This is a genomic window from Streptomyces longwoodensis (assembly GCF_001514125.1).
In the GTDB taxonomy this organism is placed as follows: Bacteria; Actinomycetota; Actinomycetes; order Streptomycetales; family Streptomycetaceae; genus Streptomyces; species Streptomyces longwoodensis.
Window position 1 is genome coordinate 115,344 of sequence record NZ_KQ948550.1, and the last position, 57,671, is coordinate 173,014.

Sequence of the window (57,671 nt, forward strand, 5' to 3'; positions counted from 1 at the left end):
GAACTCGACCCAGCCGGTGGCCGTGAACGTCAGCCACTTGGTGCTCGCCTCGCCGTCGAGGAGGTTCTCCTTCACCTCGCCGCCGCCGGTGTTCTCGTCGTTCGCCCGTACCGCGGTGACCCGGTCGGTGACGTCACCGGGCAGGCCGCCGCCGTAGCCGCCGTCCACGCCCGAGGCGCGCTTGCCGCCGCCGGGGGCCGTCTCGGGCGTGCTGACCCAGTCGGGCGCGGGCTGTCCCGCCTCGAAGGACGAGGCGAACTGCTGGGCGGGCAGGGCCGGCGGTGCCGGCAGGGCGGCCGCCGCACCGGGGGCCCCCACGGACATCACGAGGGCGGCCGTGATCACGGCCGCCCGGGAACCACGGAACCGTCTTCCGTGTCGCTGCATGCGCGAGCACCCTCCTGCGCGGGTCCGACAACGTTGTCTCACTCCGTTCGCAGGACTCAGTAGGGGGTCAAGTGGCGAGTGATGTCAAGGACGTTGGCGGGGGAAAGCACTGCCCATGTCGCGAATTCTCCCGGCCCGGCCGCCGCGGGCCGGACATATTTCCACGAGGTCTCACTTCGGAAAAGACCACTGACCAACCTTGCATTCGATCTTGCTCCGCTGGCGGGAAGTGGACTATACCTGTCGGCGTTTCCTGCACGACCCAGCTTGGCCCGACCGCGGTGCCGGGAGGATCCGGTTCACCGCCTGAGTCCTGGAGAAGGCGAGGACTTGAGCATGGGATCCACGTCCGCAGAGAACCACGGCCGTCCCGGCACCGGCCGCCGCGATCTGATCAAACGGTCCGCCGCACTCGGTCTGATCTCCGCCCCCGCCATGGGTTTCCTCTCCGCCTGCGCCAGCAGTGGCGGCGGCGGTGACGAGGACAAGGCGAAAGCGGGCAAGAAGACCGCGAAGAACCCCCTCGCGGTGAACGACACCGCGCAGATGGAGTTCGTCCTGTTCGACGGCGGTTTCGGCAAGGAGTACGCCGAGGACGCGGTCAAGATCTACGAGAAGAACTTCCCCGGGACGAAGGTGAAGTTCGCCGCCACCCAGAAGATCCAGTCCACCCTCCAGCCCCGCTTCAACCAGGGCACCCCGCCGGACCTCATCGACAACTCCGGCGCCGAGCAGATGGACATGGGCGTCCTGGTCGGCAAGAACCAGCTCGCCGACCTCACCCCGCTGCTGGACGCCCCGTCCTACGACGACCCGGACAAGAAGGTCCGCGACACCCTGCGGCCCGGGATCGTCGAGATGGGCCAGTTCGACGGCAACCCGGTGTGGATCCTGTACTACGCCTACACCGTGTACGGCGTCTGGTACTCGCAGAAGGCGCTGGACTCGCTCGACGAGCAGTACCCGGAGACCTGGGACCAGATGCTCGCGGTGTGCGCCAAGGCCAAGAAGAAGGGCATGGCGGGCTGGACGTACGCGGGCAAGTACCCGTACTACATCCCGTTCTCGCTCTACCCGATGATCGGCAAGGTCGGCGGGCGCGAAGTCCTCGACGCCATCGACAACCTGGAGCCGAACGCCTGGAAGCACCCCGCGGTCAAGGCGTGTTTCGAGGCCTACTACGAGCTCTACAAGAAGGGCTACGTCCTCAAGGGCACCCCCGGTCTGGACCACATCCAGTCGCAGACCGCGTGGGCCAAGGGGCAGGCGCTGTTCATCCCCAACGGCTCCTGGGTGGAGAACGAGTCGGCGAACGTCATCCCCGCCGACTTCGACCTCGCCGTCTCCGCGCCCACCGGCCTCGACAGCTCCGACAAGATGCCGTTCGGCACCATCTGGGCCTCCGGCGGTGAGCCGTTCATCGTCCCCGCCAAGGCCAAGAACGCCCCGGGCGGCATGGAGCAGCTGCGCATCATGCTCAGCGAGGCGTCGTCCAAGAACTTCACGGCCAAGGTCAAGTCGCTCACCGCGTACAACGGCGGCACCCAGGGCATCACCCTGACACCGGGTCTGAAGTCGGGCGTGGCCGCGCTGGAGAAGGCCGGCGACAACGTGGTGAACCCCCGCATCCAGGACTGGTACGTCCAGTTGCAGAAGGAGCAGATCGGAGTAGCGGGACTCGGCGAGATGATGGCCGGACGCCTCACCCCCGCCGAGGCCATCAGCAAGATCCAGGGATTCGCCGACGCGGCGGCCAAGGACTCCTCCATCAAGCACTACAAGCACCAGTAGCGCACCGGGAAAACTCGATTCCACAACGGCACCGGAGTGGCGATGCAGCACGGCAAGTACCGGTTCATCGTGGGGTTCCTGGCGCTCCCCCTGGGACTGTACGCGCTCTTCGTGGTCTGGCCCTTCATCCAGTCCATCTACTACTCGTTCACGGACTGGACGGGCCTGAGCCCCGAATTCAAGATGGTCGGCCTGGACAATTACCGCAGGATGCTCGACGACGACATCTTCTGGAAGTCCTTGCAGCACAGCTTGATGTTCGCGGTCGTGCTGCCGGTGGTGACGATCAGCCTGGCGCTGTTCTTCGCCTTCATGATCAATGCGGGCGGGCGCGGAAGGAGGGGCGGGCCGGTCATCTCCGGGGTGCGCGGCTCCTCCTTCTACAAGATCGTCTATTTCTTCCCGCAGGTGCTGTCGATCGCCATCGTCGCGCTGCTGTTCGCCTTCGCGTACAACCCGGACAGCGGCGCGATCAACTCGGTCCTGCGGGGCGTCGGCCTGGACGGCGTCCAGCCCCTGTGGCTGGGCGACCCCGACCTCGCCCTGTGGTGCGTGATGGCGGTGCTCGTGTGGTCGACGGTCGGCTTCTTCGTCGTGCTGTTCTCGGCGGGCATGGCGTCCATCCCGTCGGACCTGTACGAGGCCGCGCTGCTGGACGGGGCCGGCCGGGCGGCCACGTTCTTCCGCATCACCCTGCCGCTGCTGTGGGACACCGTGCAGTCGGGCTGGGTCTACATGGGCATCCTCGCGCTCGGCGCCGAGTCCTTCGCGGTCGTCCAGATCATGACGACCGGACCGGGCGGGCCCGACTACTCGACCACCGTCATGGTCCTGTACGTGTACCAGAAGGCGTTCCGGGACGGTCAGGCCGCCTACGCCACCACCATCGGCGTCGCCCTGCTCGTCGTCACGCTGGCCTTCGCCGCCGTCGTGATGCGGCTGGGCCGTCGCGAGCGGCTGGAGTACTGAGCATGAAGACGACCGAGAGCCCCGCCCCGCTGCCGGCGCAGTCCGGTGCGCCGGTGACGAAGGCGGACGCGCCCGTGGACCGGCCGCCGCGGGCGCGCCGCGAGGGCCGCGTGCTGAACGTCTTCTCGCACGGCGTGCTGGTCCTGTGGGCGGTGATGGTGGTGCTGCCGCTGGTGTGGGCCGTGATGACGTCGTTCAAGGACGACGCCTCCATCTTCGGCTCGCCCTGGGCGCTGCCCGACCGGCTGCACTTCGACAACTGGGCGCGGGCCTGGACCGACGCCAACATGAGCGACTACTTCGTCAACACCGTCCTGGTGGTGGGGGGTTCGCTCATCGGCACGCTGGTGCTCGGCTCGATGGCCGCCTACGTGCTGGCCCGCTTCGACTTCCCCGGGAACCGGTTCATCTACTACCTGTTCGTCGGCGGCATGAGCTTCCCGATCATGCTCGCGCTGGTCCCGCTGTTCTACGTCGTCAACAACATGGGCCTGCTGAACACCATCCACGGGCTGATCCTGGTCTACATCGCCTACTCGCTGCCGTTCACCGTCTTCTTCCTGACGGCGTTCTTCCGCACCCTGCCGACGTCGGTCGCGGAGGCGGCGTTCGTGGACGGCGCGTCCCACACCCGCACCTTCTTCCAGATCATGCTGCCGATGGCCAAGCCGGGCCTGATCAGCGTCGGGATCTTCAACTTCCTCGGGCAGTGGAACCAGTACATGCTGCCGACGGTGCTGAACACCGACCCCGACAAGAAGGTCCTGACCCAGGGCCTGGTCCAGCTGGCGGTCAGCCAGGGGTACAAGGGAGACTGGTCGGGGCTGTTCGCGGGCCTGGTGATGGCGATGCTGCCGGTCCTCGGCGCCTACATCGTCTTCCAGCGGCAGGTGGTGCAGGGTCTGACCGCCGGGGCGCTCAAGTAACGCCCGCCACTCCGCTTGCGCCCGAGGCCGTTCCGCACGGGACGGGCCCCTTGTCTTCAACCTCCGTCGTCCGCGCCCCCGCACCCCCGTCAAACCCACCCACACCCCCGCACACCGCCCCCGTCGACCGTCTCCGGAAGGGTCGGTTCCGCCACACCGTGAAACCGCTCCCACACGCACCGCGACCCTCGCGGGCGCGGGCGTTCGCGTGCGCGGAAACTGTTCAACCTCTTGACGGGAGGTGCCCCGGACGGCTCAGCTTAGAGTTCACTAGTTGGACATAGACGGGGTCTCATCGAAGCGGCCCCGCGCGCAGGAGGTCGTCGTGGAGACTCCGGGGTCGCAGTCGTCGCTGCACCGAGCCAACCTGGAGCGGGTCGTACGAGCCGTCCGGCTGGCGGGATCCCTCACCCAGGCGGAGATCGCGAGGACCACCGGCCTGTCCGCGGCGACCGTCTCCAACATCGTCCGTGAACTCAAGGACGGCGGAACGGTCGAGGTCACACCGACCTCGGCGGGTGGCAGGCGGGCGCGCAGCGTCTCGCTCAGCGGAGACGCCGGCATCGTCATCGGCATCGATTTCGGCCACACCCACCTACGGGTCGCCGTCGGCAACCTCGCCCACCAGGTGCTCGCCGAGGAGTCCGAGCCGCTCGACGTGGACGCGTCCTCCGCGCAGGGCTTCGACCGGGCCGAACGGCTGGTCAGCCGGCTGATCGAGGCCACGGGCGTGGACCGGGGCAAGATCGCCGGCGTGGGGCTCGGCGTGCCCGGCCCGATCGACGTGGAGTCCGGCACGCTGGGCTCCTCCGCGATCCTGCCCGGATGGATCGGCACCCGGCCCGCCGAGGAGCTGCGCGAGCGGCTCGGCGTGACCGTGCACGTGGACAACGACGCCAACCTCGGCGCCCTGGGCGAGATGGTCTGGGGCAGCGGCAAGGGCGTGCGCGACCTCGCCTACATCAAGGTCGCCAGCGGTGTCGGCGCCGGCCTGGTCATCGACGGGAAGATCTACCGCGGGCCAGGCGGTACTGCGGGAGAAATAGGACATATTACACTCGATGAATCCGGCCCCGTCTGCCGCTGCGGTAACCGGGGCTGCCTGGAGACCTTCGCGGCCGCGCGCTACGTGCTGCCGCTGCTCCAGTCCAGCCACGGCACCGATCTCACCATGGAGGGCGTCGTGCGGCTGGCCAGGGACGGAGACCCGGGCTGCCGTCGGGTGATCGCCGACGTCGGCCGCCACATCGGCAGTGGAGTCGCCAATCTCTGCAACCTGCTGAACCCGAGCCGGGTGGTCCTCGGCGGTGATCTCGCGGAGGCCGGTGAGCTGGTGCTCGGGCCGATCAGGGAGTCCGTCGGCCGCTACGCGATCCCCAGTGCGGCGCGGCAACTGTCCGTTCTCCCAGGTGCACTTGGGGGCCGTGCGGAGGTGCTCGGAGCGCTCGCCCTCGCGCTCAGCGAGATGGGCGATTCGACGCTTTTGGACGGCTCTCTCCCGGCGGCCGCACCCGCCTTCACTTAGAGAACGAATGACGCCGTTGCCATCTCGTTAAGTATTTACTTCTTGACGTCGCACCTGTGGCCGAGTTGACTTCCAGCCACCTCGGCCGCAGCGTTGCGGCCCTGTCAGGGAGGCACAACCCAATGAACGCAACGATGCGTAGAGTCGTGATCGGCGCGACCGCCGTCTCCATGGCCCTGTCGATTGCCGCGTGCGGCAAGGCGGGCGACGACAACGACGACTCCGGCAGCAGCAGCTCCGGCGGTGGCAGCAAGTCCATCGGCCTGCTGCTCCCCGACAGCGTCACCGCCCGGTACGAGAAGTTCGACAAGCCGTACTTCGAGGCCAAGGTCAAGGAGCTCTGCTCCGACTGCAACGTCGAGTACGCCAACGCCGCGGCCGACGCCAACAAGCAGGCGCAGCAGGTCAGCACCATGGTGACCAAGGGCGTGAAGGTCATCGTGATCTCCGCCCAGGACTCCGCCGCGATCAAGTCCTCGATCAAGGCCGCGGTCGACAAGGGCGTCAAGGTCGTCGCGTACGACCGTCTGGCCCAGGGCCCGGTCTCCGCGTACGTCTCCTTCGACAACGTCAAGGTCGGCGAGCTGCAGGGCCAGGCGCTGCTGCAGGCGATGGGCGCCAAGGCCAGCCCGTCGGCGAACGTCGTCATGATCAACGGTGACGACGCCGACCCGAACGCCGCCCAGTTCAAGGAAGGCGCCCACAAGGCGCTCGACGGCAAGGTCAAGATCGCCTACGAGCAGTCCGGCCTCTGGAAGGACACCGTCGCCGCCGAGAAGATGTCGGCCGCGATCACCCAGCTCGGCGCCAAGAAGATCGCCGGCGTCTACTCCGCCAACGACGGCATGGCCGGTGGCATCGCCAACACCCTGAAGGGCGCGGGCATCAGCACCATCCCGCTGACCGGCCAGGACGCCGAGCTCGCCGCCATCCAGCGGATCGTCGCCGGCACCCAGTCCTCCACGGTCTACAAGGCCTACAAGCCGGAGGCCGACACCGCCGCCGAGCTCGCGGTCAGCCTCCTGCAGGGCAAGGACATCAAGGGAACCGCCTCCACCGAGGTCACCAGCGGCTCCGGCGACAAGGTGCCCGCCAAGCTGCTGACCCCGGTGTCGGTCACCAAGGCCAACATCAAGGACACGGTCGTCAAGGACGGTCTCTACACCGTCGCGCAGATCTGCACCGCCCAGTACGCCGCCGCCTGCAAGGCCGCCGGCCTCCAGTAAGGGCACCCCACGCCGGCCGGCGGTCCCCGTGACCGCCGGCGGCCCCGCGAGACCCCTCCGACGCCCGCCCCACCTTCAACCCCGCTGCGGGGCGGGCGTCGGAAGGAACCCGTTGCCAAGTGCGACGGAATCGCGCATGTTCATCCTGTAAACCTCGTGCGTCACGGCCGCCCGCCCCGCGGGCGGCGCGTCGCGCACATCCCTCCGCGCATGTCCCACGCGCGGCATCCCCGCCGGTCAGGCGGCGAAGGAGATGGTTCACGTGTCCGCTACGCCCGTGCTGGCGTTGCGCGGAGTCTCCAAGCGATTCGGTGCAGTGCAGGCACTCACCGACGTCGATCTGGAGGTTCACGCCGGAGAAGTCGTCGCCCTGGTCGGCGACAACGGCGCAGGAAAGTCGACCCTGGTCAAGACGATCGCGGGTGTGCACCCCATCGACGACGGCGTCATCGAGTGGGAGGGCAGCGCGGTCAGCATCAACCGGCCGCACGACGCCCAGGGACTCGGCGTCGCCACCGTCTACCAGGACCTCGCGCTCTGCGACAACCTCGACGTCGTCGGCAACCTCTACCTCGGTCGTGAGCTGCTCCACCGCGGCGTCATCGACGAGGTGACGATGGAGAAGAACGCCCGCGAGCTGCTGTCCACGCTCTCCATCCGCATCCCGAGCGTGCGCATCCCGATCGCGAGCCTGTCCGGTGGCCAGCGCCAGGTCGTCGCCATCGCGCGCGCCCTGATCGGCGAGCCGAAGCTGGTCATCCTCGACGAGCCCACCGCCGCCCTCGGCGTCGAGCAGACCGCGCAGGTCCTCGACCTGGTGGAGCGGCTGCGCGAGCGCAACCTCGCCGTCATCCTCATCAGCCACAACATGGCGGACGTCAAGGCGGTCGCGGACACCGTCGCCGTCCTGCGCCTGGGCAAGAACAACGGCTCCTTCCCCGTGAAGGACACCAGCCACGAAGAGATCATCGCCGCGATCACGGGTGCCACGGACAACGCCGTGACCCGTCGTGCGGGGCGTCGCACCACGGAGGCGGCAAAGTGAGCGACACGTCCAGGACCGTGAAGAGCGACTCCGGCCCCGACAAGGGCGTCGGCGTCGACAAGACCGCGGCCACCACCGCTCCCGCCGACGACCCCACCGCCGCCGGCGTGGCCGTCGTCGACCCGCGCCTGCTGGTCCGCGAAGAGGGCCTCAAGGGCTACGTCACGGAGTTCAAGCGCAAGATCAAGGGCGGCGAGCTCGGCTCGCTGCCGGTCGTCATCGGCCTCATCATCATCTGGGCCATCTTCCAGGCGAAGAACGACCGCTTCCTGAGCGCCGACAACCTCTCCGACATCAGCTTCTTCATGTCGGCCACCGGCATGCTGGCCATCGGCCTGGTGTTCGTGCTGCTGCTCGGCGAGATCGACCTGTCGGTCGGCTCGGTCAGCGGCCTGGCGTCCACCGTGTTCGCCGTGTGGGTGGTCGAACACGGCATGAACGCCTGGCTGGCGCTGGTCCTCGCGATCGCCACCGGCATCGCCATCGGCGCGCTGCAGGGCTGGTTCTTCGCCAAGATCGGCGTCCCGGCGTTCGTCGTCACCCTGGCCGGCTTCCTCGGCTGGAACGGCCTGATGCTGTGGCTGCTCGGCTCCAGCGGCACCATCAACATCCCGTCCGACGACGGCCCCGTGAAGCTGTTCGGCCAGAGCTCCTTCTTCATGGACCAGGCCATCATCGGCGCCTACCTGCTGGCCGCCCTCGGTGTCGTGCTGTCCCTGGTCGGCAACTTCGGCGAGCAGCGCCGGCGCCGAGCCGCCGGTGTGCCCTTCCGCCCCACCGGTGAGATCCTCTTCCGCGTCGGTCTGCTGGCGATCGCGTCCTTCATCGCGGCCGCCGTGCTGAACAACGCCCAAGGCGTCTCCAACGCGCTGGTGATCTTCCTCGCCGCGCTGGTCATCGTCGACTTCGTGCTGCGTCGTACGACGTACGGCCGCAAGGTGTTCGCCGTCGGCGGCGGCATCGAGGCCGCCCGCCGTGCCGGTATCAGCGTGCCCATGGTCCGCATCAGCGTGTTCGCCATCTCCGGCGGCTTCGCCGCGGTGGGCGGCATGTTCTTCGCCGGCCAGACCGCGTCGGCGACGCTGAGCGCCGGTGGCGGCAACACCCTGATGCTGGCGATCGCCGCCGCGGTCATCGGCGGTACCAGCCTCTTCGGCGGCCGCGGTTCCGTGTGGTCAGCGCTGCTCGGCATGCTGGTGATCCAGTCGATCACCACCGGCCTGAACCTGCTGAACATGAACACCTCGATCCAGTACATGATCACCGGTGGCGTGCTGCTCGGCGCCGTGGTCATCGACTCGGTCTCCCGCCGCAGCCAGAAGGCCGCCGGCCGCGCGTAGGCCGTGTCCGCAAAGTCCCGCCTGCCCCGCGACGCCCGGCACGCACTCTCGCCGCACCGGGCGAACACCCGAGTACGGCCAGTACGCGGGTGTCCGCCCGGCACGCCGAGAGCACGCACCGGACGCCGCAGGGCCCGCCCTCCGGGCGGACGACAGGACTTTGCGGACACGACCTAGCGGCCCACGCCCCGCTCGTCGGTCCCACCCCAGCCGTGCCCGGTGCTTCCACGCGCCGGGCACGGCTGTGTTGCGGGTGGCCCCATCCTGGGTACGGCCGATCGCGTGACCTATGACCCATGGGCCGGGGGCCGACCAGCGGGACGGAACATTAGACTCGACAAGCCCGGCAACAGCTCGATCAGCTCTACTGCAAGGAGGCACGGGTGCCGCTGCTGACCCGCATCACGGGACCGCGCGATCTGGACCGGCTCAGCCTGGAGGAGCTGGACCAGCTGGCAGGCGAGATCCGGACCTTCCTCGTCGACGCCGTCTCCAAGACCGGCGGCCACCTCGGCCCCAACCTCGGCGTGGTGGAGCTGACCATCGCCCTGCACCGCGTGTTCGAGTCGCCGAAGGACAAGGTGCTCTGGGACACCGGCCACCAGTCCTACGTGCACAAGCTGCTCACCGGCCGGCAGGACTTCTCCCGCCTGAAGATGAAGGGCGGCCTGTCCGGCTACCCCTCGCAGGCCGAGTCCGAGCACGACGTCATCGAGAACAGCCACGCCTCCACCGTGCTCGGCTGGGCCGACGGCATCGCCAAGGCCAACCAGCTGCTCAAGCGCGACAGCCACGTCGTCGCCGTCATCGGCGACGGCGCGCTCACCGGCGGCATGGCCTGGGAGGCGCTCAACAACATCGCCGAGGCCAAGGACCGCCCGCTCGTCATCGTCGTCAACGACAACGAGCGCTCCTACGCGCCCACCATCGGCGGCCTCGCCAACCACCTCGCCACGCTGCGCACCACCGACGGCTACGAGCGCTTCCTCGCCCGCACCAAGGACATCCTCGACCGCACCCCGGTCGTCGGGAAGCCGCTGTTCGACACCCTGCACGGCGCCAAGAAGGGCCTGAAGGACTTCATCGCCCCGCAGGGCATGTTCGAGGACCTGGGCCTGAAGTACGTCGGCCCCATCGACGGCCACGACATCGAGGCCCTGGAGTCCGCGCTGGCCCGCGCCAAGCGCTTCGGCGGCCCGGTGATCGTGCACTGCCTCACCGAGAAGGGCCGCGGCTACCAGCCCGCCCTCCAGGACGAGGCCGACCGCTTCCACGCCGTCGGCAAGATCCACCCCGACACCGGCCTGCCGATCGCCACCTCCGGCGCCGACTGGACCTCCGTCTTCGGCGAGGAGATGGTCCGGCTCGGCGAGGAGCGCGAGGACGTCGTCGCCATCACCGCCGCCATGCTCCAGCCGGTCGGCCTCGACAAGTTTGCCAAGCGCTTCCCCGACCGGGTCTACGACGTCGGCATCGCCGAGCAGCACGGCGCCGTCTCCGCGGCGGGCCTCGCCCACGCGGGCGTGCACCCCGTCTTCGCCGTCTACGCCACCTTCCTCAACCGCGCCTTCGACCAGGTGCTGATGGACGTGGCCCTGCACAAGTGCGGCGTGACCTTCGTCCTCGACCGGGCCGGCGTCACCGGCACCGACGGCGCGTCCCACAACGGCATGTGGGACATGTCGATCCTCCAGGTCGTCCCGGGCCTCAGGCTCGCCGCCCCGCGCGACGCCGACCAGGTCCGCGCCCAGCTCCGCGAGGCCGTGGCGGTGGAGGACGCCCCGACCGTGGTGCGCTTCTCCAAGGGCGCCGTCGGGCCCGCCGTACCCGCCGTGGGACGCGTCGGCGGCATGGACGTGCTGCGCGAGCCGGGCACCGACCGGCCGGACGTGCTGCTGGTCTCCGTGGGCGCCCTGGCCCCCATGTGCCTGGAGGTCGCCTCCCTGCTCGACCGGCAGGGCATCTCCACCACCGTGGTCGACCCCCGCTGGGTCAAGCCCGTCGACGAGGCCATGGCGCCCCTCGCCGAGCGCCACCGGGTGGTCGTCACCGTCGAGGACAACTCCCGGGTCGGCGGCGTCGGCTCCGCGATCGCCCAGGCCCTGCGCGACGCCGGGGTGGACGTGCCGCTGCGCGACTTCGGCATCCCGCCGCGCTTCCTGGACCACGCCTCGCGCGCCGAGGTGCTGGCCGAGATCGGGCTGACCGCGCCGGACATCGCGCGCCAGGTCACCGGCCTGGTCTCCCAGCTCGACGGCCTCACCCACTCCCGGCTCCGCACGGACGGGGCCGCCCGGGCGGAGCCCGCCCGGGACTGACGGACGGCCGTCCGCCCACCGTAGGGCCGCTTGCACCACCGCCAAGGGTGGTGCGGGCGGCCCTTCCGCGTGAGGGGGCGCGCGCCGGGGCATACGGAATACCACCCTCTCGATCATGTCGAGGACGACACAGCGTGGGAGGTAAGCCCGTGAGCAACACCCTCTTCCGGACCAAGAACATCGAACAGTCCATCAAGGACACCGAGGAGCCCGAGCACGCCCTCAAGAAATCCCTCTCCGCGCTGGACCTGACCGTCTTCGGCGTCGGTGTCATCATCGGCACCGGCATCTTCGTCCTCACCGGCACGGCCGCCAAGGACACCGCGGGACCCGCCGTCTCGCTGTCCTTCGTGGTCGCCGGCGTGGTCTGCGCGCTCGCCGCCCTGTGCTACGCCGAGTTCGCCTCGTCGGTCCCGGTCGCCGGCTCCGCGTACACCTTCTCCTACGCCTCGCTGGGCGAGTTCCCGGCCTGGATCATCGGCTGGGACCTCGTCCTGGAGCTGGCCCTCGGGACGGCGGTCGTCGCCGTCGGCTGGTCGGGCTACATCGCCTCGCTGCTGGACAACGCCGGCTGGCACCTGCCCGCCGCGCTCACCGGCCGGGAGGGTGCCTCCGGCTTCGGCTTCGACATCCTCGCGGCCGCGCTGGTGCTGGTGCTCACCGCGATCCTCGTCATCGGCATGAAGCTCTCCGCGCGCGTCACCTCGGTGGTGGTCGCCATCAAGGTGGCCGTCGTCCTGGTCGTCATCATCGCGGGCGCGTTCTTCATCAAGGGCGGCAACTACGACCCGTTCATCCCGAAGGCGCAGGCCGTGGAGGCGGGCGGCAACCTCAAGGCGCCGCTGATCCAGCTGATCTTCGGGTGGGCCCCGTCGAACTTCGGCGTCATGGGCATCTTCACCGCCGCGTCCGTGGTGTTCTTCGCCTTCATCGGCTTCGACGTGGTCGCCACCGCCGCCGAGGAGACCCGCAACCCGCAGCGCGACGTGCCGCGCGGCATCATCGGCTCGCTGATCATCTGCACCACGCTGTACGTGGCCGTGTCCATCGTGGTGACCGGCATGCAGAAGTACAGCAAGCTGTCGGTGGACGCCCCGCTCGCGGACGCGTTCAAGGCCACCGGGCACCCGTGGTTCGCCGGTCTGATCAGCTTCGGCGCGGCGGTGGGCCTGACCACGGTGTGCATGATCCTGTTGCTCGGCCAGTCCCGGGTGTTCTTCGCGATGAGCCGCGACGGGCTGCTGCCACGGTTCTTCTCGCACACCCACCCGAAGTTCCGCACGCCGTACCGGTCGACCATCCTGCTGGGCGTCGTCATCGCGATCGTCGCGGGCTTCACCAGCCTCAGCGAACTCGCCGAGCTGGTGAACATCGGCACGCTGTTCGCGTTCATCGTCGTGGCGATCAGCGTGATCCTGCTGCGCAAGTCCCGCCCCGACCTGGAGCGGTCCTTCCGCACCCCGTGGGTGCCGGTCGTGCCGATCCTGTCGGTGCTGGCGTCCCTGTGGCTGATGCTGAACCTGCCGGCCGAGACGTGGCTCCGGTTCGCGATCTGGATGGTGATCGGCTTCGTGGTCTACTTCCTGTACGGCCGCAGCCACAGCCGCTTGGCCCTGCGCGAGAAGGCCGACCAGGGCGTCTGAGGACCCTGGACCAAGGCGTCCGAGGACCCTAGGGACGTACGGCCCTGGGCCCCGTCACCTCCGCGCCCAGCTCGGTCACCCGTCGGCGCAGTTCCCGGTCCGCCGTCACCACCAGGCGGCGGCGGCCGGGGGAGCGGGCGACGAGGCCGACCATGTGGTCGTCGCCGCTGCCCGGTGCCGACTCCACCCGCACCCCCGGCACCGACGCCACCCCGCGCGCGGCGCCCTCCACCACGAGCACGACCTCCACCGGCCCGTCGTGCCCCGGCAGCCCCCGCGCCGCCAGGTGGTCCCGCAGCCGCTCCGCGGCGCCCCGCCGGTCCCGCCACCACCCGTCCGGCACCGAACCGACCACGTTCGCGCCGTCGACGATCACCAGCAGGGCCGCGTTGTCCTCCATGCCCACAGCGTCCCATGCCCCCGCCCCTGGCCGGCCCCCAAGGGCGTGACGGTCCGCCGGGCGCACGCAGAGGGCCCCCGCCGGTCGCGGGGGCCCTCGGGTACTGCCGGTGTGCGGAAGGTCGTTACGCCGGGACGGACGCCACGCCCGGGGCCAGGAACCGCTTCCCGGTCACCCGCTCGGAGACGCCCTCACGGTCCAGGTACGGCGTGATGCCGCCCAGGTGGAACGGCCAGCCGGCGCCCGTGATCAGGCACAGGTCGATATCCTGGGCCTCGGCCACGACGCCCTCGTCCAGCATGAGCCCGATCTCCTGGGCCACCGCCTCCAGGACGCGGGCGCGCACCTGCTCCTCGGTGAGGACCACGTCGCCCTGCTTCAGCAGCGCGGAGACCTCCGGGTCCAGCTCGGGCTTCCCCGAGTCATAGACGTAGAAGCCGCGCTTGCCGGCCTCCACGACCGCCTTGAGGTTCGGGGACACCGTGAAGCGGTCCGGGAACGCCCGGTTCAGCGTCTCCGACACGTGCAGGCCGATCGCCGGACCCACCAGCTCCAGCAGGACCAGCGGCGACATCGGCAGGCCCAGCGGCTCGACGGCCTTCTCGGCGACCTCGACCGGGGTGCCCTCGTCGATGACGTTCTGCACCTCGCCCATGAAGCGGGTCAGGATGCGGTTCACGACGAACGCCGGGGCGTCCTTGACCAGCACCGCGGTCTTCTTCAGCTTCTTGGCGACGGCGAACGCCGTGGCCAGCGAGGCGTCGTCGGTCTGCTCGCCGCGCACGATCTCCAGCAGCGGCAGCACGGCGACCGGGTTGAAGAAGTGGAAGCCGACGACCCGCTCCGGGTGCTGGAGCTTCGACGCCATCTCCGACACCGACAGGGAGGAGGTGTTGGTCGCGAGGACCGCGTGCGCCGGGGCGACCGCCTCGACCTCCGCGAACACCTTCTGCTTGACGCCCATCTCCTCGAAGACGGCCTCGATGATGAAGTCGGCGTCCGCGAAGCCCTCGGCCTTGTCCAGGACACCGGTCACCAGCGCCTTGAGGCGGTTGGCCTTGTCCTGGTTGACGCGGCCCTTGCCGAGCAGCTTGTCGATCTCGGCGTGCACGTAGCCCACGCCCTTGTCGATGCGCTCCTGGTCGATGTCGGTCAGCACGACCGGCACCTCCAGGCGGCGCAGGAAGAGCAGGGCGAGCTGCGAGGCCATCAGACCGGCGCCGACGACACCGACCTTGGTGACCGGACGCGCGAGGTTCTTGTCCGGGGCGCCCGCGGGACGCTTGCCGCGCTTCTGCACCAGGTTGAAGGCGTAGATGCCGGCGCGCAGTTCACCGCCCATGATCAGGTCGGCGAGCGCCTGGTCCTCGGCGTCGTAGCCCTTCTGCAGGTCACCGTCCTTGGCGGCGGCGATGATGTCCAGCGCGCGGTAGGCGGCCGGGGCCGCGCCGTGCACCTTGGAGTCGGCGACGAACCGGCCCTTGGCGACGGCCTGGTCCCAGCCCTCACCGCGGTCGACGGCCGGACGCTCGACGACGATCTCGCCCTTGAGGACGGCCGCCGTCCAGATCAGCGACTGCTCCAGGAAGTCCGCGCCCTCGAACAGGGCGTCGGCGATACCCAGTTCGTAGACCTGCCGGCCCTTGAGCTGCCGGTTCTGGTTGAGGCTGTTCTCGATGATGACCGTGACGGCCTTCTCGGCGCCGATCAGGTTCGGCAGCAGCGTGCAGCCGCCCCAGCCGGGCACCAGGCCGAGGAAGACCTCGGGCAGGGAGAACGCGGGCAGCGCCGCGGACACCGTGCGGTAGGTGCAGTGCAGACCGACCTCGACGCCGCCGCCCATGGCCGCGCCGTTGTAGTACGCGAAGGTCGGCACCGCGAGGCCCGCGAGGCGCTTGAAGACCTCGTGGCCGCCCTTGCCGATGGCCAGCGCGTCCTCGTGCCGCTTCAGCAGCTCGACGCCCTTGAGGTCGGCGCCGACGGCGAAGATGAACGGCTTGCCGGTGACCCCGACGCCGACGATCGTGCCCTCGGACGCCTCCCGCTCGACCTGGTCGATGGCGGCGTTCAGGTTCGCCAGCGACTGCGGGCCGAAGGTGGTCGGCTTGGTGTGGTCGTGGCCGTTGTCCAGGGTGATCAGGGCGAAGCGCCCCGCACCCAGCGGCAGGTCGAAGTGGCGTACGTGCGCCTGGGTGACGACCTCGTCGGGGAACAGCTCGGCCGCACCCTTCAACAGCTCAGCGGTGGTGCTCACTTGTCCCCCTCGAAGTGCGGGTTCTCCCAGATGACCGTCGCGCCCATGCCGAAGCCGACGCACATGGTGGTCAGGCCGTAACGGACCTGCGGCTGCTCCTCGAACTGGCGGGCCAGCTGCGTCATCAGGCGGACGCCGGAGGAGGCGAGCGGGTGGCCGAAGGCGATGGCGCCGCCGTACTGGTTGACGCGCTCGTCGTCGTCGGCGATGCCGTAGTGGTCGAGGAAGGCCAGCACCTGGACGGCGAAGGCCTCGTTGATCTCGAAGAGGCCGATGTCGGAGATGGACAGGCCCGCCTGCGCGAGCGCCTTCTCGGTGGCCGGGATCGGGCCGTAGCCCATGACCTCCGGCTCCACGCCCGCGAAGGAGTAGGAGACCAGGCGCATCTTGACCGGCAGGCCGTTCTCGCGGGCGAATTCCTCGCTCGCGATGAGGGAGGCGGTCGCGCCGTCGTTGAGACCGGCCGCGTTGCCCGCGGTGACCCGGCCGTGCACGCGGAACGGCGTCTTGAGGCCGGCCAGGTTCTCCAGCGTGGTGCCCGGGCGCATCGGCTCGTCGGCGGTGACCAGGCCCCAGCCCGTCTCACCGGCCTCCGGGGAGGTGCGGCGCACCGAGATCGGCACCAGGTCGGCCTGGATCTTGCCGTTGGCGTAGGCCTTGGCGGCCTTCTCCTGCGAGCGCACGGCGTACTCGTCGGCGCGCAGCTTGGTGATGTGCGGGTAGCGGTCGTGCAGGTTCTCCGCGGTCATGCCCATGAACAGGGCGGACTCGTCGACCAGCTTCTCGCTCACGAAGCGGGGGTTGGGGTCGACGCCCTCGCCCATCGGGTGGCGGCCCATGTGCTCGACACCGCCCGCGATGGCCACGTCGTACGCGCCGAAGGCGACGGAGCCGGCGACCGTGGTGACGGCCGTCAGGGCGCCCGCGCACATGCGGTCGATGGAGTAGCCGGGCACCGACTGCGGCAGGCCGGCCAGGATGCCGGCGGTGCGGCCGATGGTCAGGCCCTGGTCGCCGATCTGCGTGGTCGCGGCGATGGCGACCTCGTCGATCTGCTTCGGGTCGAGCCCGGGGTTGCGGCGCAGCAGCTCCCGGATCGCCTTCACGACGAGGTCGTCGGCGCGGGTCTCGTGGTAGATGCCCTTCGGGCCCGCCTTGCCGAACGGGGTGCGGACGCCGTCGACGAAGACGACGTCCCTGACGGTACGAGGCACGATGGCTCTCCTCCAGGGTGCGGGGTGGCACTGCTGCGGCGCGCCAGCGCTGAGCGCGCGCTCAGGCCCATGCTACTTGTGGGTAACGTGGCTGCACAGCCCTACCCGGCACAGCGGCGAAGGTCACATCCGGTTCACGCCTTCGGCCCAGCCACCCGCCCCGTTGCTCGTCCGCCGCCCCCCGATCTTGGCGCGATCCCGCCGTCGCGCTGCGCCGCCCGGGTGACCCGCCCGGGCGGGCGGGCCCGGGACGGCTGCTCGCACCCGGCTTCAGACGGCCTGCGCCGACAGGGCCGTCACCAGGACCGGTGTCACCAGCTCCACCTGCCAGGGCCGCGCGCCGTGGGACACCAGGGCCTCGGCCACCGAGTCGGCGGTCACGCCCTGCGGCGGCTCCCAGCACACCCGGCGCACGGTGTCCGGGGTGATCAGGTTCTCCTGCGGCATGGACAGCTCCTCGGCCAGCGCCGAGACCGCGGTCCGCGCCGCCGACAGCCGGGCCGCCGCGGCCGGGTCCTTGTCCGCCCAGGCCCGCGGCGGCGGGGGCCCGGCCACCGACTGGCCCTGCTGCGGCAGCTGGGCCTCGGGGAGCGCCTTGGCCCGGTCGACGGCCGCCTGCCACTGCTCCAGCTGCCGCCGGCCCATCCGGTGCCCGAAGCCGCTCAGCGCGGCCAGCGCGTGGACGTTCGCCGGGAGCGCGAGGGCCGCCTCGACGATCGCCGCGTCGGACAGCACCTTGCCGGGGGACACGTCGCGCCGCTGCGCGATCCGGTCGCGCGCCTCCCACAGCTCCCGCACCACCGCGAGCTGCCGGCGCCGGCGCACCTTGTGCATGCCGGACGTGCGCCGCCAGGGGTCCTTGCGGGGCTCGGCCGGCGGGGCGGCGGCGATCGCCGCGAACTCCTGGTGGGCCCACTCCAGCTTGCCCTGCCGGTCCAGCTCCTTCTCCAGCGCGTCGCGCAGGTCGACCAGGAGCTCCACGTCCAGCGCGGCGTAGCGCAGCCAGGGCTCGGGCAGCGGCCGGGTGGACCAGTCGACGGCCGAGTGGCCCTTCTCCAGGACGTAGCCGAGCACGCCTTCGACCATGGCGCCGAGGCCGACCCGCGGGAAACCGGCGAGCCGTCCGGCCAGCTCGGTGTCGAACAGCCGCGTCGGCACCATGCCTATCTCGCGCAGACAGGGCAGGTCCTGGGTGGCGGCGTGCAGCACCCACTCGGTGTCGCGCAGGGCCGCGCCGAGCGCGGAGAGGTCAGGACAGGCGACGGGGTCGATGAGCGCGGTGCCGGCGCCCTCGCGGCGCAGCTGCACGAGGTAGGCGCGCTGGCCGTAGCGGTACCCGGAGGCGCGCTCGGCGTCGACGGCGACGGGGCCCGTGCCGGCCGCGAAGGCGGCCACGACCTCGGCCAGGCCCGCCTCGTCGGCGATCACGGGCGGGATGCCCTCGCGAGGTTCCAGCAACGGTGTCGGCGCCCCAGGAGCAGTGGATCCGCCGTCGTCCGGAGGGGCGCCTCCGGTGGTTCGCAGTGAGCTGGCTGCTGCGGTTTCTTGGGCGTCGGTCACCGGTCAAGGGTATCCGTGCGTGACGGGCGCCCGCCGACGGAACGTTCCGTCGACGGGCGATGGGGGGTCGTAATCCAGTCACTCCGGGCGAAGGTCCGGTGAAGACTGCGGGGCGGGAGGGATGGGAGAGGCCGGAGAGACGGGGAAGGAGGGCGAGGGGGTCGGGAAGGGGCCGGCGGGGGCGGTGGTGGTCAGTGGATGATCCCGGTGCGCAGGGCCACGGCGACCATGCCGGCCCGGTCACCGGTGCCCAGCTTGCGGGCGATGCGGGCGAGGTGGCTCTTGACGGTCAGCGCCGACAGGCCCATGGACACGCCGATCGCCTTGTTCGACTGCCCCTCGGCGACCAGGCGCAGCACCTCCACCTCGCGTCCGGACAGCTCGCGGTAGCCGCCCGGGTGGCTCGGGGCACCCGGGGGGCGGCGGTGGAGGCGGGCGGCGGCCGCGCCGATGGGGGCCGCACCGGGCCGGGTGGGGAGCCCGACGTTGGTGCGGGTGCCGGTGACGACGTAGCCCTTGACGCCGCCGGCGAGGGCGTTGCGGACGGCGCCGATGTCGTCGGCGGCGGACAGGGCGAGCCCGTTGGGCCAGCCCGCGGCGCGGGTCTCCGACAGGAGGGTCAGCCCGGAGCCGTCGGGCAGGTGGACGTCGGCGACGCAGATGTCGCGGGGGTTGCCGACGCGCGGACGGGCCTCGGCGATGGACGAGGCCTCGATGACATCGCGCACACCGAGCGCCCACAGGTGGCGGGTGACGGTGGAGCGGACGCGCGGGTCGGCCACGACCACCATGGCGGTGGGCTTGTTCGGGCGGTAGGCGACCAGGCTTGCGGGCTGCTCGAGGAGAACGGACACCAGGCCTCCTGGGGTGCGGGACGGCTTTCAAGGTCACAGACGTCTTCGGCACCAAACCCATGGGCCTTTAGAAAAAGATCACGATTTAGTGAGTAACAATCCGTGCAATTCGGACACGCGGTCGATCGTTCGGTGAACGAATCGGTTCGTTCGAGAGCGTGACCGTGACTGAAAGTGGCCGTATCGACAAAGAGACGGTCAACGTGGGCGTGGGCGGACAGAGAAAAAGCCCGGACCGTGCCGGGCTCGAGGGGCGGTGGGTGGGAGGGGTCAGCGGGACTGCGGTCCGCGTCGCTGCGGCAGCGTCACCACCGACGCGTCGCCGGGGCCGGCCGGCGGCAGTCCCGCCACCTGCGCCAGCAGGTCGCACCAGGCCGCCAGGTGGGACCCGGTGTCCGGCACCCCGCCCAGGCCCTCCCGGGGCGTCCACGACGCGCGGATCTCGATCTGCGAGGCGGCCGGGCGCGCGGACAGCCCGCCGAAGTAGTGCGAGCTCGCCCGCGTGACGGTGCCGCTCGGCTCGCCGTACGTCAGCCCGCGCGCCTGCAGCGCGCCCGTCAGCCACGACCAGCACACGTCGGGCAGCAGCGGGTCGACCGCCATCTCCGGCTCCAGCTCGGCCCGGATCAGGGTGACCAGACGGAAAGTGCCCCGCCAGGCGTCGTGCCCGGCCGGGTCGTGCAGCAGCACCAGGCGGCCGTCGGCCAGCTCCTGCTCGCCGTCGACCACCGTCGCCTCCAGGGCGTACGCGAACGGCGCGAGCCGCTTGGGCGCCGGGGTCGGCTCGACCTCGATCTGCGGGCGCAGCCGCGCGGACCTCAGCGCGTCGACGGCGGCCCGGAAGGGCGGCGGAGCCGGCGGAGTCGTCCTGGTCCCATCCCGGTCCCCCTCGTTCACGTCGTCCCTTCCGCCAGCGCCGTCCGACAGTGGATCCCGATCCGCAGCCATGCGGGGAAGATTAAGGGGAACGGGGGCCGCGCGCAGGGCAAGACACCCGTGTGGGGCGCGGCCACGTCGGCTTCCCGGCCATGGGAGACTTGCCGTCGTGAGTGCCAACGCCAGCCCGACGGGCATGCAGCCGACCGCGACGTACGACAGCCCCTTCCTGAAGGCGTGCCGGCGTGAGCCCGTGCCGCACACTCCGGTGTGGTTCATGCGCCAGGCCGGGCGCTCGCTGCCGGAGTACCGCAAGGTCCGCGAGGGCATCCCCATGCTCGAGTCGTGCACGCGGCCGGAGCTGGTCACCGAGATCACGCTGCAGCCCGTGCGCCGGCACGGCGTGGACGCGGCGATCTACTACAGCGACATCGTCGTCCCCCTCAAGGCCATCGGCCTCGACCTGGACATCAAGCCCGGCGTGGGCCCGGTCGTCGCCGAGCCGGTCCGCACCCGCGCCGACCTGGCCCGGCTGCGCGACCTGACCCCCGAGGACGTCTCCTACGTCACCGAGGCGATCGGCCTGCTCACCCGCGAGCTCGGGGCCACCCCGCTCATCGGGTTCGCCGGCGCGCCGTTCACCCTCGCGAGCTACTTGGTCGAGGGCGGCCCGTCCCGCACGTACGAGAACGCCAAGGCGATGATGTACGGCGACCCGGAGCTGTGGGCCGACCTGCTCGACCGCCTCGCCGACATCACGGCCGCGTTCCTGAAGGTGCAGATCGAGGCCGGCGCCTCCGCGGTCCAGCTGTTCGACTCGTGGGCCGGCGCGCTCGCCCCGGCCGACTACCGCCGCTCGGTGATGTCCGCCTCCGCCAAGGTCTTCGACGCCGTCGCCGGGTACGGCGTGCCGCGCATCCACTTCGGCGTCGGCACCGGTGAGCTGCTCGGGCTGATGGGCGAGGCCGGCGCGGACGTCGTCGGCGTCGACTGGCGCGTGCCGCTCGACGAGGCCGCCCGCCGGGTCGGCCCCGGCAAGGCGTTGCAGGGCAACCTCGACCCGACGGTCCTCTTCTCCACCCCGGACGCCGTCGAGACCAAGGTCCGCGAGGTCCTCGATGCGGCGGTCGGGCTGGAGGGCCACGTCTTCAACCTCGGTCACGGCGTGATGCCGGCCACCGACCCGGACGCCCTCACCCGGCTCACGGAGTACGTCCACACGCAGACCGCGCGCTAGACCCGCCCGCCCGCCGGAGCCGGCGGGGCCTCACCACGAGTGCCGGGGCCGGGCGCGGCGGCCGAAGAGCAGGCCGCCCGGCTCCGGCGGCGGGGGCGTGCCCGGCTTGAGCGGCCAGGCGAGCAGCATGCCCGCGAGGAAACCGACGACGTGCGCCGCGTACGCCACGGTGCCGGCGTCGGAGACGCCCTCGCCGGAGGAGTAGACGGCCTGGAGCACGAACCAGAAGCCGAGGACCAGCCACGCGGGCAGCCGCAGCGGCAGGAACACCAGGAACGGCACCAGGACCCACACCCTGGCCTTCGGGTACAGCACCAGGTAGGCGCCCAGCACGCCCGCGATCGCCCCGGACGCCCCGATCAGCGGCGCGGAGGAGTCGGCGTTGAACAGGGCGAAGCCGTACGCGGCCGCGTAACCGCAGACCACGTAGAACAGCGCGAAGCGGACGTGGCCCATGCGGTCCTCGATGTTGTTCCCGAAGATCAGCAGGAACAGCATGTTGCCCAGCAGGTGCAGCCAGCCGCCGTGCAGGAACATCGCGGTGAAGACGCTGGCCACCGGTGACTTGTCGTAGCCGGGCGGGGCGATGACACAGCCGGCGCCGTGCGCTCCCGTGCCCACCTCGCCGTTGGGGACCAGCTGGGGCAGCTGGTGGTGGATCAGCTCGCGCGGCACGGCCGCGTAGTGCTCCAGGAAGGCGTGCAGGTGGCAGCTCTGCGCGAGGCTGCTGTCGCCCGCCACGGACCCCGACAGACCGGGCATGAACAGGAATACGAACACGTTCGCGGCGATCAGCGCGTACGTCACCCAGGGGGTGCGGCGCACCGGGTTCACGTCATGGACGGGGATGACCACAGGGGAGTACTGCCCCCGATCCGTTCGGCGAACCGGTGAACGGGGCCCTTCGTGCGCGCGTATGACTCGGCAACCGCCCGCGGCGCGGGGAAGGCGGACCGCGGGGACGACGTGAGGAACAGGCGATGAACGACCGAGTGACTCCCGCGGTGCACGCCCTGCCCGACGGCGAGGCGGAGATCTCCCTCGTGGTGCGGCTCCCCTGGGAGGACGTGGCCCGGCTGGGCCAGGAGGCGGGGCGGCTCGCCGCGCAGACGCAGCGGCCGGTGACGCTGGACGAGGCCGTCAGTCACCGGCTGCGCTCCCGCCCGGCCGCGGCCGCCCACGCCAAGCCGGCGGAGCAGTCGGCGACGGCCGCGGTGTCGGCCCTGCCGCGGATCACCGGGACGGGCTGAGGCGGAGCGGGCGGCGCGCCCGCGGGCCGTGCGAACGGCCGCCGACGGGTCCGGGGTGCCCAACGGGCGGCGGCCGCCGCCGCCCGGGCGGACGTCAGAAGCCCCGCACCTTCGTCGCGGCCTTGCGCGCCGCCACCAGGACCGGGTCCCACACCGGGCTGAACGGCGGGGCGTAGCCCAGGTCCAGGGCGGTCATCTGCTCCACCGTCATGCCGGCCGTCAGGGCCACCGCCGCGACGTCGACCCGCTTGGCCGCGCCCTCCCGGCCGACGATCTGCACGCCCAGCAGCCGGCCCGTGCGGCGCTCGGCGAGCATCTTGACGGTCATGGGGGAGGCGCCGGGGTAGTAGCCGGCCCGGCTGGTGGACTCGATGGTGACCGCCTCGTACCGCAGGCCGACGCGGCGGGCGTCCTTCTCGCGCAGTCCCGTCCGGGCGATCTCCAGGTCGCACACCTTGCTGACGGCCGTGCCGACCACGCCCGGGAAGGTGGCGTAGCCGCCGCCGACGTTGGTGCCGATGACCTGGCCGTGCTTGTTGGCGTGGGTGCCGAGGGCGATGTGCCGCTGCTGGCCGGAGACCAGGTCGAGGACCTCCACGCAGTCGCCGCCGGCCCAGATGTCGTCGTGGCCGCGCACCCGCATCGCCCGGTCGGTGAGCAGGCCGCCGTGCGCGCCGAGGGGCAGCCCGGCCGCCCGGGCGAGCGCGGTGTCGGGGTGCACCCCGATGCCGAGCACCACCACGTCCGCCGGGTACTCGGCGTCCTCGGTGGCCACCGCCCGCACCCACCCGTCGTCGCCGGTGAGGACCTTGGTGACGGTGGCGTCGTTCACCATGGTGATGCCGAGCCCCTCCATGGCCGCGTGCACCAGGCGGCCCATGTCCGGGTCGAGCGTCGACATCGGCTCGCTGCCGCGGTTGACGACGGTCACCTCGTACCCGCGGTTGATGAGCGCCTCCGCCATCTCCACCCCGATGTACCCGGCGCCCACCACGACCGCCCGGCGTCCCCGCGCGCGGGCGAGCGTGTCCAGCAGGGCCTGCCCGTCGTCGAGGGTCTGCACCCCGTGGACGCCGCGCGCGTCGATCCCGGGCAGCTCCGGGCGCACCGGCCGCGCCCCGGTCGCCAGGACCAGCCGGTCGTACGACGTCCAGGACTCGGCCCCCGTGTCCACGTCCCGCGCGCGGACCCGCTTCCCGGCCACGTCCAGCTCGGTGACCTCGGTGCGCAGGCGCAGGTCGATGCCCCGCTCGCGGTGCTCCTCGGGGGTGCGCGCGATCAGCTGGTCCCGCTCGGGCACGTCACCGCCCACCCAGTAGGGGATGCCGCACGCCGAGAACGACGTGAAGTGGCCGCGCTCGAAGGCCACGATCTCCAGCGCGTCGGGGTCCTTCAGCCGCCGGGCCTGGGACGCGGCGGACATGCCCGCCGCGTCCCCGCCCACCACGACCAGCCGCTCCCGCCCGGGACGTGCACCGCCATCGCTCATGCTCATGCGAACACGCTAAGCGGGCGCGGCATTTCAGTCCCGGCCGCCCTCCTGTTCCGGCCCGGTGGGATGGGCCGGCAGGGTGGGTCCGGGGCGCGTGGGCGGAACGGGCGGGGGCGTGCTCCCCGGACGGCGGGCGGCCCGCCGCGAGCGCAGCACGCGCCGTGCGGCCAGCCCCACGACCAGCGCCAGGGCCGCGAACGGCAGGACCGCGGCGGCGGCCGTCACGAGCCACCGCAACATCGTCACGAACGCGCCCCAGCCGCCCGCCAGGGCGTCCAGCAGGCCGGGTCCGTCGTCCCGGTCCGCCCGCTCGTCCGGCTCCTCGGTCAGGGTCAGGGTGAGGGTGGCCAGGTCGGTGCGGTCCTTCAGGGCGGCCTGGCGGGCGAGCAGCGACTCCAGCTCGGTCTCCCGGCTGTTCAGCTCGCCCTCCAGCAGCAGCACGTCGCTGAGCTTGGTGGCCCGTGCCATCAGCTCGCGCACGCGCGCGATGCCGGCCCGCTGCGACGCCACCCGGCTGTCGACGTCGACGACCTGGTCGGTGACGTCCTGTGCCTTCGCGGTGCGCTCCAGCAGCGTGCCGGTGCCCTGGAGCGCCGTGAGGACCGCCTCGTAGCGTTCGACCGGTACGCGCAGCACCACGCGCGTGTGATCCACGCCCTGCTCGTCGCGCGTGGTGGTCTCGTCGCCGACGTAGCCGCCGGCGCCCTCGGCCGCGGTGCGGGCCCGGTCCAGGGCCTTCGGCACGTCCGCGACCCGGACGGTCAGGGACGCGGTGCGGATGATCCGGTCGCCGGGGAGCGGGGGCGCGGTGGCCCGAGCGCCCGCCGCCGTGCCACCGCCCGCCCCCGCACCGCTGCCGGCGGCCTTGCCGTCGGCGTCCTCATCCTGTCCGGCCTGGTACTCGCCGGCCGGGGCCCGGCCGACGGCCGCCTTGTCGGCGGAGCCGCTGGAGGCGCCGGAGTCGCCGGCGCCGCACCCGGCCAGGACGGCGGAGGCGGCGAGCAGCAGACCGGCGAGGACCCGGACCGGCCGCCGGGCCGGACGGAGTGCAGTGCCTCGTGCCGGGTGTCGTGCGGAGTCCCGTGCGGAACGTCGTGTGCGCATGCGGGTGTGCCCCCCGAGGTCTCGTGGAGTCGTGACGACTGACGCTCCTTCGACGCGGCGGGGCGCCGGGACGTTGGCGGTTCCGGGTCCCGAACAGGTCCCGAACAGGTCACGGTGCGGACCCGGCGGGGGACCGGACGGCCCGCGCGGGACTGTCGGCGGCGTCTGAGAAGGTGGAGCCATGAGCGCAGCGCAGACGGGAACAGGGCAGCGGGTCGTGGTCGTCGGGGGCGGCATCGCCGGGCTCGCCGCCGCGCACCGGCTGCTGGACCGCGGGGCCCGGGTGACCGTCCTGGAGGCCGGGCCCCGGCTCGGCGGCAAGCTGGTGGCGGACCGGATCGAGGGCGTCCGCGTCGACCTCGGCGCCGAGTCGATGCTGGCCCGCCGCCCCGAGGCGGTCGGCCTCGCGCGCGAGGTGGGTCTCGCCGACCGGCTCCAGCCGCCCGCCACGTCGACCGCCGCGATCTGGACCCGCGGCGCCCTGCGCCCCATGCCCAAGGGCCACGTGATGGGCGTCCCCGGCACCGCCGGCGCCCTCGCGGGCGTGCTCTCGGACGAGGGCCTGGCCCGCATCGCGCGCGAGGCGGACCTGCCGCCCACCGAGGTCGGTGACGACGTGGCCGTCGGGGAGTACGTGGCGGCGCGCCTCGGCCGCGAGGTCGTCGACCGCCTCGTCGAGCCCCTGCTCGGCGGGGTGTACGCCGGTGACGCCTACCGCCTCTCCATGCGCTCCGCCGTCCCGCAGCTCTTCCGGGCCGCCCGCGCGCACCCCTCGCTCACCGAGGCCGTGCGGGCGGTCCAGGGCCAGACGGCCGCGGCAGCGCAGTCCGGGCCGGTGTTCCTGGGCCTGGAGGGCGGCATCGGCACCCTGCCGCTCGCGGTCGCCGCGTCCGTCACCGCGCGCGGCGGCGAGATCCTCACCGGACGGGCCGCGACCGGGCTGCGCCGGGACGCCGAGGGGGGCTGGCGGGTCACCGCCGGGGACCTGGTGCTGCCGGCCGACGCCGTGGTCGTCGCCGTCCCCGCGCCCGCCGCCGCCGGCCTGCTGGCCGCCGAGTGCCCCGGGGCCGCCGCCGAGCTGCGCGCCGTCGAGTACGCCTCCATGGCCCTGGTCACCCTCGCCTACCGCCGCGCCGACGTGTCCCTCCCGCCGGGCAGCGGGTTCCTCGTGCCGCCCGTGGACGGCCGCACCATCAAGGCGTCGACGTTCTCCGCCCAGAAGTGGGCCTGGAGCGCGCAGGAGGACCCGGAGCTCTTCGTCCTGCGCACCTCCGTGGGCCGCTACGGCGAGACGGAGGTCCTCGGGCGCGACGACGCCGAACTGGTCGAGGTCTCGCGCCACGACCTGCGCGAGGCGACCGGCCTGACAGCGGCGCCGGTCGCCGGTCTCGTCACCCGGTGGACCGACGGCCTGCCCCAGTACCCCGTCGGCCACCACGCGCGCGTGGCCCGCATCCGCGAGCACGTCGCCGGGCTGCCCGGCCTCGCCGTGTGCGGCGCGCAGTACGACGGCGTCGGCATCCCGGCCTGTATCGCGAGCGCCCACGCGGCCGTGGACCAGCTGGCCGGCGACCCACGCGGTGTGCAGCGGCTCACCGCCGACCCGGTGCAGAGCCTGCACGGCGGAGCGGGAGAATGAGGGCATGAGTGACGACGCCCCCACCACCGAGCCCGGCAGGATCCCGAACAAGGGCAAGCTGGCCAAGGACCTCAACGAGGTCATCCGCTACACGCTCTGGTCGGTCTTCAGGCTGAAGGACGTGCTCCCCGAGGACCGCTCCGGCTACGCCGACGAGGTGCAGGAGCTCTTCGACCAGCTCGCCGCCAAGGACGTCACGGTCCGCGGCACCTACGACGTCTCCGGGCTGCGCGCCGACGCCGACCTGATGATCTGGTGGCACGCGGAGACCAGCGACCAGCTGCAGGAGGCGTACAACCTCTTCCGCCGCACCCGGCTCGGCCGCGCCCTCGAACCCGTCTGGTCGAACATGGCGCTGCACCGCCCGGCGGAGTTCAACCGCTCGCACATCCCGGCGTTCCTCGCCGACGAGACGCCGCGCGACTACGTCAGCGTCTACCCCTTCGTGCGCTCCTACGACTGGTACCTGCTGCCGGACGAGGACCGCCGCCGCATGCTCGCCGACCACGGCAAGATGGCCCGCGGCTACCCCGACGTGCGCGCCAACACGGTCGCCTCGTTCTCGCTCGGCGACTACGAGTGGATCCTCGCCTTCGAGGCCGACGAGCTGTACCGCATCGTCGACCTGATGCGTCACCTGCGCGCCTCGGAGGCCCGCCGCCACGTGCGCGAGGAGGTGCCGTTCTACACCGGCCGCCGCAAGTCGGTGGCGGACCTGGTGGCCGGCCTCGCCTGAGCGGCCGCGCGCGGGGCGGACCCGCCCGGGCGCGTACGGAACGGGTACGGGGGAGCACCGGACGGGTCCGGTGCTCCCCCGCCTCACTTCGCCGGGGCGCGCGGTTCCGGCTCCGCGCGCCCGGCGCAGGCGGCCCGCCGCACCGGCAGCCGCCCCTCCAGGAGGTAGGCCTCCAGGTGGTCGTCGACGCACCGGTTGGGCCCGCCGGCGATGCCGTGGGTCCCGGCGTCCCGCTCGGTCACCAGCACCGAGCCCGCCAGGCGCCGGTGCATCTCCAGCGCCCCCTGGTAGGGCGCGGCGGCGTCCCGCTCGGCGGCCAGGATCAGCGTCGGCGGCAGCTCGCCCGGCCCGGTCCGCACGTCCGCCGGCCGCTGCCGGGGCGCCGGCCAGTACGCGCACGGCAGGTTCGCCCACACGTTGTCCCACGTCTCGAAGGGCGCCACGCGCGCGAGCCGGGTGTTGTCGCGGTCCCACACCCGCCAGTCGGTCGGCCAGGGCGCGTCGTTGCACTCCACGGCCGTGTAGACGGCGCGGCCGTTCTCCGCCTCGGCGGCCGCCTCCCGCACCGGCCCGGCCTGGGCGACGAGCTGTTCCGGCCGGCCCCTGAGGTACTCCGACAGCGCCTCGGCGCGGTGCGGCCAGTAGTCGTCGTAGTACGTGGCCTGGAGGAACGCGCCCTGGAGCTGGGCCGGTCCGACGGTGCCGCCCGCCGGTTCGGCGGCCAGCCGGTCCCGGGCCCGCTCGTAGCTGCGCTGCACCTCGTCCGGGGTGGCGCCGAGGCCGTACACGTCGTCGTGCCGGGCGACCCAGTCGCGGAAGTCGGCCCAACGGGCCTCGAACGCCGCCGACTGGGCGAGGTTGTCGCGGTACCAGATGTGCTCCGGGTCCGGGTCCACCGGCGCGTCGAACACCATCCGCCGCACGTGCGAGGGGAACAGCGTCGCGTACAGCGCGCCGAAGTAGGTGCCGTAGGAGGCGCCCATGAAGGTCAGCCGGTCCTCGCCCAGCGCGGCGCGCAGCACGTCCAGGTCGCGGGCGTTGTTCAGGGAGTGGTAGTGCCGCAGGGCGTCGCCGGAGCGCTCGGCACAGCCCCGCGCGTACGCCTTCGCCCGCGCCACGCGCTCGCGCTTGTACGCCGCGGACGGGTGGGTCGGCGCCGGCGCCGGGCCCTTGAAGAAGTGCCCGGGGTCCTCGCAGGACAGCGGGGCGGAACGGCCCACCCCGCGCGCGTCGTAGCCGACCAGGTCGTAGGCGGCGCCCAGGCGCTTCCACTCGGGCAGCAGGCCGATCAGCGGGAAGTACAGCCCCGAGCCGCCGGGCCCGCCCGGGTTGAAGACCAGCGCGCCCTGTCGGGGGACGGGCCGCTCACCGGCCCGTGGGTCCTTGCCGGTGGCCTCGACCCGGCTGACGGTGAGTTCGATCTGCCGGCCGTCGGGGTGGGCGTAGTCCAGCGGCACGGTGACGGTGCCGCACCGGATGCCGGCCGGCAGGTCCTCGGCGTCGGGGCAGGCGCCGAAGTCGATGCCGGTGGCGGCGGCGCGGGCGGCCGCGACCGCGGTGCCGTGCCGTTCGGCGACGCCGGTGGCCGCGGGGGATCCGGGGGAGACGGGGGATCCCAGGGAGACGGCGGGGGCGCCGGCCGCCGGGACGGCGGTGAGCGTGGACAGGAGCAGGGCTCCGGCGGCCGTGTGGAGGGCGGCAGCTCGCATCGCGGGTCCCTTCGGTGCGCGGCGGCGACAGAAGGGATGGTTGGTGCGCAGAGGGGGCGAGGCAAGCACCGTCGGCGGGTGTCGGCGCCGATGCCCCCCGTACGCCCCCCGCGCACGCCGCGCGTCGGTCGCGCCGCGCGTCCGTCGTGCCGCGCGTCCGGCGTGCCGCGCGTCAGTCCCGCTCGTACGCCTCGCGGTGGGCGAACGCCGCCCGCAGCTCCGGCCCGCCGACCGCGCGGACGCCCCGGACGGCCACCGAGGTCAGGAAGGACTGGTCGTCGCCCGCGCCGCGGTGCCGGGCCAGCGCGCCCAGCAGCCGCTGCCCGGCCGGGGAGGCCCAGGGGGCGTACGGACCCGCCTCGCCGCGCGCGATGACCAGGCAGCCCAGCGTGAGGGCGAGCGGCAGCGCGAACCACAGGGCGACCAGCGAGCGGGGCGGCTCGGAGCCGCCCGGCGTCAGCAGCGCCGCCGTGCCCAGCGCGAGCACGGCGACGGCGGCGGCCCGCACCTGGCGCACGCCCGCCGCGACGTTCGTCCGCGCCCCGGCGGGCACCGCGAGCCCCGCGCCGACCAGCCGGTCGGCGAGGCCGCGCACGGCGTCGGCGGCCGCCGCGGCGGCGCGCACGGGCGCGATGCGGGACTGGCCCCCGGGCCCGATGGCCCCTATGACGGACCGCTCCATCTCGTCGCGGCCGCGCGGGTCCACGACGGTGGCCCAGCCGGTGTGGGCGAGCAGCAGCCGGCGCTGCCGCGCCATCGCCACCATGGTCAGGTCGGCGACCCGGGCCGGACCGCCGGACAGGAACGCGGCCTCGTAGAGCGTCAGGTCGTGGGCGCGGCCCGCGCCCGCGTCGCGCCGCTCGAGCGCGGCGGCGCGCACGGCGGCCAGGCACAGCCGGGCGCACGCCGCACCCGCGACGGCCCAGGCGAGCACCAGCAGGAGGACCCAGAGCATGCGGTGTTTCTATGCCAGGAACACCCCTCGTGGCCATGCCCTGTTCGCCATGCGGACACGAGGTCGCGGTGGTGTGACGATCCGGTGGGGCTCGCGGGCCGGCCCAGGGGGCGTCCCGCGCCGCTAACGGCGCATCAGCACCCGTCCCATGCGGGCCACGCGCGCCACCCGCGACCGCCGCCGGGGCGCGGGACCCGACCGGTCCAGCCACCACTCCCGCAGCTCCCGCTCGGCACGCCCTTCCGCCAGGCCCCCGCTCAGCAGGGCCCACTCCGCGAAGTCCAGCGCGTCCTGGCGGTAGCCGCCGCGCATCGGACGGGTCTGCGCGTACGACAGGAACGCCGGCCGGTACGCCGTTCCCAGCACCGCCGGGAGCTCCGGCGCCACCTTCGCCACCACCCCCGCCCGCTTGGCCGCCAGGGCCCGCGCCTGGATCCCGAGCCGCGTCCGGTCGAAGCCCTCCGGCACCGGCGTGCCCGCCACCAGCGCGGACAGCAGCGCGGTCTGCGCGAGCGCCACCCGCTCCCGGACCCGCTCTCCGGCCTCCTCGGCCTCCTCGGCCTCCCCGACGGTGCCGGGTGCCTCGGGCGCCTGCCCCGCGGCCGCCCCCCGTACCGCTTCGGCGGCCGTCCCCCGGGGCCCCTCGGCGACCGGCTCCGGACCCCGCGTCCGCGTCCCCGCCCGCACGGCCTCCCGGATGGCCGTCAACTCCCGCTCCAGCTCGCCCGCTCCGGGGAAGTCCTCGTCCCGCTCCAGGAGCACCCCGGGCGGTGTCACGCGGGAGGCGAGGTCGGTCAGGATGTCGAGGACCGGGCGCGGCACCGGGTGGGCGTGGCTGTCGTGCCAGACGCCGTCCTTCTCGACCCCGCCCGCGACGTGGACGTACGCGATGGCCTCCACCGGCAGCTCGGCGAGCGCCTTGGCCGGGTCCTCGCCGCGGTTGACGTGGTTGGTGTGGAGGTTCGCGACGTCGATCAGCAGCCGTACGCCGGTGCGCTCGACCAGCTCGTACAGGAACTGACCCTCCGTCATCTCCTCGCCGGGCCAGGAGATCAGCGCGGCGACGTTCTCCACGGCGAGCGGCACCGGCAGGGCCCGCTGGGCGATGCGGACGTTCTCGCAGAGGACGTCGAGGGCGTCCCGGGTGCGCGGCACCGGCAGCAGGTGGCCGGCCTCCAGCCGCGCCGACGCGGTGAGCGGGCCGCCCGCCCGGACGAACGCGATGTGCTCGGTGACCAGCGGGGCGCCGAGCGCCTCGGCCCGCTCGGCGAGCGCGGCCAGCCGCCCCTCGTCGGGCCGCTCGGCGCCGCCCAGGCCGAGCGAGACGCCGTGCGGCACGACCGTGACCCCGCGCTCGCGCAGCCGCACCAGCGACTCGGGCAGGTGGCCCGGGCAGAGGTTCTCGGCGACCACCTCGACCCAGTCGACGCCGGGCATCCGCTCCACCGCGTCCGCGATCTCCGGCCGCCAGCCGATGCCGGTCCCCAGTCGCACCATGGTCCCCTCCTCCTGCCCTGCCCCCTCCGTGGTGAACGGGGTATGGCCCCGCCGCACGGCGGCGAACCGCCCCGCGGGCACCTTCAGAGGAACATTTGAGGTTGGCGCCGGGGCCGGGCGCCCGCCCGGGGGACCGGACGGCTCGCCTCCGGCGGGCCGGTGCGTTCAGCGCAGGGCCGGGTGGTCGGCCACCACCGTGCAGGAGCCCGGTGCGATTTCCGTGAAGCCGGCGTCCCTGACCAGCGGCAGTCCGCTCCCGGTCAGTTCCTGCCAGCGCTCGGGGGCGGCGGTGCGCACGGCGAGCGGGAAGCCGGCCTCGCGCCAGGCCGTGCGCTCCGGCTCCGGCAGTTCCCACCAGGCCAGTTGCGCCCCGTGCCCGGCCTGGGCCATCGCCTTGCCCGCGGACATCTCCAGGTCGGGGTTGAGCCACAGCACCGGCACCCCGGGGTCCGCCGGGTCCGGTGCCGCGGGGTCGTCGAGGTCGGTCCCGGAGACCTGGAGCCGGGCCAGGTCCTTCGGCCAGCCGTCCAGCGGCACCGGCGGGAACACCCGCACCTCGGCCGACTTCCCCGTCACGGTGATCCCGGACAGGGCCTCGGCCCGCCGCCACTCGGCGCCCCGGGCCCGCCGGACGACCTTGCGGATCCGCGCGTCCTGCCAGTCCCGCACCGCCTCGGCCCACTCGCCGTCCCCGGCGGAGCGCGCGTCGCTCAGGATCACCAGGACGGCCCGCGCGGCGGTCTCCAGGGCGTCGGTGCGGGCGGGGGGCGCCGCCTTCTCGATCCGTACGACCATCGGCAGCACGAACTGCGGGGCGCGGTCACGCTCCTCGGCGGTGTGCCGGAACGGGCCGTCGGCGGGGGTGGGGTAGGCGTCGCTCACAGCGCCCCACCCTAGGTCAGCCCGAGCAGGCGGTGCGCTGTGCCTCCTGCCACTCGCACACCGGGCACAGCGTGACGCCCTTGTACGACTCCGGGTACTCCGTCGGCTCCCGGCACAGCACGCACTCCGCGTACGGCGGACCGTCGGCCTTCGGCGGGCGGGTGGCGTCGATCAGGCAGTACGTCTCGTCGGTGCGGGTGCCGTCCTTCTCCTCGCTCATGACTCCAGCGTAGGACGACCCGGAACCGGCGCGGGACGCGCTCAGCGGCGCGCCCCCGCGGTGCCGATCAGCTCGGAGACCTTCACGAAGCGGTAGCCGCGCCGGCGCAGCTCGGGCACCACCGAGCTGACCACGCGCTCCGTGGTGGGCGCGGCGCTGCGGGTGCAGTGCATGACCACCACGGACCCCGGCCGGACCCCGTCGAGCACCTGCCGGGCCACCGCGTCCGCGTCCGTCGCGAAGGCGTCGCCGCTGACCACGTCCCACTGCACGGCCGTGACGCCGGTGCCGCTGACCGCGCGCAGCGCCCGCTGGTCGTAACAGCCGCCGGGGAAGCGGAAGTACGGCCTTGCGTCGGTGATCCCGGCCGCCCGGAACGCCGTGTACGCCCGCTCCACGTCGGCGCGCATCCGGTCCTCGGGGACGGTCGGCAGGCCGTAGCAGTCGGCGGTGAAGGCGTAGTGGCTGTAGGAGTGGTTGGCGACCTCGAAGAGCGGGTCGTGGCCGAGGGCGCGGGCCTGGTCGGGGTACTGCTCCGCCCACCGGCCGGTCATGAAGACGGTCGACGGCACCTTGAGCGTGCGCAGCGCCCGGATCAGGCCGGGGTTGTCGAAGTGCTCCCCGGCAGCGGCGCGCGGCCCCTGGTCGGCGGTCATGTCGGCGTCGAAGGTGAGCGCGACCGTCCGGCCCGCGGTGCGGGACGCGTGCGCGAACACGGGCGTGAGCCCCGCCGGTCCCGGCGCCAGCGTGGGCGGCCGGGACGGCGCGAGCGGGGCGGGCGGCGCGGCGGAGGCCCGGGCGGGGCGCGGCGCGTGCGGTGCGGGGGCGGCGCCGGGCCCCGGTGCGGTGCCGCAGGCGGCGAGGGTGGCGCCGAGGGCGCAGAGGGCGGTGAGCACCGCGAGACGGCGTACGGAAACGATCACCGCATGACCATACGAGTGTGATCGTCGTACCGGCGTGACCGCCCGGGCGGCCCTCCGCGGGCGTCACCCCCGTGGCTCAGCCGTGCCAGGGACCCGTCACGGCGAACGTGGTGCCGGGGGTGTAGCAGTTGACGAACATCGTGCGCCCGTCGGGGGAGAAGGTGACCCCGGCGAACTCGCCCCACTCCGGCTGCTCGGCGGTGCCGATGTTCTGGGCGTTGCGCGCCATCGCGTAGACCTCACCGCGCCGGGTGACGCCGAAGACGTGCTGGGCGCCGTTGCCGTCCTCGCAGACCATCAGGCCGCCGCTGGGGGCGAGGCAGATGTTGTCGGGGGACTCGCCGGGCAGCTGCACGTCCGTGCCGGGGCCGAAGACCACCACCAGGGTGAGGCGGTGGTGGTCGGGGTCGTAGCGCCAGATCTGGCCGAAGTGGTCCGCGGCCGAGCCGTCGGCACCCCGCGCGAACGACGACACGAAGTACACCGAACGGCCGCCCCAGTAGCAGCCCTCCAGCTTCTGCGCGTGCGTGATGCCGCGCGGCCCGAAGTCCTGGAGGCGCACGGGCGTGCCGAGGGCGAGGGGGTCGGGCACGTCGACCCACTCGACGCGGTCGAAGGTGGTGCCGGTCTCCTGGATGGAGGACAGGTCGGGCACGTCCGGCACGCGCAGGGCCTGGAGCCGTCCGCCGGCCCGCAGCGAACCGAGGCCGCCGAGCGGCTTCTCGGGCAGGAAGCGGTAGAACAGGCCGAACGGCTTCAGGAACGCGTCCTCCGTCTCGTAGACGACGCCCCGGCGCGGGTCGACGGCGATCGCCTCGTGCTGGAAGCGGCCCATCGCGGTCAGCGGGACGGCGCCGGAGCGGTGCGGGTCCGCGCCGTCGACCTCGAAGACGAAGCCGTGGTCCTTGGTGTAGCCGTTGGTGCCGGCCCGGTCCTCGGTCTCCTCGCAGCTCAGCCAGGTGCCCCAGGGCGTGGGCCCGCCCGCGCAGTTGACGGCGGTGCCGGCGAGGGCGACCCGCTCCGACACCACCTCGCCCCGGGCGTCCAGGGCGAGGGCGGTACAGCCGCCCTTGCCGGCGGGGTCGTAGGTCAGGCCGTCGGTCACGGGGACGGGGATCCGGGCGTCGACGCGGTTCTCGTGGTTGCGGACCAGATGGACGCCGCCGCGGCCGTGGCGGCCGGCGAAGGCGGCCATGCCGTCGTGGTGCGAGGGGACCGGGCCCTCGCCGGAGCGCAGCGGGTCGCCCTCGCGGGACAGCACCCGGTAGCGGAATCCTTTCGGCAGGTCGAGCAGGCCGTCCGGGTCGGGGACGAGGGGACCGTAGCCGGTGCGGCCGAGGGGCTGCGCGGCGGCGGTGCCCGCGAAGAGCTCGGCGAGGGCTCCGCCGAACACGATGCCGGCTCCCACGGCACCGGTGCGGGCGAGCAGTTGACGACGGGTCGCGGACATGCGGGGACAACCTTCCTGCTGGCGGACAGGGACGGTGATCCCGTCGTGTCTACCACCCGGTGCGCGCCCCGGGAACCACGCCCGGCGCCCGTGTCACGGCCCGGCGGGTGGTGGGGGAGGCGGCTGCTGCTGGGCCTTCTCCAGGAACCGCAGCAGCTCCACGGGGAAGGGCAGGACCAGGGTGGAGTTCTTCTCGGCGGCCACCGCGACCACCGTCTGGAGCAGCCTGAGCTGCAGGGCGGCCGGCTGGTCCGACATCTCCTTGGCGGCCTCGGAGAGCTTCTTGGACGCCTGGAGCTCGGCGTCGGCGTTGATGATCCGGGCCCGGCGCTCGCGGTCGGCCTCCGCCTGGCGGGCCATGGACCGCTTCATCGACTCCGGCAGCGACACGTCCTTGATCTCGACCCGGTCGATCTGCACGCCCCAGCCGATCGCCGGGCTGTCGATCATCAGCTCCAGGCCCTCGTTGAGCTTCTCCCGGTTGGACAGCAGGTCGTCCAGTTCGCTCTTGCCGATGATGGAGCGCAGCGAGGTCTGGGCCATCTGCGAGACCGCGAAGCGGTAGTCCTCGACGTTGACGATCGCCGCCGCCGCGTCCACGACCCGGAAGTACACCACCGCGTCCACCCGCACGGTGACGTTGTCGCGGGTGATGCCTTCCTGCGCGGGGATCGGCATCGTCACGATCTGCAGGTTGACCTTGCGCAGCCGGTCCACCGCGGGGATCACCGTGGTGAAGCCCGGTGAGCGCACGTCGCCGACGACGCGGCCCAGCCGGAACACCACCCCGCGCTCGTACTGCTTGACCACCCGGGCGCCCGCCACGAGGTACGCGACCCCGCCGACGCCGACCGCGACGGCCGCCGTCACCAGTTCCTGGAGCATGACGACCTCCTTCACCCGAGCCCCGAGGTGGATGTCCGCTCTGCCACGATATGCCCGCCCTCTGGTCCGGGGCCACGCCCCCCTGCCCGGGACCGGACGGCGGGCGCGGCCCCCCTCGCTCAGCCCAGGGCGGTCAGCGCAGGGCGGTCATCCGGACCGGCTCCGTGCCGGCGGCGCTGTGCCGCTCGGCCCAGTTCTCCAGCGCCAGGCGACAGGCGTGGTCGAGGTGGTGCAGGCCGGACAGGTCCAGCTCGACGGGACGGTCCTGCGGCAGGGCCTCCAGGCTGTCGAGGATCCTCGGCAGCCGCAGGAAGGTGGCGTTGCCCGCCAGGTGGGCCCGGATCGGGCCGGCGCCCTTGTCGACGACCTCCAGCTTGACGGCCGAGGCCTCCCAGGCGGTCTTGACCACGGACAGGGCCAGACCGACGAGCACGCCCTCGAACATGTTGACCGCGACGATCGACACCGCCGTGACCACCAGGATCAGCGCCTCACCGCGGTGCCGCCGCCACAGCGTGGCGACGCCGCGGAACGGGATCAGCTTCCAGCCCGCGTGGACCAGGACACCGGCCAGCGCGGGCAGCGGGATCAGCGCCAGCGCGGACGGCAGCAGCGCCGCGAACAGCAGCAGCCACGCGCCGTGCAGGACCCGGGACGCCTTGGTGCGGGCGCCCGCCTGGACGTTGGCGGAGCTGCGCACGATCACCGCCGTCATGGGCAGCGCGCCGAGCACGCCGCACACCGCGTTGCCCGCGCCCTGCGCCATCAGCTCCTTGTCGTACGCGGTGCGCGGACCGGTGTGCAGCCGGTCCACGGCGGCCGCGCTGAACAGGCTCTCCGCGGAGGCGATCAGGGTGAAGGCGAGGATCGTGCCGAGGAGCGCGGGGTCGGCCAGCCCGCCGAAGGCGTCGGCGCCGGGCGGCTGGACGGCGGACAGCAGCCCGTCCACCTCGACCGTCGCGACGGGCAGGCCGAGGGCGAGGACCGCGAGCGTCGCCAGGACGACCGCGGCGAGCGCGCCCGGCACGGCCCGGGCCCGCGCCGGGAGCCTGCGCCACGCCACCATCACCACGACGGTGCCCGCGCCGACCGCCAGCGAGGCGAGTGCCCGGGTGCTGCCCACGGCGTCCACCGCGGCCCCGGGCAGGCCGAGGATCTTGTCGAGGCCGGAGGCGGGGGCCTTCAGCCCGGCCGCCGCGTACAGCTGGCCCGCGATGATGACCAGTCCGATGCCGGCCAGCATGCCCTCGACGACCGAGACGGATATCGCCCGGAACCAGCGCCCCCACTTCAGGGCGCCCATGAGCAGCTGGAGCAGTCCGGTGGCCAGTACGACCACGCCGAGCGCGGGCAGCCCGAAGCGGTCGACCGCCTCGAAGACCAGCACGGTCAGACCGGCGGCCGGCCCGGACACCTGCAGGCTGCTGCCGGGCAGCAGGCCGGTGACCAGGCCGCCCACGATGCCGGTGACCAGGCCGAGCTCGGCCGGTACACCGGAGGCGACGGCGACGCCCACGCACAGCGGGAGCGCGACGAGGAACACGACGAGCGAGGCGGCGAGGTCCTGGCGCAGGTGCGGGAACCTCGGCGGCGGGGAGGCCGCGGGGGTGACGGCGGGCTTCACCGGGCACCCGCGATCGGTGCGGGGAGGGCCAGGGGGCCGGGGCAGGCGGTGAACGGGGCGGCGGGGCACCGGCGTCCGGCGGGGCGGGCGAACTCCTCAGGGCGGTGTCCGGACGGACGGGCAGGGTCGATGAGGGGCTGCATGATGATTCCTCCTGGCGCGCCGTGGGGGGCGCGTCGGACGGGCAGGGCAGGTGGGGAGGGCGCTGTTCCGCGTCCCTCTCAGCAGCGGAAGACCTGCAGGACCGCCGGAGAGCGGCCCGTCGCGGATCTGGACGGGCGCGGGGCCGCCCCGGCCGCGGGGGGCGGGAGCGGGACGGCGTCGTCGTGGGCCGTCCGGGCGCGCTCGGCACCCTGGTGCGCGGGGCCGGCGGCCACGGCCCGCGCGCGGTCGCGGGCGCGCAGGGGAGCGGTGGGCGCCCCGGGCCGGTCGCAGTCGCGGTGGGTGACGCGCTCCTCGCGCGGGGCGGCGGCGGACGGGGCGGTTCCGGCCCCGGCCCGGGCCTCGGTGTGACCGGTGGTGTGCGCGGGTGCGAACGGTGGTGCGGACGTGCCGGACGCGACGAGGGGGAGGGCGAGCAGCAGGGCGGTGAGGAGTGCGGCCGCGATCCGGGCCGTCGCACGTCGGACCATGTGCCCCCCTCCCGCGGTTCCTGCTTCCGGCGCGCACCAAAAAATGGTCAACGGATGGTCAAGAACCACGGTAGCGGCGCCCCGCCCTTTGCAGGGTGAACTCCGTGTTACGCGCTCGACTGCGCCCGAAAAACGAGGGGTCGTGGCGCGATCCGGCCGGGCGCCGGGCCGGGACGGCCGGTCAGGCGGGGGCGGCCAGCCGCTGCCCGTCGCGGGCCAGGGCGGTGAGGCGGGATATGGCGCGGAAGTACTTCTTGCGGTAGCCGCCGTTCAGCATCTCCTCGCTGAACAGCCGGTCGAAGGGCAGCCCGGAGGCCAGCACCGGGACCTCGCGGTCGTAGAGCCGGTCGGCCAGCACCACCAGGCGCAGCGCGGTCGACTGGTCGGGCACCGGGCGGACGTCCGTCAGGCACACCGCCCGCAGGCCGTCGGTCAGCGCGCCGTACCGGCTCGGGTGGACCTTGGCCAGGTGCTCCAGGAGGTGCGCGAAGTCGTCCAGCGAGGCGCCCTCGGTGGCGTGCGCCGCCTTGGTGACGGCCTCGTCGGAGCAGGGCGCCGGCGCCTCGGGCAGCCCGCGGTGGCGGTAGTCCTCGCCGTCGATGCGCAGGGTGCGGAAGTGCGCGGACAGCCCCTGGATCTCGCGCAGGAAGTCGACCGCCGCGAAGCGGCCCTCGCCGAGCTTGCCGGGCAGGGTGTTGGAGGTGGCGGCGAGCGCGACGCCCGCCTCGACCAGCTTGCCGAGCAGCGTGGAGACCAGCACGGTGTCGCCCGGGTCGTCCAGCTCGAACTCGTCGATGCACAGCAGGCGGTGGCCGGAGAGCGTGCGCACGGTCTGCTGGAAGCCCAGCGCGCCCACCAGGTTGGTCAGCTCCACGAACGTGCCGAACGCCTTCAGGGAGGCGTCCGCCGGAGTGGCGTGCCACAGTGAGGCGAGCAGGTGGGTCTTGCCGACGCCGTACCCGCCGTCCAGGTAGACCCCGCGCGGGCCGGCCGGGGCCTTGGGCGCCCGGGAGCGGCCGAAGCCGAACAGGCCCCGCTTGCCCCCGCCGACGGCGTGCGCCCCGCCGAGCCCGCCCGCGAACTCCTCCAGCACCCGCACCGCCTCGCTCTGGCTCGGCCGGCCCGGGTCGGGGACGTACGTCCCGAAGCGCACCGAGTCGAAGCGCGGGGGCGGCACCATCTCGGCGACCAGCCGGTCGGCGGGGACGTGCGGCTCGCGGGCGCACAGGGACAGCGGGGCGGCCCCGGCGCGGGGGCCGAGGTCGGGGGCGGGGGTGGAGGACGACACGGTTCCCCAGCTTAAGGGGCGTGCCAGACTGCCAGGCATGCGACGCCTGTTCCCTGTGACCGACCAGACAGCGCCGACGGCACCCGGCGGGAACGCCGAGGGGGGTGGGGAGACCGCGTCACGCGAGTGGAGCCTCGACGAGATCGCGGACGCCTACGCCTACCCCGAGCCCGCGCCGGGTGAGCCGCGGCCGTACCTGCGCGCCAACATGGTCTCCACGCTCGACGGGGCCGCCCAGCACGAGGGCCGCTCGCACCCCATCTCCCACGCCACCGACATGCGGATCTTCGGGACCCTCAGGGCGCTCGCGGACGTCGTGGTGGTCGGTGCGGAAACGGTCCGTCAGGAGGGCTACCGGCCCGCCCGCGTGCGGGCGGAGTTCGCCGCGCGGCGGGAGGCCGCGGGACAGACGCCCGCGCCCGCGATCGCCGTGGTCACGGCGAGCCTGGACCTCGACTTCTCGCTCCCGCTGTTCACCTCACCGACGGTGCCGACGCTGGTGCTGACCGGCGCCGCGGCCGCGCCGGACCGCGTGGCGGCGGCCGAGAAGGCGGGCGCGCGCGTGGTGACCGCCGGGGACGGCGTCGGGGTGGACCCGGCCCGTGCCGTGCGGGCGCTGGCCGGACTGGGCCACACCCGGCTGCTGACCGAGGGCGGACCCCGGCTGCTGGGCCAGCTGGTGGTCGCCGAGGTGCTGGACGAGCTGTGCCTGACCGTCTCGCCGATGCTCACCGCCGGTGCGGCGCAGCGGATCGCGGGCGGGCCGGCGGTGCCCGTCCCGCACCGGTTCGCGCTGGTCTCCCTGCTGGAGGAGGAGGGATTCCTCTTCAGCAGGTACCGGAGGGCGTGAGGCGGGTATGCGAGGGTCCGCGGCAGGCACCCGGGCCCACCGCACGACACCCGGGGCTCCGAAACGGCGGAATCATCCGCTCCGTTTCGTCCCGGGTGGGCAGACTAGGACGGCATCCCCGTGCGGGCACGGGGAAGGATGGTTTCCGCAGGGCCGCTGCAGGCCCAGGAGAAGGGGCGCTGGTGTTCACAAGCGTGTTGATGATCGAGAAGGCCTTGACGTCCGCCGACGTGGAGTTCGTCACCACCCTGCACGGCGACGAGGCGGTCTCCTTCCACGTGCTGCTCCAGCCGCGCGGCGAGCAGGCCGACCGGCTGCTGCGGGCCATCGACGACGTCGCCCTCGGCGAACTCGACGAAGCCGTGCGGGAGGGGCAGACCCCGGAGGGCGAGGAGGCGCTGAGCGTCGGGGAGCGGGCCCTGGAGGTCTCCCTCACCGCGCTGCGCACCGCGGGCAGCGCGGCCGAGGGCAGACTCGTCGAGGACCACCCGCTGGACGCCCTCAAGAACGTGGTCCAGGAGGTCGGCGCGGACGAGGTGATCGTGCTGACCGACCCGCACTACGTGGAGGAGTTCTTCCACCGCGACTGGGCCTCCCGCGCCCGCCACAAGGTGGGCGTGCCGGTCCTCAAGCTGTTCTCGCACAGCAAGGCGTAGTCACCGCCGCGGGTCGCGGGACCCTTGGACGCGTGGGGACCGCGGTGCCGGTGGCGGGGCCCCGCAGGCAATAGGGTGGGGGCCGCACTCGTCGTACCGCAGCCCCTGGAGATGAACGCATGGCCCCCGGCATCCCCTCCCCCTTCGACCGACCGCACTTCATCGGCATCGGCGGGGCCGGGATGTCCGGGATCGCCAAGATCCTGGCGCAGCGCGGGGCCCGGGTGGCGGGCAGCGACGCCAAGGAGTCGGCCACCGCCGACGCCCTGCGCTCCTTCGGCGCCACCGTGCACATCGGGCACGCCGCCGGGCACCTCGCCGACGACGCGACCTGCGTCGTCGTGTCGTCGGCCATCCGCCAGGACAACCCGGAGCTGGTCCGCGCGGCCGAGCTGGGCATCCCCGTCGTGCACCGCTCCGACGCCCTCGCCGCCCTCATGGCCGGCCGCCGCGCCATCGCCGTCGCCGGCACCCACGGCAAGACCACCACCACCTCGATGCTCGCCGTCTCCCTGTCCGAGCTGGGCCTGGACCCCTCGTACGCGATCGGCGGCGACCTCGACGCCCCCGGCTCCAACGCCCTGCACGGCGACGGGGAGATCTTCGTCGCCGAGGCGGACGAGTCCGACCGCAGCTTCCACACGTACCGCCCCGAGGTCGCGATCGTCCTCAACGTGGAGCTCGACCACCACGCCAACTACGCCTCGATGGACGAGATCTACGAGTCCTTCGAGACCTTCGCCGACAAGATCGTGCCCGGCGGCACCCTCGTGGTCTGCGCCGACCACCCGGGCGCCCGCGAGCTGACCCGCCGGGTCCGCCGCGAGGGCCTGACCGTGGTGACGTACGGCGAGGCCGAGGACGCCGACGTGCGGGTGCGCTCGATCGTCGCGCAGGGCCTCAGGAGCGAGGTCACCGTCGTGCTGGACGGCCGGGAGACCGTCTTCACGGTGTCGGTGCCCGGCCGCCACTACGCCCTCAACGCGGTCGCCGCCCTCACCGCGGGCGTCGCGCTCGGCGTGCCCGCGGCGGACCTCGCGCCCGCGCTGGCCGCCTACACGGGCGTCAAGCGCCGCCTCCAGCTCAAGGGCGAGGCGGCCGGGGTCCAGGTCGTCGACTCCTACGCCCACCACCCCACCGAGATGACGGCCGACCTGGAGGCGATGCGCGCCGCGGCCGCGGACGCCCGCATCCTGGTCCTCTTCCAGCCCCACCTGTTCTCCCGCACCCAGGAGCTCGCCACGGAGATGGGGCAGTCCCTCGCCCTGGCGGACGCCTCCGTGGTCCTCGACATCTACCCGGCGCGCGAGGACCCGATCCCCGGGGTCACCAGCGACCTCATCATCGACGCCGCCCGGAAGGCCGGCGCGGACGTCACGGCCGTCCACGACAAGGACGGGGCGCCCGCGGTGATCGCGGGAATGGCCAAGCCCGGCGATCTCGTTCTCACCATGGGCGCGGGCGACGTCACCGACCTCGGCCCGCGCATCCTGGAACAGCTGTCGAAGTGAGGGGCTGAGGCTCATGTCGTACGACGTCGAGAAGCCGGACGAGCAGTGGCGCGCGGAGCTGGACCCGGCCGAGTACGCCGTGCTCCGGCAGGCGGCGACGGAGCCCGCCTTCACCGGTGAGTACACCGACACCAAGACCCGGGGCGTCTACTCCTGCCGCGCCTGCGGCGCCGAACTGTTCACCTCCACGACCAAGTTCGAGTCGCACTGCGGCTGGCCGTCCTTCTACGACCCCAAGGACACCGACGCCGTGGAGCTGGTCGAGGACCGCTCCCACGGCATGGTCCGCACCGAGGTCCGCTGCGCGCGGTGCGGTTCGCACCTCGGGCACGTCTTCGAGGGCGAGGGCTACCCCACGCCCACCGACCAGCGGTACTGCATCAACAGCATCTCGCTGCGGCTGACCCCCGCCGAGGGCTGAGCCGGCGCACCGGGAGGCGCACGGCGTCCGTCACAGCGCCTCCCGCTGCACCATCGCCGACAGGACCAGCATCCCCGGCGCCAGGAACAGCCAGACCGTCAGGACCCGGTAGCCGAGGACCGTGGCCGTGGCCAGCGACAGCGGCGTCCCGTAGCCGGCCAGGGTGAGCACCAGCGCCGCGTCGACCGGGCCGATGCCGCCCGGCGCCGGGACCGCGCCCGCCGCCGTGGTTGCCGCCAGGTACGCGAACACCAGCTGCGGCCAGGACAGCGGCAGGTCCAGCGCGGTGCCGACCGAGGCCACCACGCTCGCCTGGACCAGCGGTGCCGCGACCGCCCCGCCCCACAGCGGCAGGAACCGGCTCGGACGGGTGTGCAGTTCCCGCACCCCCGTCAGGGCCGTGCGCAGGCAGTCGAGCGCCGGGCCGCGCAGCGGCCGCACCACCGCGAGGACCAGCGTGGCCGCCGCAGGGGCCAGCAGCACGCCCGCCACCGCCACCAGCAGCGTCCGCCCGTCGGGCAGCAGCGCCCCGGGGCGCACCGCGCTCGGCGCGGCCAGCAGGAAGACCAGCACCACCGGCGTCTTGGCGATCGCCCGCACCAGCGAGTACAGGGCCAGCGACGCGCTCGCGCGAGGCAGCGGGACACCCTGCTTCTGCAGGAACCGCAGCGTCACCGCGTGCGCCCCGAGGCTCGCCGGGAGGACGTGGTTGGCGGCGCCCGCGGCGAACTGCGAGGCGACCAGCAGGCCCGGCGGCAGACGCTCGGGGACGGCGCCCTGCCGGATGCACGCGGCGACCACGCAGCCGAGGAAGGTGAAGCCCGCCCCGGCCAGCAGCCACCACGGGTCGGCGCCGGCGAGGCGGGTGACCCCGTCGTACACGGCCTGCCGGTCGACGGCCGCCCAGACGCCGAGGAGCAGCAGCGGCAGCAGGGTCATCGCGTGGCGGGCGTGCCGGGCGGCGGACGGGGGCAGCGGGCCCGGACGGCGGAAGGGCAGGCCGGGCAGCGGCGGGGCGGGGAGCGCGCAGGGCGGGCCCGTGGCGGGGAGCGCGGTGGCGAGAGCCGGCGCGGGGACCGCGGCGGCGGGCGGCGGGGCGGTGGCGTCGTCGAGCGGCAGCAGGGACACGGCGCACGTCGTCCTTTCGCGCCACGACCGTGCCGGGCGGGCCGGCCGGGGCGGCGGATCGGCGGGGCCTCGGGGGCCCTCTGCGGGGAGGGGACGGGGGAGGCGTTCCCCTCCGGCGTGACGGTGCGGTGTCCGGGAACGGACGCACTGCGGGCGGAGGGGCGACTGCGGTGCGGTCGGGGGCGGAGGACGTCGGGGGAGTTCTGCCCCGCGCGAGCGGTGGTCATCCCGAGGGCGCCCGCGCGCCCGGGGTCGGTGCGGCGGCAGGGCCCGGTTCAGCGCGGCGGCGGGGCCCGGGGTCAGCGCAGCGGCAGGGTGAGGACGAAGGCCGTCGCGTCCGGCTCGTCGGCGAGGGCGAGGGTGCCGCCGTGCGCCTCAGCCAGGGAGCGGGCCACGGACAGGCCCAGGCCGCTGCCGCCGCGGTCGCGGCTGCGGGCCTTGTCGACGCGGAAGAAGCGGTCGAACACCCGGGACCGGTCGGCGGCCGGGATGCCGGGGCCCCGGTCGGCGACCCGGACCAGCGCCCTGCCGTCGGCGACGGACACCGCCACCGACACCGGCGTGCCCGGCGGGGTGTGCACGGCGGCGTTGGTCAGCAGGTTGTCCAGCACCTGGCGCACGCGCTGCGGGTCCAGCCGCAGCGGCAGGCTCGCCGGGCCCGGCGCCACCGTCAGCGCACGGCCCGGGTGGCTCGCCCGGAACGCGTCCGCCGCCTGCCCCACCAGCTCCACCAGGTCCGCGTCCCGCGGGCGCAGCGGTGCCTCCACCTCCGCCGCGTCCAGCCGGGCGAGCAGCAGCAGGTCGTCCAGCAGGACGCCCATCCGGGCCGCCTCGGCGCGCAGCCGGGCCAGGTGGCGTTCGCGTTCGGCGGGCTCGTTGGCCGCCGCGTACTGGAAGAGGTCGGCGTAGCCGCGCACCGACATCAGCGGCGTGCGCAGTTCGTGCGAGGCGTCCGCGACGAACCGGCGCAGCCGCTGCTCGGCCTCCGCGCGCACCGCCAGCGAGTCGTCGATGTGCTCCAGCATGGTGTTGAACGCCGTGCGCAGCTCCTCCACCTCCGGGGCGCCGCCCGGCCGGTCCGCGCGCAGCGGCAGCCGTGCCTCGGACTCGGTGAGGTCGTGCGAGGCGATGCCGTGCGCGGTGTGCGCCATGTCGCTCAGCGGTTTCAGACCCCGCCGCAGCAGCGCCCGGCCGCACACCACCAGGGCCAGCAGCGCGAGCCCGAAGGCGACGACCTGGACGGCGACCAGCCGGCGCACCGTGTCCTGGAGGCCGTCCATCGGCGCGGCGCTCACCAGCACCACCCCGGGCTCCACCTCGCAGGCGCGCAACCGGTACGTCCCGCCCCCGGCGAGGTCGGCGGTGCGCAGCACCTCCGTGCCGGCGGCGGTCTGCGCCCCGGCCAGCGCGGTGAGGGGTGCCACGTCCCGGGGCAGGTCGGTGGCCTCCTCCGGGGTGCGCAGCGCGGGCCTCCCGGCCGCGCCCACGTCGTAGACGGCGTAGTACCAGCGGTAGTACTTCTTGCCCTGGAGCGTGCCGTGCTCCGCGATGCTCTTGGACTGCCCGAGCTGGGCGAGCCGCAGCTGGTCGTCGAGCTGCGCCGCGAGGTAGCCGCGCATGGACGTCGTCAGGGCCGTGCCCACCACCGCGAACACCACCAGCGACAGCGCCCCGAGGCCGAGCGCGAGCCGGGTGCCGAGCCGCAGCCCGCGGTACGCCCGCCGCAGCCGGGAGATCACCGCGGGGCCTGCCGCACCACGTACCCGAAGCCGCGCACGGTGTGGATGAGCGGCGCGCCCGTCGCGTCCAGCTTGCGGCGCAGCCGGCTGACGACCAGCTCCACCACGTTGGACCGGCCGCCGAAGCCGTACTCCCAGACGTGGTCGAGGATCTGCGCCTTGGTGAGCACGGCCGGGGACCTGCGCATCAGGTAGCGCAGCACCTCGTACTCGGTCGGGGTGAGCGTCAGCAGGGCGTCGCCGCGACGCACCTCGCGGGTGTCCTCGTCCATCGTCAGGTCGGCCACGCGCAGCACCGACCGCGGGGAACCGGGCCCCGCGGCCCGGCGCAGCACCGTGCGCAGCCGGGCCATCAGCTCCTCCACCGCGAACGGCTTCACCAGGTAGTCGTCCCCGCCCCGGGTCAGCCCCGCCACCCGGTCGGCGACGCCGTCCCGCGCGGTCAGGAACACCACCGGCACCATCGTCCCGGAACGGCGCAGCCGGTCCAGCACCCCGAAGCCGTCCAGGTCGGGCAGCATCAGGTCGAGCACCACGATGTCCGGCCGGAACGCGGCCGCGCGGCTCAGCGCCTCCTCGCCCGAGTGCGCCGTGACCGCGTCCCAGCCCTCGTACCGGGCGACCGTGGCCACCAGGTCGGCGATCGGCGGGTCGTCGTCCACGACGAGCAGTCGTACCTTCTCCACCCGCCCATACTGCGGTACCCCCGTGCCCCGGTCGGCCCCCCGTCCGGCCCCGGGCCCGGATCGATATGCTCTTGAAAGTTGTACGACAGGAAATCGACAGCGACGGTCGGCCAGGCTCGGTGTTCCGAGGACCCGATCACGGGATTCCCGTCGCAGGGTTCCCGATCAAGGAGTTTCCGTCCGTGACGACCGTCCAGTCACCCCCCACGCCCGCCACGGCCGTCCGTCCCCGCGTCGTGGCCCGCACCGGTCTGTACGCCCTGCTCGCCGCGAACGTCGCCGCCGTGACCTTCTTCGCCGCCGACGCCGGCCTCGGCTCCGGCGCGCTCGTCGTCCTCGGCCGGTTCGCCGGTCTGTACGGCGCCCTGCTCATGGCCTTCCAGCTGCTGCTGGTGGCCCGGCTGCCCTGGCTCGACCGCCGCATCGGCATGGACCGGCTGACCCGGTGGCACCGCTGGACCGGCTTCGGCCTGCTGTGGACCCTGGTCGGCCACGTCGTGTTCATCACCTGCGGCTACGCCGGCCTGGCCGGCTCCACGGACCCGGTGGGGCAGCTCGTCGACCTGGCCGAGACCGCGGAGGGCGTGCTGCGGGCCGTCGTCGCGCTCGGGCTCGTCCTGGTCCTCGGGGCCGTCTCCGCCCGCTGGGCCCGCCGCCGGCTCGCCTACGAGACCTGGCACTTCATCCACCTCTACGCCTACGTCGCCGTCGTCCTCGCCTTCACCCACCAGATCGCCCTCGGCACCACCTTCACCGCGTCGTCCGCCGCGACGGCCTACTGGTACACCGTGTGGGGCGCCGCCCTCGGCGCGGTCCTGTTCGGCCGCCTCGGCCTGCCGCTGTGGCGCAACCTGCGCCACCGGCTGCGCGTGGAGGCCGTCGTCCCCGAGTCGGACGACGTGGTCTCCGTGTACGTCACCGGCCGCGACCTGGACCGACTGCCCGCGCGGGCCGGACAGTTCTTCCTGTGGCGGTTCCTCACCCGCGACCGCTGGTGGCAGGCCAACCCGTTCTCCCTGTCGGCCGCCCCCGACGGCACGCGGCTGCGCCTGACCGTCAAGGCCGCGGGCGACGGCTCCGCCGCGCTGCGTCATCTCCGGCCCGGCACCCGGGTGTTCGCCGAGGGCCCCTACGGCGCCTTCACCGCCCTGCACCGCACCCGGCCCGACGCCGTGCTCATCGCGGGCGGCGTCGGCGTCACGCCCGTCCGCGCGCTGCTGGAGGAACTGCACGGCCACGCCGTGGTGATCCACCGGGTCACCGCCGAGCGCGACGCCGTGCTCCACGGCGAACTGCGCGACCTGGCCCATGCCAAGGGCGCCGACGTGCACCTGGTCACCGGGCCCCCGGTGCCGGACCGGCTGTCCGCACGCGACCTGTCGGGCCTGGTGCCGGACATCGCCGAACGCGACGTCTACCTGTGCGGACCGCCGCCGATGATGCGGGCCGTGCTCGCCACTCTGCGCGAACTGGGCGTCCCCCAGCGGCAAATCCACTTCGAGCGCTTCAGCCTGGCGGGCTGACCGGGTCCGGGACCCGACGACGTACCACCGGAAGGAAGCGGAGGAACACCGTGAAGCGAGCACTTCCCGTCCTGGTCCTGTCGGCCGCCGCGCTGGTGCCCCTGTGGCGCTACGAGCCGTCCACGGGCGCCGCGTCCAGCGGCGCCGGGGCGGCGGCCCCGGCCGGCACCCCCACGGCCGCCGCCTCCCCGGGCGCCGCGTCGACCGTCGTCGCGGGCTCCACCGTGCCCACCGAGAAGGGCGACGTGCAGGTGCAGGTCACCTTCGAGGGCGGCCGGATCACCGCCGTCACCATGCTCCGGGCACCGGACCACCCGCAGACCGCGGACGCCGTGCCGAAGCTCGTCGCGGAGACGCTCCGGGCCCAGAGCGCCGCCATCGACACGGTGTCCGGGGCCACGATCACCAGCGACGGCTACAAGGAGTCGCTCCAGGCCGCCCTCGACGCACGGGGCACCTGACGTGCGCCGCGTCGAACACGTCATGGGCTTCCCGGTGTCGCTGCGCGTCGACGACCCGGACGTCCCGGCCGACGCGGCGGACGCCGTCTTCGCGTGGCTGCGCCAAGTCGACCGGCGGTTCAGCCCGTTCCGCGAGGACAGCGAGGTGTCCCGGTACGGGCGGGGCGAGCTGCCGGGCGGCGCCCTCAGCGCGGACCTGGCCGAAGTGCTCGCCCTGGGCGAGGAGTTCCGCCGCGCCACCGGCGGCGCCTTCGACGTACGGCTGCCCGGCCGGGGCCTGGACCCGTGCGCCGTGGTCAAGGGGTGGTCGGTGCAGCGGGCCGCCGAGCTGCTGACCGGCGCCGGACTGCGCCGGTTCTGCCTCAACGCCGGGGGAGACGTGGCCGTCTCCGGCGGGCCGTGGCGGGTCGGCGTACGGCACCCCGGGCACGCCGACCGGCTGTGCGCCGTGCTGGAGGTGAGCCACGGGGGCGTCGCGACCTCGGCTCGCTACGAGCGCGGCGACCACATCCTCGACGGGCGCACCGGGCGGCCCGCGACCGGCCTGGACAGCCTGACCGTCGTCGCGCCGACGCTCACCGAGGCGGACGCGGTCGCGACGGCCGCCTTCGCGCTGGGCGAGGAGGGCGTCGCCTGGGCGGCCGCGCGGGAGGGGTGCGAGGTGTTCGCCGTCCTGCCCGGGGGCCGGGTGCTGCGCACGCCCGGGCTGCCGGTGGCGGCCTGAGGCAGCCGGTGCCGGCGCCCGTCTCACCAGGACGGTCCGGCCGGTGAGACGCACACACGCCGGTCGCACAGGCGTCCGGATCTCGCCCCCCTCGCGGTCTAGACTCTCCCCGCAACGGCCCGTCCGCACATGGCGCAAGCGGGCACCTACGTGCCAGACCCGAAGGGTGTTCGGCGTTTTGATACGGATAGATTCAGTCACCAAGCGGTATCCGGACGGCACGGTTGCGGTCGACCGGCTCTCCCTGGACATACCCGACCGGTCCATCACCGTCCTCGTCGGCCCCTCCGGATGCGGCAAGACGACCACCCTGCGGATGATCAACCGGATGGTCGAGCCGACCGAGGGCACGATCCTCCTCGACGGCAAGGACGTGACGCAGCAGCCGGTCAACACCCTGCGCCGCTCGATGGGTTACGTCATCCAGAACGCCGGGCTCTTCCAGCACCGCACCATCCTCGACAACATCGCCACCGTGCCCCGCCTGCTCGGCTGGGGCAAGGACCGGGCGCGCGGACGGGCCCGGGAGCTGATGGAGCGGGTCGGCCTCGACGCCGCCCTCGCCAAGCGCTACCCCTACCAGCTCTCCGGCGGCCAGCAGCAGCGCGTCGGCGTGGCCCGCGCCCTCGCCGCCGACCCGCCCGTCCTGCTGATGGACGAGCCGTTCTCCGCCGTCGACCCGGTGGTCCGCAAGGGGCTCCAGGACGAACTCCTGCGCATCCAGGCCGAGCTGGGCAAGACCATCGTCTTCGTCACGCACGACATCGACGAGGCCGTCAAGCTCGGCACCATGGTGGCGGTCCTGCGCACCGGCGGCCGGCTCGCCCAGTACGCCCCGCCCGCCGAACTGCTGTCGGCGCCCGCCGACGCGTTCGTGGAGGACTTCCTCGGCGCCGACCGCGGCATCCGCCGGCTCTCCTTCTTCCCGGCCACCGACCTCGCGCTGCTCACCACGCCGATCGTGGCCGTCGACGCCACCGCCGAGCAGATCGCCGCCCGCGCCACGGGCGAGACCCCCTACCTGCTGGTCACCGGGCTCGACGGCAGGCCGCTCGGCTGGAGCGCACCGCACGAGCTGACCGCCGGGAGCATCGATCCCGGCCGACTGCTGTCCCACGGGCGGCCGTTCGTGCCCGGCACCGACTCGCTGCGTGCCGCGCTCGACTGCGCCGTGCTGTCGCCCACCGGCTGGGCGGTCGCCGTCGGCGCCGACGGCCGGGTCACCGGCGTGGTCTCCCAGCAGACCATCGCCGAGGCCATCCGCGGGGCCCACGCGGCCGTCCCCGCCGACGCCCCCGCGGCCGCGCCCCCCAGCCTCTCCAAGGGCGGCCCCTCGGACGCGAAGGTCGCCGGATGAGCGGCTTCTTCGACATCCCCAGCGACCTCCAGCACAGCTGGCTCGGACTGGTCGGGCTGCACCTGCGCGAGGCCCTGCTGCCCGTGCTCGCCGGACTGGTGGTCTCGCTGCCGCTGGCCCAGCTGTGCGTGCGCCTGCGCTGGCTGTACCCGCCGGTGCTGTGGGTGACGACCGTGCTCTACGCGATCCCGTCGCTGGCGTTCTTCGTGCTGCTCATCGACTACACCGGCCAGACCGAGCTCACGGTGATGATCCCGCTCACCGTCTACAGCCTGGTCGTGCTGGTCCCGGCGATCGTCGACGGCGTGCGCTCGGTGCCCCAGGAGACGCTCGCCGCCGCCACCGCCATGGGCTTCGGACCCGTCCGCCGCTACTTCCAGGTCCAGTTGCCGATCGCGGTGCCGGCCGTCATCGCCGGGCTGCGGGTGGCGACCGTGTCCAGCATCAGCCTGGTCTCCGTCGGCGCGCTCATCGGCAACCAGGGCGCGCTCGGCAACCTCATCAACGACGCCAACATCTACAACCGGCCCGAGCTCGCGGTGAACGCCGTGCTCAGCATGGCCGCCCTGGCGATCCTCGCCGACGTCCTGCTGGTCGCCGTACGCCTGCTGCTGACCCCGTGGATGCCGCGCGCGGGACGCCGCAAGCAGCCGGCGGACGTGCCCGACCCGGCCACCGCAGCCCTGGAGGACGCAGTCCGGTGAACCTGCTTCACTTCATCAACGCCTTCTTCGGCGACGGCGCCCACTGGCACGGCTACAACGGCATCCCCACCCGGGTAGGGGAGCACGTCGGCTACACCCTGGAGGCGCTCGCCATCGCCGCCCTCATCGCCCTCCCGGTCGGCCTGGTCACCGGTCACTACGGGCGCGGCGGCAACGTGCTCGCCATGATCGCGGTCGCCGGGCGGGCGCTGCCCACCTTCGGCCTGCTGGTGCTGATGACCCTGCTGGTGGGCTTCGGCATGGTGAACGTGATGACCCCGCTGGTCGTCCTCGCCGTCCCGCCGATCCTGGTCACCACCTACGAGGCGATGCGCTCCGTGGACCCCTCGCCGGTGGACGCGGCCCGCGGCATGGGCATGAGCGAGGCCGGGGTGCTCTTCCAGGTCGAACTGCCCGCGGCGCTCCCGCTGATCCTCGGCGGCCTGCGCTCGGGCGCCATCCAGATCGTCTCCACGGCCACCATCGCCGCGTACGTCAGCCTCGGCGGCCTCGGCCGCTACATCGTCGACGGCCTCTACCAGCGCGACTACGAGAAGGTCGTGGGCGGCGCCACGCTGGTCGCCGGGCTCGCCCTCGTCACGCTGGCCGTCTTCTGGGCGCTGGGCCGCTTCGCGGTCTCGCGCGGGGTGCGGCAGCGCGCGTAGGACGCGCACGGCGCACGAACGGTCCGGCCGCCCGCGGGCGACCGGACCGTACGCGTTCCGGTGGTGCTCGTGCTGACGGCTCGTCAGTTCTCGGCGCGGTGCAGGGCCTGTTCCAGGACGACCAGCAACGCGTCGCGCACGGAGCCGCGTTCGCGGGCGTCGAAGACCAGCAGCGGGACGCCGTCCGCGACGTCGAGCGCCCAGCGGACCTCGTCCAGGTCGTGCTCCACCTTCCCGTCGAAGGCGTTGACCGCGACGGCGAACGGGATCTGCTTGTGCTCGAAGTAGTCGACGGCCGCGTAGCAGTCGTCCAGCCGCCGGGTGTCGACGATGACCAGCCCGCCGACGGCGCCCTCGACGATGTCGTCCCACATGAAGCCGAACCGTTCCTGCCCCGGCGTGCCGAACAGGTACAGCTTCAGCGTCGGGTCGATGGTGAGGCACCCGAAGTCCATCGCCACCGTGGTCGTCGTCTTGCTCGGCGTGTGGGACAGGTCGTCGACGCCGGCCGCCACCTCGGTGATGGCCGCCTCGGTGGTCAGCGGCTCGATCTCGGATATGGAGCCGACGGCGGTGGTCTTGCCCACGCCGAAGCCGCCCGCGACGACCAGTTTCACCGGCAGCGGCGGCCGTACCGCCGCCTGCGCGGCCGGGGCCCCGGCGGTGCTCGGGTCAGTCGGTCTCACGGAGTACCCCTCGGGAGTCGGGGACGGCCCGCAGGCCGTCGATAACCCTGCGCAGGACGGAGGCGTCGTGCGTGACGCCCGAGTCGGGCACGTGCACCGTCAAGTGCCCCTCGGCGCGCAGGTCCTCGGCGAGGACCCGCACCACGTTCAGGTGCAGCCGCAGCCGGGACGCGATCTCCGCGAGGGACTGCGGGACCCGGCAGGCGGCGACGATGTCGTGCTGCTCGAAGGAGAGCCGGCCGAGCGCCTCGAGCCCGGCGGCGGTGGCCACCACCTGGGTCTCCACGGGCATCGGCCGGTCGGTCGTGGCCCGGCCGGCGCCCGCCACCCGGCCGGCGGTGACCAGGAAGGGCCGTACGGCGGGGACGGGGCCGACCGGGGTGGCGCCGTCCCCGTCGGCGCCGCGCGGTGTGCGGCCTTCCGCCATCGGTGGTCCTCTTCCTGTTGCTCGGGGAGCCGGTGGCCGCTCAGCGCAGTCTGCCGCGGGGCCTGCTGCGGCTCCTGCCCGCGTCGACGGTGTTCTTCAGCTCCAGCACCAGCTGCGGGCTGAGCGCGGCGCCCGCGCGGTTGGCGAAGACCGTCATCTCGTAGGCGATGTTGCCGAGCTTGGCCTCCTTGTCGGTGACCACGCCGAGCACGGCGCCGCTGCCGATCGCGGAGACCAGGACGTGGCCGCCCTCCAGGTCGATGATGACCTTGTTGAGGCCGCCCAGGCCGTAGTTGCCGGAGGCGCCGGCCGCGAGGCTGGTGATGCCGGAGACGATCGCGGCCAGCCGCTCGGAGTCGGCGTGCTCGCGCAGCTCCGACACGGCGATCAGCAGACCGTCGGAGGAGACGGCGATGGCGTCCACGACACCCGCCGTCTCGGTGGCGAAGCGGTTGAGCAGCCAGGTGAAGTCGGCTGCGGCGGCCCGCAGGTCGGTCGGCGTGGCGTCGCCCGTCGGGGTGTCACCTGTCGACGTGCTCACTGCTCGGCTCCTTCCGGAAGGTGCTGCTCGTGCTCGGGGTTCCGGTGGTGGGTCGGGGGTCGGTCGTGCGCGGTCTGGTCCCCGGCCGGGCGGTCGTCGTCGTCCGCCGCGGGGGTGTCGGGGTGGGAGCCGGTGCGGTGCGTGGGGCCGGCGGGGTCCGCAGGCGTGCGGTCCTCCGGGTCTGCGCGCTCGGGGCCCGTGTCCGGGGCGGGGCGGTCGGCTCCCGCCGTGCCGGTGTCCCGGGCCGCTTCGGACGCGGTCGCCGCGGCCCGTACGGCGTCGAGGGGGATCTCCCCGGTGTCGCGGCGGGCGCGCTCCACCGCGGCCTCGAACTCCTCCAGCGCGTCCCGGACGGCCTCCGCGTCGGCCGGGCCCGGGGCGCGCAGCGCGGCCTGCTGGGCGGCCGCCTCGGCCGTCGTGCGCAGGGTCGCCCCCCGCACCCGGCGCCGCAGCGGGCGGGGTCCGTCCCCGGACGGCAGCGGCTGCTCGCCGCGGGCCCGCGGGATGAGCGGGGCGCCGCCCTCGGCCGCCGCGGGCTCCCTGCGGGGCGCACGGCGGGGCAGCGGGCCCGCGCTCTCGGGGGCCGGGGCGGAAGGGGTGGGGCCGGTGGGTGCCGCGGACGGGGCGGGCGCGTGCGCGGGGGAGGCCGTGGACGCGGCGGGCGCCGGTGCCGGGGGGACCGTGGACACCGCCGCCGGCTCCGCCGTGCGGGGCACGCTTGCTGTTGCTGTTGCTGTTGCTGTTGCTGTTGCTGTTGCCGTTGCCGTGGACGTAGGTGTGGTCGTCGCCGGGGCGGCCGGGGTGACCGTGGTGCTCAGGGTGAGCAGCAGGCTCGACGGGATCGCCACCTCCGCCGTCACGCCGCCGCCCGGGGTGCGGGTGAGGGTGACGCCGACGTTCCAGCGGCGGGCCAGCGCGCCCACCACGAACAGGCCGAGCACCTTGGTGGGGACGACGTCGAGGCGCTCGCGGCGCACCAGGCGGGCGTTCTCCTCGGCGAGGCGCTCGGCGCTCATGCCGAGGCCGTGGTCGGCGACGCTGATGTACGCGCCCTCCCGTGCGGAGCCGACCGTCACCTCGACGGGGCTGCCGGCGGGCGAGAACGACACCGCGTTCTCCAGGAGTTCGGCCACCATCAGCGTCAGGTCGCCGATGATGTCGGGCTCGACCATGACCTCGGTCCCGGCGTGCAGCTGGACCCGCTGGTAGCCCTCGATCTGGCCGAGCGCGGCGCGCACCACGTTGGTGAGCGCGGTCGGGCCGGCGTCCAGGACCGTCTCGCGGATGCCGGCCAGCAGCATCAGGCTGTCGGCGTTGCGGCGCAGGCGGACCGCGATGTGGTCGATGGAGTAGAGCCGTTCCAGCAGCGCCGGGTCGGTCTCGCCGCGCTCCACCGCGTCGATCAGCGCGAGCTGACGGGTTGTCAGGTTGCTGACGCGGCGTCCGACGTTGCCGAACATCTCCGCGACGTTGCGTCGGCTGAGCACCTGGCGCTCCAGCAGCGCGGCCGCGGTGGTCTGCACGTTGTTGAAGGCCTCGGCGAGCTCACCGATCTCGTCGTCCGCGGTGACCGGCAACTCGCGCAGCCGGGGCGGCCCGCTCTCCTCGGCGTCGTCGTCGGCGACCCGCGCGAGTTCGCGCCCGGCGACGTCGGCGACCTCTTGGGCGGCGCCGGTGAGGGCCAGCACGGGCCGGATCACCGAGCGGCGCACCAGCGCGGAGAACGCGATCCACACCGCGAAGCCCAGCAGCGCCAGGCTCAGCAGCAGCGCCGCGCGCCACTCGGCGTCGTCGGCCGACTGCTCGGCCCGGTCGGCGATCCGGTCGATGAGCGAGCCGGTCACCTCCAGCCGGTTCTCGGCTTGTTGCTGGTAGTCGCCGTAGGAGGCGAGGGCGTCGCGCAGCGCCGCGCGGATCTGGCGGTCCGACTCGGCCTGCAGGGAGCTGGGGTCGACGGCCAGTTCGGCGTAGTGCCGGTCGATGACGGCCTGGGCGGCGTTGTGCTCGATGCCGCCGAGCCGGTCGGCCTGCTCCTCGCCGGCGAACCGGGCGAACCGCTCGGCCTGGTAGGCGTACAGCTCGTGGGCGCCGACCGCGCCGGTGAACTCGATCAGCGCGTTGGAGTCCCCGGTGCGCGCCGAGAACACCCCGGTCTCGTAGGCGCCGTGCGCGGCGTCGGCGCGCAGCAGCGAGTCGAGCAGGTTGCCGGTGAAGGTGGTGGCCAGCGCGGAGTTGCGGTCCAGGCCCAGGCCGTCGATGAGGGCCTGGGCGGCACCGTCGTAGGCGGGGTCGATGTTGTCGGCGGGCAGGTAGCCCTGCTCGATGGTGTCCCGCAGGCCGGCCAGGCCCTCGATCCCGCGCAGCGCCTGCGCCTCGGTGCCGGGCAGCCGGTCGCCGAAGGTGTCGCGGACCGTGCGGACCTGGCTGTCCACGCTCGCCTGCGCCACCCGGTAGGGCTCGGAGGAGGGGGTGCCGCCGTCGAACGACGCCTCGTGGCGCACCGACAGCAGGATGGCCTGCTGGTGCTCGGCCTCCACCAGGGAGACCAGCCGGGCCACCTGCGCGCTGTCGCGCACCAGCCGGGACGCGTCCTCGGCGCGGCTCGACTCCTCCAGCAGGTCGGCGATCAGGTACGCGAGCAGCACCGCGATCACCGCGAGCGGCACCCCGACGAGCACGTTGAGCTTGCGCTGGAAGGGCCACCGGTCGGCGAAGCTCCGCAGACCCCGGCCGGCGGAAGGGGCGTCCGACCGGGCTGGCGCGTCCACCTGGTTCGTGGACACCGGGCCTCCTTCGTGGGGTGCGGCACCGCGCGCGGCGCACGCTCGTGACCGGTTGTGATGGACTGCTGATCGATGTGCCTGCCCTGCGGTCGGCATCCCACGGCAGCACGCGCGCACGCCTGTACACGGACGGTGCGTGACGACACCGGAGCGGCCCCCGCACACCGCTGTGACCGACGCCAACTGCCCGGAGACTATCGCCTCTTCGAACACGCCCGCACAGGGCCGACGTCAAGAATCAATTACGAAGCACCGCCGGGGCCGGACGGTTCGTGCACCCGTCGAAGACGAAGTGAATCGTTAACACGGTTTCCCTTGACTGACCGAGAAGCGGCTGGATTGGATCGAGACCTGCGCGTTTTCTTCACCCCCATCGAACCCGAGAGCTCGGAAACGGACACGTGACTTCCAACGCCCACAGCAGCAGGTTCCTCCGCAGACGTCCCGGCGCGGCGGCCGTCGCGCTCGCCGCGGCCACGGTCCTGCTGGCCGGATGCGGCTCCTCCGACGACTCGGACGACCCGCTCGACGGAGGCAAGGCGGACGGCAGCTCGGTCGTCGTCGGCTCCAACAACTTCGCCGAGAGCATCCTCCTCGCGGACATCTACGGCGAGGCCCTGAAGGCCAAGGGCATCAAGGTCTCCTACAAGCCGAACATCGGCAGCCGCGAGACCACCTACGGCCTGCTCAAGAACGGTTCCATCACCGTCCTGCCGGAGTACAACGGCTCGCTGCTCGCCTACCTCGACGCCAAGGCCCAACAGACCTCGCTGCAGGGCGTGAACGCGGCCGTCAAGGCCAAGCTCGACGCCAAGCTGACGCTGCTGGAGTCCTCCCCGGCCGAGGACAAGGACTCCGTCACGGTCAACGCCGAGACCGCCAAGAAGTACGACCTGACCGCCTCCTCGACGCTGGCCGACCTCAAGGACGCCGCGCCCGAGCTGGTCCTCGGCGGCTC

52 protein-coding genes (2 of these 52 cut by a window edge) are annotated in these 57,671 nt (G+C 73.4%); 24 read left to right on the forward strand and 28 right to left on the reverse strand.

The window, feature by feature from the left end:
- A protein-coding gene (locus AQJ30_RS05485; RefSeq protein ID WP_425424132.1) for a GH92 family glycosyl hydrolase crosses the window boundary here: on the reverse strand, positions 1–324 show its 5' portion. Its footprint begins 3,420 nt before the window's first position; 324 of the gene's 3,744 nt are visible here — the first part of the coding sequence; the start codon lies at positions 322–324; its stop codon lies beyond the left edge, outside the window.
- Positions 325–723: 399 nt separating this feature from the next.
- On the opposite strand from AQJ30_RS05485, the gene ngcE reads away from it, so the two are divergent.
- The 9 genes from ngcE (at position 724) to AQJ30_RS05530 (ending at position 13,170) form a co-directional block, all read left to right on the forward strand.
- Positions 724–2,178 carry an N-acetylglucosamine/diacetylchitobiose ABC transporter substrate-binding protein gene (gene ngcE, locus AQJ30_RS05490; protein WP_067229298.1) on the forward strand — a complete coding sequence of 485 codons (1,455 nt, stop codon included), beginning with the start codon at positions 724–726 and terminating at the stop codon, positions 2,176–2,178.
- A 42-nt stretch (positions 2,179–2,220) separates the two neighbouring features.
- Positions 2,221–3,147, forward strand: a complete 927-nt coding sequence (locus tag AQJ30_RS05495; RefSeq protein WP_067229302.1) for a carbohydrate ABC transporter permease — start codon at positions 2,221–2,223, stop codon at positions 3,145–3,147.
- 2 nt (positions 3,148–3,149) lie between these two features.
- The gene (locus tag AQJ30_RS05500) at positions 3,150–4,073 is read left to right on the forward strand and encodes a carbohydrate ABC transporter permease (RefSeq protein WP_067229305.1); all 924 of its coding nucleotides are present in this window, start codon (positions 3,150–3,152) and stop codon (positions 4,071–4,073) included.
- Between the two features lie 325 nt (positions 4,074–4,398).
- Complete coding sequence (locus AQJ30_RS05505; RefSeq protein WP_067229307.1) at positions 4,399–5,598, forward strand: ROK family transcriptional regulator; 1,200 nt, start codon at positions 4,399–4,401, stop codon at positions 5,596–5,598.
- 134 nt (positions 5,599–5,732) lie between these two features.
- Positions 5,733–6,824 carry a sugar ABC transporter substrate-binding protein gene (locus AQJ30_RS05510; protein ID WP_067229310.1) on the forward strand — a complete coding sequence of 364 codons (1,092 nt, stop codon included), beginning with the start codon at positions 5,733–5,735 and terminating at the stop codon, positions 6,822–6,824.
- Positions 6,825–7,077: 253 nt separating this feature from the next.
- Complete coding sequence (locus AQJ30_RS05515) at positions 7,078–7,869, forward strand: ATP-binding cassette domain-containing protein (protein ID WP_211278930.1); 792 nt, start codon at positions 7,078–7,080, stop codon at positions 7,867–7,869.
- A complete protein-coding gene (locus AQJ30_RS05520) occupies positions 7,866–9,209 on the forward strand; it encodes a sugar ABC transporter permease (RefSeq protein ID WP_067229316.1) in 1,344 nt (447 codons plus the stop codon). The genes AQJ30_RS05515 and AQJ30_RS05520 overlap by 4 nt, the downstream gene beginning before the upstream one ends.
- A gap of 383 nt (positions 9,210–9,592) precedes the next feature.
- The gene (gene dxs, locus AQJ30_RS05525; protein ID WP_067229318.1) at positions 9,593–11,527 is read left to right on the forward strand and encodes a 1-deoxy-D-xylulose-5-phosphate synthase; all 1,935 of its coding nucleotides are present in this window, start codon (positions 9,593–9,595) and stop codon (positions 11,525–11,527) included.
- Positions 11,528–11,676: 149 nt separating this feature from the next.
- Positions 11,677–13,170, forward strand: coding sequence for an amino acid permease (locus tag AQJ30_RS05530; protein ID WP_067229321.1), 1,494 nt, complete (start codon positions 11,677–11,679; stop codon positions 13,168–13,170).
- Between the two features lie 28 nt (positions 13,171–13,198).
- On the opposite strand, the gene AQJ30_RS05535 is transcribed toward AQJ30_RS05530, so the two are convergent.
- From AQJ30_RS05535 to AQJ30_RS05560, 6 genes are all read right to left on the reverse strand, one after another.
- On the reverse strand, positions 13,199–13,570 hold the full coding sequence (locus AQJ30_RS05535; protein WP_067229324.1) for a PIN domain-containing protein: 372 nt from the start codon (positions 13,568–13,570) through the stop codon (positions 13,199–13,201).
- A gap of 124 nt (positions 13,571–13,694) precedes the next feature.
- Complete coding sequence (locus AQJ30_RS05540; protein WP_067229327.1) at positions 13,695–15,824, reverse strand: 3-hydroxyacyl-CoA dehydrogenase NAD-binding domain-containing protein; 2,130 nt, start codon at positions 15,822–15,824, stop codon at positions 13,695–13,697.
- A complete protein-coding gene (locus tag AQJ30_RS05545) occupies positions 15,821–17,038 on the reverse strand; it encodes a thiolase family protein (protein ID WP_067229330.1) in 1,218 nt (405 codons plus the stop codon). Before AQJ30_RS05545 ends, AQJ30_RS05540 begins: the two co-directional genes overlap by 4 nt.
- Before the next feature lie 270 nt (positions 17,039–17,308).
- Entirely contained in the window at positions 17,309–18,598 is a 1,290-nt protein-coding gene (locus AQJ30_RS05550) for a ribonuclease D (protein WP_079083848.1), read from the reverse strand.
- Positions 18,599–18,789: 191 nt separating this feature from the next.
- Entirely contained in the window at positions 18,790–19,452 is a 663-nt protein-coding gene (locus AQJ30_RS05555; RefSeq protein WP_067229335.1) for a helix-turn-helix transcriptional regulator, read from the reverse strand.
- Between the two features lie 270 nt (positions 19,453–19,722).
- A complete protein-coding gene (locus AQJ30_RS05560) occupies positions 19,723–20,400 on the reverse strand; it encodes a DUF3000 domain-containing protein (RefSeq protein WP_067229338.1) in 678 nt (225 codons plus the stop codon).
- Between the two features lie 97 nt (positions 20,401–20,497).
- Here AQJ30_RS05560 and hemE point away from each other — a divergent pair, with 97 nt between their 5' ends.
- On the forward strand, positions 20,498–21,565 hold the full coding sequence (gene hemE / locus AQJ30_RS05565) for a uroporphyrinogen decarboxylase (RefSeq protein ID WP_067229340.1): 1,068 nt from the start codon (positions 20,498–20,500) through the stop codon (positions 21,563–21,565).
- A gap of 30 nt (positions 21,566–21,595) precedes the next feature.
- On the opposite strand, the gene AQJ30_RS05570 is transcribed toward hemE, so the two are convergent.
- Positions 21,596–22,420, reverse strand: a complete 825-nt coding sequence (locus tag AQJ30_RS05570) for a rhomboid family intramembrane serine protease (RefSeq protein WP_067229343.1) — start codon at positions 22,418–22,420, stop codon at positions 21,596–21,598.
- A gap of 125 nt (positions 22,421–22,545) precedes the next feature.
- Here AQJ30_RS05570 and AQJ30_RS05575 point away from each other — a divergent pair, with 125 nt between their 5' ends.
- Entirely contained in the window at positions 22,546–22,815 is a 270-nt protein-coding gene (locus AQJ30_RS05575) for a hypothetical protein (RefSeq protein ID WP_067229345.1), read from the forward strand.
- Between the two features lie 94 nt (positions 22,816–22,909).
- Here the strand turns inward: AQJ30_RS05575 and AQJ30_RS05580 are convergent, their stop codons facing one another.
- Positions 22,910–24,310, reverse strand: a complete 1,401-nt coding sequence (locus tag AQJ30_RS05580; RefSeq protein ID WP_067229348.1) for an FAD-dependent oxidoreductase — start codon at positions 24,308–24,310, stop codon at positions 22,910–22,912.
- Positions 24,311–24,337: 27 nt separating this feature from the next.
- Positions 24,338–25,411: a DUF4349 domain-containing protein gene (locus AQJ30_RS05585; RefSeq protein WP_067229350.1), complete on the reverse strand. Its 1,074-nt coding sequence runs from the start codon at positions 25,409–25,411 to the stop codon at positions 24,338–24,340.
- Between the two features lie 181 nt (positions 25,412–25,592).
- On the opposite strand from AQJ30_RS05585, the gene hemG reads away from it, so the two are divergent.
- Both hemG and hemQ read left to right on the forward strand, forming a co-directional pair.
- Positions 25,593–27,050, forward strand: coding sequence for a protoporphyrinogen oxidase (hemG, locus tag AQJ30_RS05590; RefSeq protein WP_067229353.1), 1,458 nt, complete (start codon positions 25,593–25,595; stop codon positions 27,048–27,050).
- 4 nt (positions 27,051–27,054) lie between these two features.
- A complete protein-coding gene (hemQ, locus tag AQJ30_RS05595) occupies positions 27,055–27,786 on the forward strand; it encodes a hydrogen peroxide-dependent heme synthase (protein WP_067229357.1) in 732 nt (243 codons plus the stop codon).
- Between the two features lie 83 nt (positions 27,787–27,869).
- On the opposite strand, the gene AQJ30_RS05600 is transcribed toward hemQ, so the two are convergent.
- The 11 genes from AQJ30_RS05600 to zapE form a co-directional block, all read right to left on the reverse strand.
- A complete protein-coding gene (locus tag AQJ30_RS05600) occupies positions 27,870–29,495 on the reverse strand; it encodes an alpha/beta hydrolase (RefSeq protein WP_067229360.1) in 1,626 nt (541 codons plus the stop codon).
- Positions 29,496–29,667: 172 nt separating this feature from the next.
- Positions 29,668–30,450, reverse strand: coding sequence for a TIGR04222 domain-containing membrane protein (locus AQJ30_RS05605; protein WP_067229364.1), 783 nt, complete (start codon positions 30,448–30,450; stop codon positions 29,668–29,670).
- A 123-nt stretch (positions 30,451–30,573) separates the two neighbouring features.
- The gene (locus AQJ30_RS05610; RefSeq protein ID WP_067229367.1) at positions 30,574–31,947 is read right to left on the reverse strand and encodes an MbnB/TglH/ChrH family RiPP precursor modification enzyme; all 1,374 of its coding nucleotides are present in this window, start codon (positions 31,945–31,947) and stop codon (positions 30,574–30,576) included.
- A gap of 165 nt (positions 31,948–32,112) precedes the next feature.
- Entirely contained in the window at positions 32,113–32,829 is a 717-nt protein-coding gene (locus AQJ30_RS05615; protein WP_067229369.1) for a peptidyl-tRNA hydrolase, read from the reverse strand.
- Between the two features lie 16 nt (positions 32,830–32,845).
- Positions 32,846–33,049 (reverse strand): hypothetical protein, encoded by a 204-nt coding sequence (locus AQJ30_RS05620; protein WP_067229371.1) that lies wholly within the window; start codon positions 33,047–33,049, stop codon positions 32,846–32,848.
- Between the two features lie 41 nt (positions 33,050–33,090).
- The gene (locus AQJ30_RS05625) at positions 33,091–33,972 is read right to left on the reverse strand and encodes a polysaccharide deacetylase family protein (protein ID WP_067229373.1); all 882 of its coding nucleotides are present in this window, start codon (positions 33,970–33,972) and stop codon (positions 33,091–33,093) included.
- A 76-nt stretch (positions 33,973–34,048) separates the two neighbouring features.
- Positions 34,049–35,422: an alkaline phosphatase PhoX gene (locus tag AQJ30_RS05630; RefSeq protein WP_067229376.1), complete on the reverse strand. Its 1,374-nt coding sequence runs from the start codon at positions 35,420–35,422 to the stop codon at positions 34,049–34,051.
- 93 nt (positions 35,423–35,515) lie between these two features.
- Positions 35,516–36,307, reverse strand: coding sequence for a slipin family protein (locus AQJ30_RS05635; protein WP_067229379.1), 792 nt, complete (start codon positions 36,305–36,307; stop codon positions 35,516–35,518).
- Between the two features lie 133 nt (positions 36,308–36,440).
- Positions 36,441–37,931: a SulP family inorganic anion transporter gene (locus AQJ30_RS05640; RefSeq protein ID WP_067229381.1), complete on the reverse strand. Its 1,491-nt coding sequence runs from the start codon at positions 37,929–37,931 to the stop codon at positions 36,441–36,443.
- 221 nt (positions 37,932–38,152) lie between these two features.
- Positions 38,153–38,563: a hypothetical protein gene (locus tag AQJ30_RS05645; RefSeq protein WP_067229384.1), complete on the reverse strand. Its 411-nt coding sequence runs from the start codon at positions 38,561–38,563 to the stop codon at positions 38,153–38,155.
- Positions 38,564–38,744: 181 nt separating this feature from the next.
- On the reverse strand, positions 38,745–39,851 hold the full coding sequence (gene zapE / locus AQJ30_RS05650; RefSeq protein WP_067229387.1) for a cell division protein ZapE: 1,107 nt from the start codon (positions 39,849–39,851) through the stop codon (positions 38,745–38,747).
- 37 nt (positions 39,852–39,888) lie between these two features.
- On the opposite strand from zapE, the gene AQJ30_RS05655 reads away from it, so the two are divergent.
- From AQJ30_RS05655 to msrB, 4 genes are all read left to right on the forward strand, one after another.
- Positions 39,889–40,701 carry a pyrimidine reductase family protein gene (locus tag AQJ30_RS05655; protein WP_067229390.1) on the forward strand — a complete coding sequence of 271 codons (813 nt, stop codon included), beginning with the start codon at positions 39,889–39,891 and terminating at the stop codon, positions 40,699–40,701.
- A gap of 182 nt (positions 40,702–40,883) precedes the next feature.
- Positions 40,884–41,357, forward strand: a complete 474-nt coding sequence (locus tag AQJ30_RS05660; protein ID WP_211278931.1) for an indole-3-glycerol phosphate synthase — start codon at positions 40,884–40,886, stop codon at positions 41,355–41,357.
- A gap of 119 nt (positions 41,358–41,476) precedes the next feature.
- Entirely contained in the window at positions 41,477–42,868 is a 1,392-nt protein-coding gene (gene murC / locus AQJ30_RS05665) for a UDP-N-acetylmuramate--L-alanine ligase (protein WP_067229396.1), read from the forward strand.
- A 13-nt stretch (positions 42,869–42,881) separates the two neighbouring features.
- Positions 42,882–43,289, forward strand: a complete 408-nt coding sequence (gene msrB, locus AQJ30_RS05670; RefSeq protein WP_067229399.1) for a peptide-methionine (R)-S-oxide reductase MsrB — start codon at positions 42,882–42,884, stop codon at positions 43,287–43,289.
- Between the two features lie 30 nt (positions 43,290–43,319).
- On the opposite strand, the gene AQJ30_RS05675 is transcribed toward msrB, so the two are convergent.
- The 3 genes from AQJ30_RS05675 to AQJ30_RS05685 form a co-directional block, all read right to left on the reverse strand.
- Positions 43,320–44,417: a lysylphosphatidylglycerol synthase transmembrane domain-containing protein gene (locus tag AQJ30_RS05675; RefSeq protein WP_067229401.1), complete on the reverse strand. Its 1,098-nt coding sequence runs from the start codon at positions 44,415–44,417 to the stop codon at positions 43,320–43,322.
- 299 nt (positions 44,418–44,716) lie between these two features.
- Entirely contained in the window at positions 44,717–46,156 is a 1,440-nt protein-coding gene (locus tag AQJ30_RS05680; protein ID WP_067229406.1) for a sensor histidine kinase, read from the reverse strand.
- The gene (locus AQJ30_RS05685) at positions 46,153–46,842 is read right to left on the reverse strand and encodes a response regulator transcription factor (RefSeq protein ID WP_067229408.1); all 690 of its coding nucleotides are present in this window, start codon (positions 46,840–46,842) and stop codon (positions 46,153–46,155) included. Before AQJ30_RS05685 ends, AQJ30_RS05680 begins: the two co-directional genes overlap by 4 nt.
- Positions 46,843–47,024: 182 nt before the next feature.
- On the opposite strand from AQJ30_RS05685, the gene AQJ30_RS05690 reads away from it, so the two are divergent.
- The 6 genes from AQJ30_RS05690 (at position 47,025) to AQJ30_RS05715 (ending at position 52,276) form a co-directional block, all read left to right on the forward strand.
- Positions 47,025–48,365, forward strand: a complete 1,341-nt coding sequence (locus AQJ30_RS05690; protein WP_067229411.1) for a ferredoxin reductase family protein — start codon at positions 47,025–47,027, stop codon at positions 48,363–48,365.
- 50 nt (positions 48,366–48,415) lie between these two features.
- Positions 48,416–48,826: an FMN-binding protein gene (locus AQJ30_RS05695; RefSeq protein ID WP_067229414.1), complete on the forward strand. Its 411-nt coding sequence runs from the start codon at positions 48,416–48,418 to the stop codon at positions 48,824–48,826.
- Position 48,827: 1 nt separating this feature from the next.
- A complete protein-coding gene (locus AQJ30_RS05700) occupies positions 48,828–49,550 on the forward strand; it encodes an FAD:protein FMN transferase (RefSeq protein ID WP_067229417.1) in 723 nt (240 codons plus the stop codon).
- A 178-nt stretch (positions 49,551–49,728) separates the two neighbouring features.
- Positions 49,729–50,907: an ABC transporter ATP-binding protein gene (locus tag AQJ30_RS05705; RefSeq protein WP_067229420.1), complete on the forward strand. Its 1,179-nt coding sequence runs from the start codon at positions 49,729–49,731 to the stop codon at positions 50,905–50,907.
- Positions 50,904–51,611, forward strand: a complete 708-nt coding sequence (locus AQJ30_RS05710) for an ABC transporter permease (RefSeq protein ID WP_067229423.1) — start codon at positions 50,904–50,906, stop codon at positions 51,609–51,611. The genes AQJ30_RS05705 and AQJ30_RS05710 overlap by 4 nt, the downstream gene beginning before the upstream one ends.
- Positions 51,608–52,276, forward strand: coding sequence for an ABC transporter permease (locus AQJ30_RS05715; protein ID WP_067229425.1), 669 nt, complete (start codon positions 51,608–51,610; stop codon positions 52,274–52,276). The genes AQJ30_RS05710 and AQJ30_RS05715 overlap by 4 nt, the downstream gene beginning before the upstream one ends.
- Before the next feature lie 83 nt (positions 52,277–52,359).
- Here the strand turns inward: AQJ30_RS05715 and AQJ30_RS05720 are convergent, their stop codons facing one another.
- Genes AQJ30_RS05720 through AQJ30_RS05735 form a run of 4 tightly spaced genes read right to left on the reverse strand, consistent with a single transcriptional unit; the run spans position 52,360 to position 56,713 of the window.
- On the reverse strand, positions 52,360–52,962 hold the full coding sequence (locus AQJ30_RS05720) for a GTP-binding protein (RefSeq protein WP_067229428.1): 603 nt from the start codon (positions 52,960–52,962) through the stop codon (positions 52,360–52,362).
- On the reverse strand, positions 52,949–53,389 hold the full coding sequence (locus tag AQJ30_RS05725) for a DUF742 domain-containing protein (protein WP_067229431.1): 441 nt from the start codon (positions 53,387–53,389) through the stop codon (positions 52,949–52,951). The genes AQJ30_RS05720 and AQJ30_RS05725 overlap by 14 nt, the downstream gene beginning before the upstream one ends.
- A 40-nt stretch (positions 53,390–53,429) precedes the next feature.
- Positions 53,430–53,930 carry a roadblock/LC7 domain-containing protein gene (locus AQJ30_RS05730; RefSeq protein ID WP_067229434.1) on the reverse strand — a complete coding sequence of 167 codons (501 nt, stop codon included), beginning with the start codon at positions 53,928–53,930 and terminating at the stop codon, positions 53,430–53,432.
- On the reverse strand, positions 53,927–56,713 hold the full coding sequence (locus tag AQJ30_RS05735) for a sensor histidine kinase (protein WP_079083850.1): 2,787 nt from the start codon (positions 56,711–56,713) through the stop codon (positions 53,927–53,929). The genes AQJ30_RS05730 and AQJ30_RS05735 overlap by 4 nt, the downstream gene beginning before the upstream one ends.
- Positions 56,714–57,114: 401 nt before the next feature.
- Between AQJ30_RS05735 and AQJ30_RS05740 the strand changes: the two genes are divergently transcribed.
- Positions 57,115–57,671 carry the 5' portion of an ABC transporter substrate-binding protein gene (locus tag AQJ30_RS05740; protein WP_067229436.1) on the forward strand. It continues 400 nt past the right edge of the window, so only the first 557 of its 957 coding nucleotides appear in the window; it begins with the start codon at positions 57,115–57,117; its stop codon lies beyond the right edge, outside the window.

Excerpts from the sequence above, each read along its gene's own strand:
- ngcE (WP_067229298.1), top strand. The coding sequence starts at position 724 with ATGGGATCCACGTCCGCAGAGAACCACGGCCGTCCCGGCACCGGCCGC.
- AQJ30_RS05495 (WP_067229302.1), top strand. The coding sequence starts at position 2,221 with ATGCAGCACGGCAAGTACCGGTTCATCGTGGGGTTCCTGGCGCTCCCC.
- AQJ30_RS05500 (WP_067229305.1), top strand. The coding sequence starts at position 3,150 with ATGAAGACGACCGAGAGCCCCGCCCCGCTGCCGGCGCAGTCCGGTGCG.
- AQJ30_RS05510 (WP_067229310.1), top strand. The coding sequence starts at position 5,733 with ATGCGTAGAGTCGTGATCGGCGCGACCGCCGTCTCCATGGCCCTGTCG.
- AQJ30_RS05515 (WP_211278930.1), top strand. The coding sequence starts at position 7,078 with ATGGTTCACGTGTCCGCTACGCCCGTGCTGGCGTTGCGCGGAGTCTCC.
- AQJ30_RS05535 (WP_067229324.1), bottom strand. The coding sequence starts at position 13,570 with ATGGAGGACAACGCGGCCCTGCTGGTGATCGTCGACGGCGCGAACGTG.
- AQJ30_RS05560 (WP_067229338.1), bottom strand. The coding sequence starts at position 20,400 with ATGGCTGCGGATCGGGATCCACTGTCGGACGGCGCTGGCGGAAGGGAC.
- AQJ30_RS05575 (WP_067229345.1), top strand. The coding sequence starts at position 22,546 with ATGAACGACCGAGTGACTCCCGCGGTGCACGCCCTGCCCGACGGCGAG.
- AQJ30_RS05580 (WP_067229348.1), bottom strand. The coding sequence starts at position 24,310 with ATGAGCATGAGCGATGGCGGTGCACGTCCCGGGCGGGAGCGGCTGGTC.
- AQJ30_RS05585 (WP_067229350.1), bottom strand. The coding sequence starts at position 25,411 with ATGCGCACACGACGTTCCGCACGGGACTCCGCACGACACCCGGCACGA.
- hemG (WP_067229353.1), top strand. The coding sequence starts at position 25,593 with ATGAGCGCAGCGCAGACGGGAACAGGGCAGCGGGTCGTGGTCGTCGGG.
- hemQ (WP_067229357.1), top strand. The coding sequence starts at position 27,055 with ATGAGTGACGACGCCCCCACCACCGAGCCCGGCAGGATCCCGAACAAG.
- AQJ30_RS05600 (WP_067229360.1), bottom strand. The coding sequence starts at position 29,495 with ATGCGAGCTGCCGCCCTCCACACGGCCGCCGGAGCCCTGCTCCTGTCC.
- AQJ30_RS05605 (WP_067229364.1), bottom strand. The coding sequence starts at position 30,450 with ATGCTCTGGGTCCTCCTGCTGGTGCTCGCCTGGGCCGTCGCGGGTGCG.
- AQJ30_RS05610 (WP_067229367.1), bottom strand. The coding sequence starts at position 31,947 with ATGGTGCGACTGGGGACCGGCATCGGCTGGCGGCCGGAGATCGCGGAC.
- AQJ30_RS05620 (WP_067229371.1), bottom strand. The coding sequence starts at position 33,049 with ATGAGCGAGGAGAAGGACGGCACCCGCACCGACGAGACGTACTGCCTG.
- AQJ30_RS05630 (WP_067229376.1), bottom strand. The coding sequence starts at position 35,422 with ATGTCCGCGACCCGTCGTCAACTGCTCGCCCGCACCGGTGCCGTGGGA.
- AQJ30_RS05635 (WP_067229379.1), bottom strand. The coding sequence starts at position 36,307 with ATGCTCCAGGAACTGGTGACGGCGGCCGTCGCGGTCGGCGTCGGCGGG.
- AQJ30_RS05645 (WP_067229384.1), bottom strand. The coding sequence starts at position 38,563 with ATGGTCCGACGTGCGACGGCCCGGATCGCGGCCGCACTCCTCACCGCC.
- AQJ30_RS05655 (WP_067229390.1), top strand. The coding sequence starts at position 39,889 with ATGCGACGCCTGTTCCCTGTGACCGACCAGACAGCGCCGACGGCACCC.
- murC (WP_067229396.1), top strand. The coding sequence starts at position 41,477 with ATGGCCCCCGGCATCCCCTCCCCCTTCGACCGACCGCACTTCATCGGC.
- msrB (WP_067229399.1), top strand. The coding sequence starts at position 42,882 with ATGTCGTACGACGTCGAGAAGCCGGACGAGCAGTGGCGCGCGGAGCTG.
- AQJ30_RS05710 (WP_067229423.1), top strand. The coding sequence starts at position 50,904 with ATGAGCGGCTTCTTCGACATCCCCAGCGACCTCCAGCACAGCTGGCTC.
- AQJ30_RS05725 (WP_067229431.1), bottom strand. The coding sequence starts at position 53,389 with ATGGCGGAAGGCCGCACACCGCGCGGCGCCGACGGGGACGGCGCCACC.